This is a genomic window from Lacinutrix chionoecetis (assembly GCF_053604665.1).
In genome coordinates this window covers 57,672-115,342 of sequence record NZ_JBSHNQ010000085.1, presented here as the reverse complement: position 1 = coordinate 115,342, position 57,671 = coordinate 57,672, and the positions used below count along the sequence as shown (strand labels likewise).

Below are 57,671 nucleotides of genomic sequence, written 5' to 3'. Positions count from 1 at the left end.
GCAGAAACCGTCCTTAAGGTTTTCTTTTTGTAAATTCAATACGAAAGCAGAAATAGATTATGTTATAGAGGTATTAAAAGAATTTGTCTAAATTTAGTAAATGTTAAACTATACTACGTATTTACATAAGACAGCCACAGACTGGGTGACTTTCGTGCATGGAGCAGGAGGTAGCTCGTCTATTTGGTTTAAGCAAATTCGTAGTTTTGGTGCACAGTTTAATGTTTTGGTTTTAGATTTACGTGGACACGGAAACTCTAAACCAGCATTAAAAGATGCTTTTAATAATAAATATACTTTTGATTCTATTACTAACGATATTGTGGAGGTAATAGACCATTTGAAAATTGAAAAATCTCATTTTGTTGGTATTTCTTTAGGTACAATATTAATTAGAAACCTTGCTGAAAATCATCCACATCGTGTACAAAGTATGATTATGGGTGGTGCGATTATGAAATTAAATTTCCGTTCGCAAGTACTCATGAAACTTGGAGTGGTATTTAAATCGGTAGTGCCTTACATGTTATTATACAGGTTTTTTGCATTTATTATTATGCCACGTAAAAACCATAAAAAGTCACGTTCACTATTTGTTAACGAAGCTAAAAAACTGTACCAGAAAGAATTTGTACGTTGGTTTAAATTAACATCCGAAATAAATCCGTTATTGCGTTTCTTTAGAGCAAAGGATATTAAGATACCAACGCTTTATGTCATGGGAGAAGAAGACCATTTGTTTTTACCTTCTATAAAAAATATTGTTGCTTCGCACATACAGTCTTCTCTCTTTATTATTAAAAATTGCGGGCATGTTGTTAATGTAGAACAACCAGAGACTTTTAATACCGAAACCATTGGATTTATAAATGGTTTAGCTTAAGTTCCAGAAATAAAAACCAGGTGCTAAAATGCTTTCCTTTTCAATTAAATAAAGCAAATGCTAAGAAATGAGAATTGCGACTCATATTTCTAATCATTTAATTGATTGTTTTGAACTATAAATACGACTGCTTAGCAAATAAATATTAAAAAACACTTTTATTAATAATACTACATAGAGAAAACAGCCAGATTACTCACGATTATGAATCTCTTCGGTTTCACAACCAAACAGACTTTTTTCCATAATTAAGTTGCTTACACCTTCAGGTAGCATAGTTTGCCAACCTTCTTCGTTCTTAGCAATCATACTTAAAACCGTTCTTGAGAAAACGTTTAATGTATTAGGGTCGTAGTCTGTAATATCAACTACTTTGCCATTATATTTAAAGAACTTATACAGCTCTTTCATTCGTGGGTGTACCTTTAAGTTATCGCTTGTAGTTAATGTGCCATCTTCGTTTTGCATTGGGTAGAGATACACGCGTAAATCTTTAAAAAAGAGTTTACCAAAAGCCTCTAAAATACCACCACTTAAATGCCTGTAATATTTCTCATCGAAAATATCTACTAAATTGTTTACACCCATGGCTAAGCCCATTCTCGCCTTAGAATATTGAGAAAAGTATTCTACCAATTTATAATATTCCTGAAAGTTAGAAATTAACACGGTTTGACCTAAAGAGCAAAGTAATTTAGCACGATCCATAAAATCCTGCTCGTCAATTTCGCCTTCTGCACGTAAATTAGAAAGTGTAATTTCGAAAATAACTTGTGTTTTATCTTCTTCCACTTTGTTTTCCTTTAGAAACATTTCTAAAGATTTTTCGTACATATCCATATTAACCTTAGTAACCGGTCTAAAACTACCACGTAACGCTAAAATATTACGTTTGTAAAGTACTCTTGCAGGCAGGACATTATTTCCATCTGGCGCAAACATTACGGCATCTGTCATTCCGTTTTTAACAAGTTGCAAACTCATTAAACGATTATCTACATTAGAAAACACAGGACCAGAGAAATTAATGGTGTCAATTTCTAATTGGTCTTTGTCTAAATGATCGTATAAATAACGTAGTAATTTTCTTGGTTGGTTATATTTGTAAAAAGCACCATAAATTAGGTTAGTTCCTAATTTCCCTAATGTTTCTTGTTGTAAACGTGCATCGTTTTCTTTAAAACGAATGTGTAAAACAATTTCATTATATTCTTGTTCAGGCTCTATTTGGTATTTAATACCAACCCAACCATGTCCTTTATATTTTTTTGCAAAATCTATAGTCGCCACCGTATTGGCATAACTAAAAAACAGTTTATTTGGATGCTTATCTCTTGTAATACGCTGCTCGATTAAGTTAATTTCGTGATCCAGCATTTTACGCAAACGGGCTTCTGTTACATATCGCTTATCGTCTTCAATACCATAAATAGCATCACTAAAATCTTTATCATAAGCAGACATTGCTTTTGCAATGGTTCCAGAACCACCACCAGCTCTAAAGAATTGGCGTACAGTCTCTTGTCCAGCACCAATTTCGGAGAAAGTTCCATAAACATTTTCGTTTAAATTAATACGAAGCGCTTTGTCTTTTAGCGACGGAATACTTTCAATATTTTTATCTCCCTTTAGTGTAATTTCCATAGTAGGTGGCGTTGATTTACTTTAATTACAAAGGTACCAAATTAGTAAACCAAACAAAAAAAATAACTTACTTTTGTGAGAAATAAAAGACTATTGAAAATCACATTTTTAGGCACAGGAACTTCGCAAGGGATACCAGTAATTGGTAGCACTCATCCTGTTTGTTTAAGTACTAATAGTAAAGATAAACGGTTGCGTGTTTCTATTATGGTAGAATGGGAAGGTTATACATTTGTAGTAGATTGTGGGCCAGATTTTAGGCAACAAATGTTACGTGCGAATCCTGATAAAATTGATGCTTTTTTATTTACACATGAGCATGCAGACCACACTGCTGGACTGGACGATATGCGCCCGTTTTTTTTTCGTCAGGGAGACATTAACATCTATGCACACCAACGTGTGTTAGAGCAACTCCACCAACGTTTTGCTTATATCTTTACTACTGAAAAAAAATACCCTGGCGTTCCAAACCTCATTGAAAATGAGGTTAAAAACAAACCATTTAATATAAATAATTTAACCATTATTCCGGTTGAAGGGTTGCATTATAAACTCCCTGTTTTTGGATATCGATTTGGGAATTTCGCCTACCTAACCGATATGAAATCTATTGCCGAAGCTGAAAAACAAAAGCTTCAAAATCTGGAGGTTCTTGTTATTAATGCCTTGCAAATAAAAGAGCACATTTCTCATTTTACTTTAGATGAAGCACTTGCCGTTATTTTGGAGTTAAAGCCTAAAAAAGCATATTTAACACATATAAGTCATCATTTAGGTTTTCATGACGATGTACAACAAAAACTACCTGAGAACGTTTTTTTAGCTTACGACGAGCTTGTAATAGATATTCGAAATTAAATTCTTAAAAATTTTAAAAAAAAATCACCTCTTATGAAAAATCGTATTTTTATGTATCTGTTTATTTTTTCGGTACTGCTGTTACTGTTTCAATATATGAATTCTAAGAAAATATTTGACGATAGTAATAAAAAGGTTGCCAATACAGAGCTTAGAATTAAAACTTACCAAGATTCCATTCTTAATTTAAAGGACGATATATTTAGGCTTTCGCAATTTAGTTTTGACTATAACGAAGTCTCTTACGATTATTTTTATAATCAGGGCTACGATGTGCCACAGTTAATGACTACTGTACGGGATGCCTTGTATGCGCAAAACGAATATAAAGGAAATCAACATCCTTTAGTTCCCTATTCGGCATCTGGAGATAGTAAAATGCTAATAAGCTCCATACGCATTCTAAATCACAAATGGATTATTGCCGATTTTATTGGTGGACAGTTTACAGGAGAAATGCTAATTTCTTATGCTTTAAACGAGAATGGTGAATTAACGTTTAAGATTATAGAGTCTTTGTTAAATCCTATTTAGTTTACTTCAAAATACCAGTTGTTAATGGTGTACTCGCCATTTAAGTTATATCCTTCTACAGTAATTTTATAAGTACCAGTATTATCTGAAGTATAGGTTTTAAAGCTGTTGGTATTGTTTGTAAGGGTAACATTGGGAAGCCAGAGCAGTTGTCTTCTATAATCAGGGATACGTTTATTATCTGCTTTACTTAAGTATTCTGGTTGATAAAATATGGTCTCGTCTTTAGGCAAATTTAAAGTAGTTTCTAAAATGTAATCACCAGTTAAGGTAATTTTAAAATCCTGATTAAAAGTTGTAACGCTAATAATGCCTTGGTAGAGTTTAGAGCCATAAAGATATTGCCCTACTACAATTGCTATAGATTCAATTTTTTGAGGACTATAGTTAATAAGATCGTTATTGTTTTGAACTATCATACCATCTACCACTACTAACGGATCGATATTTCTAATAGCCTGACTTTTTTTCTCATCGTAGCGATCGTAAACTATAATTCTGTAATTGTCACCTTCTTTTCTCAATCCAGCTTCATTAATAACTTCTATAAAGGTTTCTCTAACGGTTTTAAACCTTGTGTATTCGTCTAAGATGTAGTTTTTTTCTTTAGTGTTGTAAAACGGTTGTGTTTTAGATTCAAGTAACAAACTGTCTTTTTTATTTTCGTAATAAGCATTTTCTATTTGGTTTTTAATATTACGCTGTTCTAAACTATGCTTTAGATTTTGGTCTATTTCTAAATTACGAAACGAAAGCTCTTTAAAATTAATTCTATCTGTATTGACAAGTTTGATTTTAAAATCTTCGTTATTTTTTTCGATAACCTGAAATGTTGCATTTGTGCTATTAATGGTTGCATCTAAATTGAAATAAAACTGACCAGTTTTATTGGTTTGAGCAATTTTAAAGTATGGGTCTTTACCAGGAATAGAAAGTGCAATGTTTTTTTCATTTATATCCAATGCATTTTTTGTATTCGTTATTTTGCCTGTTACTAATTGTCCTCTCATTTCGGGTATAAACAGCGTAGTTGATGGTTGTGCAGATGTATAATTATTTGAATTTTTATTAACTACAGCAATTGAATCTATCTTTAATACCGAGAGGCTATAATTTCCGTTTTTATAGTTAGTATTAGCAGCGATGTCTATTGTAACAGGTTCTCTTGTACCATATTTTAATTTTGTTGTGCTTATTGCTATTTTTCCATCTCCAAATTCATTTTTGTTTAGTGTTTCTGCCTTTTTTAAAGTCACTGCTTCATTGCTGTTAGTACTATTTTGGGTAGAAGCAGAGAAGGCATTAACTATATAAATGTCCTTATAGTAAAATGCATTTTTAATATTGTTTATAGACCAATTGGTATATGCTATTAATTTGTATTCACCAGTATTTAATTGCGATGGAATAAACAAGCGATTACTTGATGTATTATTTTTTATGCGAAGTATATGTTTAGCAATAGTGTTATTTTCTGCATCTATAAGTTCAACATATGCTATTTTACTAATGGCATTTAGTTTATTATTACTTAATACACTTAATTTATAGTATAGATATTCTCCTACCAGAGCAAAGTTTGTATTAGTTTGTAATTGCACTTCTTCTTTGGGTAATGTCGATACATCTAAAGTGCCCAAATTAGATTTTTCTAATTGAGCTTGAAGTGATAATGCTAAAAGCATTGTTATTAAAAGTATACTTTGTTTTTTCATAATTAATCTATCCAGAAATCTGGTTGTATGTTTGATCCTACAGAGGTGCAATTAACGCATTCTTCTTTTGCTAAGGAATATATATCTGTTGCTTCATCATAATTTGTTAGTTTATAATTTTCTCTTGTAACATATGAATATATTAGGTTTCTTTCATTGGCGTCTTCATCACAAAAAGCATTTAAATTATCGTTATAATTTAAAACCTGTTCATCGCATGCATAAATATAGTTTGGTAATGGAATGTTAATATCTGAATAATTGAAGAAAATTCTTTGCTCTGTCACAGAAGCAACTTCAAAAAAACCAATAACGCGATTACTATTTGCGCTCAAGCCGTTTAAATTACCTTCTAAAAATCCTGGTTGCGTTTCAGATAAAACACTTTCACTATCACCTAAAAGGGACAAAATTCTATAATAATTATAAGATTCTATATTTTGCACATATTGTCTCACCTTTATACTGTATCTATCTCGTAATATACTTGCATCTATAACGTCTTCATTTAAATCTTCTGGAATAAAACGAACAGGAAAACGTGTAATATTATTCTCTAAGAGATTATTACTATTCGCTTGTATAATTTCTGTGTTGTTATTAAAACTATAACAGGTTGTTTCTTCGGTGGTTTTAGTAATAAATTCTACATCATAAAAAACCGAAGTGCAAAAACCTCCAGCCGAAAAATAATTAGAAAAAATAACATCTATTGGGTAATTTAATGGTGTTACAACTTTATAGGTTTCTTCAAACTCATATCTAAAATACTTAGCATTTTCACTGTTGTTTTCGCTGTCTACGAATATTTTAACACCGTTACCTCTGGTATCGTCATTAACAAATTCTGGATATAGATTATCTATTTGAGATATTGGTGTTAAAGTTTGTTGGTTAGAACTGTAGGTTTTTCCATCTGCAGTATTGATTATTAAAGTGTAGTCCACGTTCGATACTGCTTCGAAAGCAATATCTGAGACATAAATACCTTCACTGTTTTGAGAAAAGTTAAAGCTATTACCTGTATTGTCTGTTACTCTAACTTCGGCATTATTTTCTAATGTTTGTTCGCTATCCTCAAGTAGGTACGTGCGCGATAGTTTTACTTCGTGTTGTTTTAACTCATTTGTAATGGTCGCTTCAACCACCAAAACACTTTCAAAGCTTTCGGTTTCTAATGCTATCTCTTCTGTGCAGCTTAAGTTAAGCAGAATCAAGCAAATAAAAATTTTTAATATGTATTTTTTATGTTTCATAAATTTTAATCTATCCAGAAATCTGGTTGAATGTTAGACGAAAATGTAGTACAGTCTCCACAGGTTGGATTTACAATGCCAAACAACTCTCCACCTGTTGTTCCATAGACATGTTTATAATTTTGAGATATTATTTTAAAGCGTAATAAAGCTCTTTCGTCTGGATCTCCATCAATAAATGCGCCGAAATAATCACCATAACTAAGTTCAAGAAAATCACATTCAAAAAAATATGGTGGCTCAGGAATGTTAAAATCCTGATAGTTAAAGTATATTCTTTCTGAGGTTACAGAGGCTACTTCGAAAAAACCAACAACTCTATCTGCGCCATTGTTATTAGTGATATTACCTTGTACGTAACCAGGTTGATTTTCTGATAGTAAATTGTCGTTATTACCTAAGGTTTTAATTGTTTTATAATATTCATGAGCCTCTAAAGTTTGAACAAACTGTCGCACTTTAATACTATACCTCGTTATTAAGATGCTGTTGTCTATTTCAATTTTTCGAACCGCAAAACGCGATATTACACTTTCCGTTAATTCTGAAGTGTTTTTTAATATGATTTCTGTATTTTGTTTAGTGGTAAAACACACACGCTCTTCTTGTTCCTTGGGTGTTACAAGAACCTGATAAGTACCGGTTTGTGGGTCGTAATCGATTATTTCTGCATCGGAATTAGACTCAGAATGAAATGGTGCAATAATTTTATAAGTTTCTTCAAATTCGTATCTAAAATAATTTGCGTTAGTAATGGAATTATCGCTATCTAAAAATACGGTTATATTTTCTCCGTTCGTATCATCCACTGTGTATTCCGGGTACAAATTATCTATTTGAGAGATGGGTGTTAACGTTTGTGGATTAGAACTATACGATTTACCGTCTGTAGTATTAATTAGTAGCGTGTATTGAAGATCTGGTAAAGCTTCGAATGGAGTATCTGCAACATAAACACCATTACTATTTTGAGAGAAATTAAAACTGTTTCCAGTGTTATCTGTTACTCGAACTTCGGCATTATTTTCTAATGTTTGCTCGCTACCCTCAAGTAGGTACGTGCGCGATAGTTTTACTTCGTGTTGTTTTAACTCATTTGTAATGGTCGCTTCAACCACCAAAACACTTTCGAATGTTTCAGTCTCAAGTGCTATTTCTTCTCTGCAACTAAAACTAATTATAGATATTATAATTATTACAAAATGATATGTGAGTTTAAAACGCTTCATAATTAAAATTTAAAATTATACGTTATCGTTGGTACAGGAATAGAGAAAATAGACGTTTGAAATGCTTGTATTTTACCATCGTTATTTACAAAAAACACAGAATATGGATTATTACGACCCAAAACATTATACACCGAAATATTCCAAAAACTATGTGCCAGTTTATTTAGCTTATGTGATGCCTCTATATTTACACCAACATCTAATCTGTAATAATCTGGGATTCTAAATTGGTTTCTATCACTGTAAAGCACTTGCTCACTTCCTGCAAAAATAAACTTACCAATAGGATAGGTGATTGGGCGTCCGGTTTGGTATATAAAATTAGTAGATATACTGTAACGTTTAGTAATTCTATAATTGGCAACCAAACTAAAATCATGAGGTTTATCGTAATTAGCAGGAAAATACTCACCATTATTTACCTGTTCCTGTTGTATATCGCTATTAAGTTTTAAAAGCGCTCTTGAGTAACTATAACCAATCCAACCATTTAATGGTCCTTTTTTCTTTTTTATAAGTAACTCTATTCCATAAGCTTTTCCTTCGCCTTGTAATAATTCTTGCTCTAAAGATTCGTTTAAAATTAATTCGGCCCCAATTTTATAGTCCAGTATGTCGTACATTTTCTTATAATAGCCTTCAAGACTGACTTCTATACTAGATGCATCTAAATTTTTATAGAATCCTAAAGCAATTTGGTTGGCACGTTGTGGTTTAGTATTTAAATCTGAAAGTTTCCAAGTGTCTGTTGGAGAAATAGTTGTATTGTTAGATAATAAATGTAAATATTGAAGTGTCTTGTTATAACTCGCTTTCACAGACAGTGAAGGTGATAACAAATAGCGTAATGAAGCTCTATACTCTAAACCACCATAACTTTTAATAGATTCGTTATTACTATAGGTATTAACAGCTGTTATGGTCGATTCTCCTTTTGGTTGGCCGCTTTCGTACACATTTTGAGTTCCAGGACCTAAAGCAGAAAATCTTGAGTACCTTAAGCCAACATTTAATAGTAATTTATCTGTTATCTCAAATAAATCTGAGACATAAATGGCAGACTCTAAACCTTTTTCTTTATCAATATTTTTAGGCACAATTATAGATTGGTCTCCCGAAGGTGAAAGGTTTCCAGGTTCTACTTGATATAATTTAGTACTAATACCATAATCGAATTTATGAGTATCGCTATGATTGTATTTTAAGTTTACTTTTAGTTGTGTTTCGTTAATTTTATAATCGAAATCGAAATTACTATTAGACTCTGCATCGTATCCAATTCCGTATTTATACTGGCTATTAACAGCAATAACTTCACTTTTATGCTTATCATTTTTAAATGTGTGATTCCATTTTAATGAGGCAATTGCATTACTGTAGTTAAATATAGAGTCAGACGTAATACTAAACTTGTCTTTGCTGTAATAACCAGTAGCCTGAAACTTATTGTTTTCGTTTATTTTATGATTGTACTTAATAAGACCATCGTAAAAAGAGGCTTGACTATTTTGTAAGGTTTCTTCGTCGAGAGATCTTAAAATCCAATTGGAGTAGGTAGCGCGTGCAGCAGCTGTTAATGCAATTTCATCTTTTTTAATTGGTGTTTGTATGCTTAAACTCCCTGTTATGGGACCTATAGCGCCTTCTCCAGAAAATTCTGTATAGTTTGGTTCTTTCGATTTCATATCGAATACAGATGATAATCTCCCACCAAACTCTGCAGGAATACTTGCTTTATAGATATCAAGCGAACCAGTTGCAAAAGGATTAACAGCAGTAAAAAAACCTAAAAAGTGAGAGGGATTATACATAACAGCATCGTCTAATAGAAATAAGTTTTGGTCTGATCGTCCACCACGAACATTAAATCCAGCAGAACCTTCACCAGCGGTTTTAATTCCAGGAAGCGTTGTTGCGACCTTTAAAATATCGCGCTCACCCAAGACAACAGGAATTGTTTTTAAACCTTCTATGTCAATTTTAGTAACCCCAACTACCGCATCTTTTACATTCTTATTTGCGGTAGATTCTAAAAATACTTCTCCAAGTGTCTCTGCCGCTACAGGAACAGACAGTTTTATAAAACCGTCTCCATATACCAAAATATCCTTTACAATACCTTGGTAGCCAAGCAGTCTAGCTTCTATAGTGTTTTTTCCAACAGGTAATACTATTGAGAACCTTCCGTTTTTATTAGTGGAAGTATTTTTTCCTATTTCATTAACAATAATGGCCAATCCTTGTATTGGAGCTCCAGTATTTTCATTAACAACAAGACCAGAGATTTTAAACGTTTCGGCATTAGAATTTAGGTTTTGTTTCCCTACGGTTGTTAAATTGTCATTATTATACTCATTAAAAAATAGTGCGTCATTTTCTGAATTTCCTGTTTCTTGTTCGTCATTAAAAAAGCCTTCTGGAAGAGTTTCATAAACTACACTATTGTTGGTTAGGATGACTTTATCCTCAAAAATTACAAAATTTAGTGAGCGCTCTTCAAACAAATCGTTAAGAATGTTTTCAAGAGAACCATTATTATAATCTTTAGTTATTTTTTCATTATCCAACCAACTATCCAGATAGTAAAAAGAGCGATCGGTTTTTTCTTCAAGAATGGTTAGAACTTCCTTTAAATTTAAAGCATTAAAAGACACGGTAACAGAGTCGTTTTGCGCAATAGTATTTAGCACATAAAAAAGCATGAAAGCTAATAGCATTAATTTTTTCATATTTATTTGTTTGTGCTGTTAGTGCTAATTTTAAAATCTAACCACTGCGTTAAAAACTTATAGAGACCTTCGTCGTTGTCTCTAAAACGTTTTTTGTTTTCTTTAGCTTCATTTTTTAATTCTTTGGCTAACTCCGGAAAAATTTTTCTAAACGATTTTGCGGAATTTATTTCGTTTAAATTTCCATTGTAAGACAAGTAATAAGTAGGGTTTTTTGTAAATAAATAATATAATTTATTTCGTCTTATTCTCTCACTTACAGTTTTTTTTCGTTTAGCGTATAATTTTAATGTTGATGTAGTGTAAATAATTTCTAAATAACCAGAAACCAACTCTTTATTCTCATTTATATTTTTGGTATTTATAAAATAATGATCTTGAAATTGAAAATTTGCTACTTTTTCTTGTATGAGTTCGACATTAATGAACCCCTTTTCTCCTTCTGGCTGAAAAATGAGTTGATCGTTAAACACATCGTACTTTAAATCTACATCAAGAAAAGCTTCGCCATCATAATATACATCTCCTTTAAGAAAATTAGGAGAACTAAAGAAATTATGATTGTCTTCTGTGGATTTATAAATATTATAATAACGTTTCCCGTTATATAATTTAGTGTTTTCTAAACCTATAATTTTATCGAATGTTTTAAGTGTTTCTCTATTGAGATTATTTTCCTGAGCCTTTATCATAAAAAATGAGACACAAAAAAAGCATGTAAAAATTAGTGATTTTACTTTCATTAATTAGGTTGTTTTTAATAATTGCGATGTTTTAAATAAAACAAAAGGGCAAGTTTGAAATTTTCAATATCTGTATAACATAAAATATTGAATGGAACAATTAGTTTAAAAACAATCAACTAATATTACATTATAAAAAAACACAACTTACATAGCTAAGTTAACGAAAAATAAAGTAGAAGTAACTTACCCTAATTAGAAAATAAAATATAATATCAGTATTGCTATTTAGAAGACTAAGAATGAGAATATTAAAATTTAAATGAGTTTAAGCAACCACTCTCTAAGCTCATAAAAATTCTGTGGTGCCACACCATGACCAACCGGAAATTCTGAATATTGATGCTTAATATTTAAAGCTTTTAAAAACGTTGGAGCTTGTCTTGCCCAATCTACTGGGATAACCTGGTCCACAGTGCCATGAGAGCAGTAAAAGTTTAAATGTTGGTAATTAACTTCTGGTTGTGTTTTAAACAAATCTTCATTAATGTAGCCACTTAAGGCAATTATGTTCTTTATTTTTTCTGGATAGGAGAGTGCTACAGCATAACTTAAAATGGTACCTTGACTAAAGCCTAAAAGTGTAACATTATCTTTATCTACAGGGTATTTGGCAATAGCTTCATCTATAAATTTAGCAATTAAATCTCGCGATTCTATGGCTTGCTCATTATCACTCCATTTGCCTTTTTCTGCATCAAAATTAATGGCATACCAAGCATTTCCGTATGGTTGCATAGCATAAGGAGCTCTTACCGATATGATAAAAAGGTCTTCGGGTAACTCGCTGGCAAACGAAAACAAATCGTTTTCATCACTACCGTAACCGTGAAATAATATTAAAAGTGGTGCATTGTCTTTTAAAGACGATTTGCGTATAATGTGATAGAGCGATAAATCTGTCATTTAATTACCTAAATTGTAAAACCATTGTTGAAATTTTTCACCAATAAAAGGAATAAGTTTTGTTTCTCCTTTTATAGCATAAATAAGGGCGTATAACCAACTTGCAAAGGTTATTAACCATAAAATACTACCCACCCAACTGTTTACATATTTTTCTACAACATTAGAAACAATTAGCATGACTATTAAACCTATCATTTGCCTGATATGGAAGTTAGTAAACGGATTCTTTTTTTCAAGATTTAAAAATATAGCTATTAACGTGCCAATGAAAGTTAAATATGCTACGATGCCTAAAGTTTTTCCCTCTTCTACAATTCTTTTTTCCATATTATAAAACAGTTTTATTATTTGCGATTATGCCATAAACTTCTCCTCTTAAGTCTTTGTTTAAAAACAGACTGTTTTTAGATTTTGAGTGTATGTGTTCTACAGTAAAAGTAAATTTGGTGTCTGGATTAAATAAGGTTAAATTAGCTTTGTTGCCTTCAGCAATGGTGTGTTCCTCAACATTAAAACGTTGTTTTCCCTTACTTAATAATTTAATTGTTTTTTTGGTAGAAAATATGGTCTGTAAAGCTGCAAAAGCGCTTTCTAAACCAACAGTACCATATCCAGCATAGTCGAACTCTACTTTTTTATCTTCTATGGTTAGCGGATTGTGATCACTCGTTACCATGTCTATTGTTCCATCATTTACACCTTCAATTAAAGCGTCGACATCGCTTTGTGTTCTAAGTGGAGGTAATACCTTATAATGTGTGTCGAAATCTGTTAATTCACTATCTGTTAAACATAAATTGTGTATGGCTACACTACATGTAACATCTAATTTTTTCTGTTTTGCATCACGAATTAAGCGTACAGACTCAGCAGTAGAAATTGTTGGTATGTGTAATTTGCCACCAGTGTATTCTAATAGATAAAGATCGCGAGCCACTTGTAAAGCTTCTGCAAGAGTAGGATTTCCTTTTAAACCTAACGTGGTACTCGTAATGTTTTCGTTCATTACACCTTGACCCGTAATCTTATCTTCCTGTGGAAAAGAGCAAACTAAACCGTTAAAATTACTTGCATATTGCAAGGCGATTTTTAGCAAATTAGGATTGGAAATAGGTTTTTTATAATCTGAAAATGCCACAGCACCTGCAGTTTGCATATCGTATAACTCGGCCAAAGCAACGCTCTCGCTATTTTTAGTAAGTGCACCCACTGGCAATAATGCAACAGCATTATTTTGAGCTTTAGATTTTAAAAAAGCCACATCTGCATTAGTGTCTATAATGGGTTGTGTGTTAGCCTGTAAGGCAACCGTTGTAAATCCAGATTTTGCTGCCGTTTTTAAACCGTTTTCTATAGTTTCTCTATCTTCAAAACCCGGTTCTCCAAAACACACGCTACTGTCAAACCACCCTTGAGAAATATGGAGATTGTTTAATTTAATCTCTTTGAAATCATTAGTGTTATTTATGGTTTTAGCTATTTTAGATATCTTACCTTTCTCTATTAAAATATCTTGAGTAGTGTTATGGTAATCACTCTTAGGGTCTATTATTGTTGCAGATTTTAGTAGTACGTTCATTTAAAAAATTTTAAGATGAGCATTTCAACAATTAAAAGTATTAATGCAAAAATAACAAACCATTTCCATAGCTCGTTTACTTTAGTATCACTTTTTATGGTTTCGAAAACAGTATCTATAGCGTTGCTAACCTTTACATTGTCTCGATTGGAAAAGTTAATATAAGCCAGGTTACTTTCTTTTCTATCATAATTATAGCTTACATTTTGTAGAATTTCAGCTTTGTTTTTAATGCTGTAAATACCAGATTTTTCGGGTGTTTCATTTGTGGTTATTGCTACTTTATTATTAAAATAGTGCTGTTGCGGTATTATGTTAGACGCTTCGCCAACCAAAGTTAAAACAGCGTCCTGCTGTAAATTAGTGGCAATGTCGTAAGTGTTTTCTTTGCCAATTGTATAGTATAAATTAGACAATTGTAAACTGCGTTTAGAAATGTTATACAGTGTTGGTACAATTAAATTAATATCTTGAAAATTAGAATTCTTTGTATTTAACGCCGAAGTAAATACAAACGCATTATTGTTTTCAGATAAAAATGGTTTGCCATCTTCAAATTGAAGAACAGCGGACGACGACCCTAAATTTTGAGAATAATAAGATTGCACTTTCGGGTACTGAAAATTGGATACTCGTTTTTCGAACACACCACTGCTATACAAAGGATGCGAATAATTAATATTGGTTAAACTTTTTTCGGTTTTAATTAAAGTAGAAAACGGCGCAAAGCTGAAGGTAGCCAAAGCACTGTTGTAGTTTGGTAACTCAATATTTTCTGCAGGAATAATAACGAGAATTCCACCGTTTTTTGTAAATGATTTTAATGCCGTTACCAATGCATTAGGGATGTCTTTTAATTCGTTTAACACAATTAAATTCTGCTTGCTTATATCGCTGTAATTTAATTGGTTATACGCTGTAGATTTGTAATTAAACTCATTTTCAGTATAAATACCTTTTAAAAAAGCATCGTTAGCTTCGTTAATAGCAAGCACATTTATTTTTGAACTATTATCAATATTAAAAAACAGAGTATTATCAAACTGAAGATTTGCGTCTTCTATAGAAACTTTTCCATTTACTCGCTCGTTTACAGGTAGGGTAAATACACTTTTAGCATCATCTGCAATATTAACAGAGGTTTTAGTGAGTAAGTTGCCATTATTATAAAGAGAAACAGGTAAATTGTCTATAGCGCTTCCGTTATTTTTTAAAACCACGGTTAGCTCGATATTAGCAGATGTCTTTTTAGAAATAAATAAACTATCTATTGAAACATTACTGTTGTTTACTGGTTTTAGCTGTACTAAATTAAGATTGACGTTATCGGTATTTTCAAGTTTAAAACCCGCTTCTTTTTGCTGAAAATCACTAATAAAAACCAAGTTTTTTAACGTATTTTCATTTTTAGAAAAATACTTTTTGCTTTTTAAAAGTGCCGCATCGTATGGCAGTTGGTTTGTGGAGTAGTTAAGCTGCAACAAGTCGTTAGTAATCGCTTTAATAGAGGTGTTTCTAAAGGCATCGTCATTAGTAACAAAAGAAATATTTTCGTCTTCTGGTACGTTACCAATTATATCGCTTACAGCCCGTTTTAACAGCTCTCCCTTATTGCCTTTGGTTTGCATGCTAAAGGAATTATCGAGATAAATTACGGTTTCAGACTTGGTATTAAACGTTTTGTTTTTAGATGTAAATGGCTGGGCAAAAGCAATAACAACAGCTGCCAGAATACCCATTCTTGTTAGCAAAGTCAGCCATTTTTTTATTTGTGCGCTTTTACGGGTTTGTAAGGTAACCTGCTTTAAAAAATCGACATTTGTAAACGCTTCTTTTTGAAATTTACGTAACTGAAATAAGTGAACAATAATTGGGATTAGCAGTAGAAATAAGGCGTAAAGAAGTTCTGGGTGTTTAAACTGCATTGCTATTTTTGATTAAGCAAATATAAAACTAATACTCAAATATGAGAAGTTTTAACAAAAGAAAAAATAATCAACCATAGATTGTTTTTTTAATGTTGAGAAATAAGCTTTTATCTTAAGTTGTTCTTCACTGTTTGCAACACTTACAATACTTTGAGGCTGATGTAGTGCTTCTAAATATTGAAAGGGTTTCATTTCTATATCGTAAATATGCTTACCTATTTTTTTGGGGTTATCGCAAATCCATTGAAATGGAATTTTGTGTTCAATTAATTTTTTGGCTATTGTTTTACCTTTTTTTCCTGCTCCCCAAATAACCAAGGGTCTAGAAGGCGTGTAATCTAATTTTAAAAAATAGTAAAGTTTTAAATCAATAAAGCTATTTTCTGCATAATGTGCATCTGTTCTTGAGGCTCTCGTACCATAATCTCGCCAATGGTGTAAAACTTTATTGCATGGTATAATTTTATAATTTGCTTCGTAAAACCTAAATGTTAAATCGTAATCTTCGGGATAGCGTTTAGGTTTAAAGGCATCAATAGCAACTAAATCTTCGCGATGTAGCATCCAACAGGGTGAAGGTATTACACATTCTTTATAAATCTCAGAATAATTGGTACCGTTTTTAGTTAATTCGTTGAGCCATAATTCGTATTTTCTGTAACCATCGCTTATGCCTTCGGCAGAAAAATAACGTACCAAACCTGTTGCCACGTGGTTTTTACCGTATTGCAACAAATTATCTAAAAGTGATTTAAGCTTATTATTTGGCATAATATCATCGCTATCCATTCTGGTAATATATTCGCCTTTAGATTTAGAGAATGCTAAATGTAAAGCGCTAATAATTCCGGAGCCATCATTTTTAAAAAGCTTAATTCTGTTGTCTTCTTCAGCATAGTTTGCCACTAATTGATAACTTTTATCTGTAGAATTATCGTCTATAATTAGGAGTTCCCAATGCGTGTAAGTTTGATTTAAAATAGAATTTAAACACGCATCCAGAAAAGCTTCTGTGTTTTTAAAAGGAATTAAAATGCTAATTAACGGGTGCTGCATTGGTGCAAGATAGCAATCTCTTTATTTCAGTTTAATAGATATTAACAAAAATTTTAAATTATTATATGTAACAGATTGTACTTTTGGGCGTCTTATTATTTTATACACTAATTTAAAACCATAATAATGAAAAAACATGTATTGAGTGTTATGTTTGCTGGAGCGCTTCTGGTTGGATGTAATTCTACAAAAACTTCTGGAAGTAAATCTACCAATGATTTAGCTTCTTTAAATCCTATCGAAACTACTTTAGATCTAACAAAAATAGTAGATGATAAAGCTCCAGTTGTAATTAACCCTGGACGTTTTACAACAGAAACGGTAACCTTTAGATTGCCAAGAGTAGTGCAGGGAACGTACTCTGTGAGCGATTTTGGAAAATATGTAGACGATTTTAAAGCTATAGATTATAAGGGCAACGAATTACCAGTTGTTAAAACAGATACCAATACATGGACCATTAGCAACGCTGCTAATCTAGATATGATAACTTACAATGTTAACGATACCTTCGACACAGAAATTAGGGGAGGCATAGGAGCAGATGCTCCATTTTCGCCATCAGGAACAAACATAGAACCTACTAATTATGTATTAAACTTGCACGGCTTTATTGGTTATTTCGATAGTTTAAAAAATGCACAGTATAAGTTAGATGTTACTGCTTCAAAAGCATTTTTACGCACGTCTGCATTACAGGAGACCGGCACTAAAATGAGTGATGATGGCATGTCTATGACCTCAAGCTATTTTGCACCAAGATATTTTGATATTACAGATAACCCAATGTTTTATGGTGAGTTAGATGTAGAAGAGTTTCAAGTTGGAGACATTAAAATTGTGTTAAGTGTTTATTCGCCAAACAAAGTACATTCTGCTGAAAAAATTAAAGCAGTTATGGAGAAAATGATGCAAGCTCAAAAAGCATATTTAGGCGATATTGACAGTACGCCGCGTTATGATATCTATTTGTATTTATCTGAAGGCAAAGAAGATTCCCCTAAGGGTTTTGGAGCGTTAGAACACCATACATCTACAGTTGTGGTTTTACCAGAATCTATGCCAGATGAAGCATTAGCCGAAAGCATGATTGATGTAGTTTCTCACGAGTTTTTTCATATTGTAACTCCATTAAGCGTACATTCTGAAGATGTACATTATTTTGATTATAACAATCCAACATTCTCTAAACACTTATGGATGTACGAAGGTGTAACAGAATATTTCGCAACACTTTTTCAGGTAGATCAAGGCTTAGTTACTGAAGATGAATTTTACACCAAGATAATGGGTAAAATTAAATCAGCAGCTAATTTTGATGATGCGATGAGTTTTACAGCCATGAGTGAGAATATTCTTGACGATCCTTATGCAAATCAATATATTAATGTTTATTCTAAAGGAGCATTAATTGGTATGTGTATAGATATTTTAATGCGAGAAGAAAGCAATGGCAATCGAGGTATTTTATCTTTAATGAAAGAATTATCGCTTAAATACGGTAAAAATAAGCCATTTGAAGACGATAATCTTATAGATGAAATTACAAAAATGACGTATCCATCGGTTGGAGAATTTTTAAACACTCACGTTGTAGGTGGAACACCAATTAATTATAATGACTTTTTTGCGAAAGCTGGACTTACATTAAAAGAAGGAAAAGTACCAACAAACTATATCCAGAATGATGGTGTTTTAATTTTCGCACCAGATATGGCAACAATGACCATACCTTTTTCAGAAGCTGTAAAAGACAATAGTTTTTGGGCAGAAAACGGTGTTCTTCCAGGAGATGTTATAAAAACCGTTGATGGTAAGGAATTAACTTTAACTAACGCTAATGAGATTTTAACCGAAGTTTTTATGTGGAAGCCAGGCAGAGATGTCGATGTACGTTTAGATAGAAAAGGTAAAGAAATTGTTGTTAAAAATAAATTAACACAATCGTATACTACTGGTTCAAGTTTACAGGTAGATGCCAATGCTACTGCGAAGCAAAATGCTTTACGTGAAGCCTGGTTAAAAGGATAAGCAAACTATTTATATAAAAAAAAAGACCTTTAAGCAAATGGCTTAAAGGTCTTTTTTTGTTTTCATAATTATATTATGCTTCAGGTTTTACAACCGTAAAATTAAAGGTTGTGCTTTCTCCAACTTTAGAACTTACCATAATGGTTCCTCCTAAGGACTTCACCAAATTTTGTACAGTAGATAAGCCAATACCGTGACCTTTGTTCCCGTTTCTGTCTAAGTTGCCAACCGTTGTAAAGAGCTCGAAAACAGTGTCTAATTTATCTTCTGGAATACCAACACCGTTATCTGTCACAGAAAAACTGTAAAAGTCTTCTTCATCTGTACAGGAAATATCAATTATAATATTGTCTTTATCATTATATTTTAAACTGTTACCAATAAGATTAAGCAGGATTTGCTCTAAAGCAATTCTATTACAAATCATTTCCACGTCATCTTCTGGAAAGTTAATGTCACAATTGGTATTTATTTGTAATATATCTACTAAATCTTCTAACAAATGATTAAAATGAAAAGACTCATAGGTATTTTCGGTTTTATCACTTTCATAATGATCCAGCAAGCCTGTTATGTATTCACTTAAAGTGAAAGAAGAACGTTTTAAGTTACTTAAATATTCGAGCGCTTTAGAGTCAAGTTTATTGCCATATTTCTTTTTTAAAATGTCTGTAGTTACAATCATATTTGCTAAAGGCATTTTCATATCATGCGACACATGTCCAGCAAAATTTCTAAGCTTATCGTTTTGCAGTTTTAATGCTTCACGCGTTTCGGTGAGTTTTAAATTATTCTTTCTTAATTCAAATAATTGAACAACCTGTTTTGCCAAGGTTACTAGCGCTTGTTTTTGCTTGCTAGTTAATGTTCTTGGTTTAGTATCGAAAACACAAAGGGTTCCCAAGGCAAATCCTTCAGAATTTATTAAAGGCGCACCTGCATAAAAAATAGCATTGTGCTCTGCTACTAATGGATTATCCTTAAACCTTTCGTCTAGTCGTGCATCTTCAATAATAAATATATCGTCTTCACTAACAATGGCATGTCCACAAAAAGAAATATCTCTTGGAGATTCGGTTAAAGACAATCCATAGTGCGATTTTAAAAAATTACGGTCTGAATCTAAAAGTGTTACTAATGAAATAGGAACATCTACCAAATTAGAAACTAAACTTGTAATGTTATCAAAATCTTCTTCAGGCAAGGTATCTAAAAGCTGATAAGATTTTACAGCTTTAAGTCTGTTACTTTCGTTGTTGGGAAGTTTAGGAGTTGTCAATTAAACAGTGGTTATAATACATTTTACAATTTAATAAAATGCGTGTTATAAATCAAAGTTAGCTAAAATTAACATTAGAAACCTCTAATAGTTTGATTTGAGTTAAAAAAAAGCGTAATGAAATGTATTTGAAATTAAAATCCTTCAAAAACACCTAATCCAAATAAGGCAAAATCGTATTTCACAGGATCCTCACTGTTTAATGTTCTAAGAGCATGGTCTAATTCTGCTAATGCTTTGCCATCGTTTTGTTTTCGTTTTAAAAGCCCTAATTTTCTGGCAACATTTCCCGAGTGTACATCTAACGGACAAGATAATTGTGAAGGAGAAAGTGATTTCCAGATGCCAAAATCGACTCCAGCATGGTCATTTCTAACCATCCAGCGCAAATACATGTTTATACGTTTTGCTGCAGAGTTTTTTAAAGGATCGCTTACATGTTTTTGAGTGCGTTTTAAATGGTCTGTTTCAAAAAAAACGGTTTTAAAGTAATGAATTGCCGGTTGCAACGATTGGCTTTCTGCATGCTTTGAAAATACAGCTTCTAATCCGTTATGGCGTTTGTAAATATACTCAAGACTTTTTATAAAGGTTATAAAATCTAAACCGTTAAATGTACGATGAACAAAGGGTTTCAACTTGTCCAAGTCTTTTTCTTGATGATTCATTACAAAATCGTAAGGCGAATGCTCTAATAACATCATCATTTTATTAGCATTATTGATAATGCTTTTTCTGTTTCCCCAAGCAATAGTAGCACTTAAAAATCCTGCGATTTCTATATCTTCTTTCTTACTAAACAGATGCGGAATTTGTATAGGATCGCTCTCTATAAACTCTGGTCTGTTATACTGTTCAACTTTACTATCTAAAAATTCTTTAAGTTCGCTTTTAGTCATTATTTACAGATTTAGAATAAAAACCATCTTTTAAGTGAGTTGAGTATTGCTGTGGAATACTATAAAAATATGTTTTAAAATAATTTAATTGTTGTTCGCTTAACGCAGGTAAAGGAGCGTTTCCCGTTTCCCAGATAAAATTACTACCATTAGAAAGAGAGTGAATTGTCATGTTTCCAACCGATAGCGTTCTGTAATTTGTATCGTATCTTGAGTTAGGATGCGGTTCTAAAAGGTATTCCGAAGAAAAAACACTTGTGTTTTGATGGGTTTTTGTATTTGTAAATACTGAAGCTTCAATATTAAAAACCAAAGGAATAATAGGTAAAACCACACTTGCAGAAAGTAAGCCAGTGACAACGGCTTTCTTTTTAAATAGAAATGAAAAAACCAACAGCACTAAAAACATTAAGAACGGAAAGAAAAAGCGGTATTGAGGAGAAAAAAACAGAAGAAGAATCAAACTAAAAACCGCCAAACTATAAATTATAAAAAGTGAGGTTTTGTGTTTGGTTTTGAAAATATAAAACGGACTTATTATCAACAAAATAAGCATAACACTATTAAAAGCACCATCTAATTTAGACTGTAGAACCCAAGCTTTTATAAGTTGGAACGCTGATGCATTTTCATAGGCATTAACTGTTAACCCATAGCTTGCTGCTTTTTCATAATGAGACAGATAATTTGCTATGTTGGGTGGTAGGCTCCAGTTGGTTTTTAACGCTTCAATATTCGTAATAGGAAACAATACATTGCCTGTAATAATTATGTTTTTAATAGCAAATAACCCAAACGTAACACCACTGATTATTAACAGTGTAAGTGTATATTTTCGACTAAAAATATAATAGCGCTTATAAAGTATTAATGGTAAAACGAGAAAGAAAACAGCTGTAAGTTTAATAAAAATCGCAAAAACACAAAGGACAAAAACACTGTAAAAAGCTTGTTTTGAAAACGTTTTATAGCAGGTAACAAATTCGCAAAAAATAATGAGAGCCAAAACATAAATGGCAATATCTGGTGAAGGAGAACTTACAAATTGAAACAGAAAAAGGTTTAAAACGGGAAACAAACCAATAACTAAATAGATTCTTATTTTATCGGCTGATTTAAAATAACTATTCAATTTAAAAAAGGCATAAGCGTTTCCTAATAACAACGCAAAACCACTTAGGTCGTTTAAACGATTGGTTGCATAATCAAAATTAAAAGCACTTTGCAAAATATGCCAACCAGAGGTTTGGCCTAAAAACGGGTGTAAATTAATTAAGCCTTTGGTAAACCCAAATTGGTTTAACCATTTTATCGTTTGTATGTAATAGGTTTCGTTATCCACCAAAAAAGGAGCTGTAGCACATTTTGCTAATAGCAAAATAGTTACTACTGCTAATAACACTTTAAAGATAGGTGTTAACGTTTTTAATTTTTTTATAAATTGTTTAAACGCTTTGAATATATAAGGTTTATTAAGAAAAAAGAAAACAATTGTAGTGCTTAAAATCACTATAGAAAACCATATGTTAACTGCAAAAAAAATAGACCAGAACCCAGTCAAGAGGGTAATTGAAAATAAGCCAAAAAATAATGTGATAATACTATTTTGAGTTTCAAGCTTTAATAACCGATTGGTTGCCACACCAAATATAAGTGCGCAAATAAAGATGGTAATCCAGGATAAAAGGATAAGAAACATTAATGGTTAATTATTGAAACGAATTTACAAAATGAAATGGATTATTCTAACTATGGTGGCAATTCACAAATTACAAGTCACTCCATTTTTCCATCTACCATAACTAATTTCCTATCTGCTAAATTAGCCAACTCTTCGTTATGCGTAACAATAACAAAGGTTTGTCCAAATTCGTCACGAAGTTTAAAGAACAGATTGTGTAGGTTTTCGGCACTTTCACTATCTAAATTTCCAGACGGTTCATCGGCAAAAATAAGGCTTGGGTTATTAATTAAAGCCCTTGCCACAGCAACACGCTGCTGTTCACCTCCTGATAGTTCGTTAGGTTTATGGTTGTATCTATGCGATAAGCCTAAGAAGTCTAACAACTCTTTTGCACGTTTGGTAGCTTGAGTTTTTGATGTCTTTTTTATAAATGCAGGAATACATACATTTTCTAAGGCTGTAAATTCTGGTAATAATTGATGAAACTGAAAGATAAAACCAATGTTTTCATTTCTAAATTTCGCCAATTGCTTATCAGATAACGTATTAATATCGATATTATTAATAACAAGGGAAGCATTATCTGTTTTAGATATTTTGTCTAAGGTGCCTAAAATTTGCAATAATGTTGTTTTTCCAGCACCAGAAGCTCCAACTATAGATACAACTTCACCTTTTTTAATATGCACATCTACGCCTTTTAAAACGTGTAAATCGCCATAGTTTTTGTGAATGTTTTCCGCTTTAATCATATAAAAAATAAAACGTTGAAATTACCACTTTACAATCTATTGCGCAACTTTTTAAATGGTTTTAGATGTCTTTTTAAATACTTTCTTAATATCGTTATAGTCTATAAAATAAACCATTCTAAGTGAGAATGTATTTCCGTTAGGTTGATTAAATAAATCGTTTAGAGAATCGTTAAACGCTTGCGAACCATCGTTATTAAAATTGAAAATACGGTTTCTATATTGGGCTGTTAAAAAGCTACCTGGTGCAAATTGCCAGGAGTAAGTTAGGTTCAAGTTCCAAGTGCTAAAATTAACATCTGGATCGTCAAGGTCTTCTTTTGTATAATTGTCGTCTCTGTTTAGTCTTCCGTTTTCGCCTAAAGCAAATAATTCATTTTCATATTGTACAGCGCTCCAATAGTTTCTAAAGCTTAGTGTTAAACTATTCATCGCATTAAAATTATAACTTCCCGAAATACTATTTTCAATGGTTATTTGATCGCGTTGCCCATAAATTATGTCGTCTCCAATAAAATCTATCCAACCGCGTTCTCTTAATTCCTGATCCCAATCAAAGGAGTAAATAACTATAAAATTCTCATTAAATTTAATTCTTGGCTCTATGGTAAAGAATATACTCTCGTAAGATCTTTCTTTTTCAAAAAGCGTTTCGTATCCAACATTGGCATCTATAGCAAACGTTTTGTTGTAGTTAGTAGAAATCCAAGTTCCTGTATTTAGCCAATCTTCAGTAATAAAATACCTGCCATCGACGCGAGGTCCAAAATAATCGAATTGCTTTCCAGGTTGCACGTTAAAACTACCACCATAGGCCATTAAACTCTTTTTGCCAACAGCAAAAACACTTGCTCCAAAGTTAAAGCCAGTAAATGTTCCTGGTTGGTATAAATTATTATAGTTAGCCCAACTATCAATACTAAAATTATTTAATTTTTCTGTAGGTTCGAAAATTTGATAAGAAAAACTGGCATTAAAATTATTATAGTTATTTCTAAATATTAACCCCATATCGTTAATATCATAATCTGTATCAGCTAAACTATGATTAAGACTCCATCTATATTTTCCACTATTTTTACCAAAACCAAGACTAGTACTTAAACCCGTTTGCGTGCCATCTTCTAAATTAATATTGCTCATTTTCACTTCGGCATTCGCGCCATAAGTATTCTTTTTATTTTTTAAATCGAATAGTAAACCAGTTACATTAGCATCTCTTGCTCCAGAACTATTTCTCACATTATTAGGTGAGTTATTTCCTGAGCCATTACGTGTTACATTTGTGTTTATTAGTGTTACAGAAGAGTTTTTGTTAAATTGTTGGTCTACAACCATTATATTATAGTTGGTGAGTGGCTCGACTGTTTCGCTACGTTTTTCACCCGTTACTGTATCAATAATATCGACGTCTGTTTTTTCGGTAATGGCATTAAAAAAACCAATACCAAGACCATTTTTTGTTCTTCCTGAGACCTTTACAGCATTTAATAAGGCTGTTTTTTGTGGAAAGTCACCATCAACGTTTTCGTTAGTACCAAGAAGCGGATTACCTATTGGAGCACTACCAATTCGTCTGGAAAAGAATAAGTTTCCTTTTCTAAACAAATCTACACCTTCAGTAAAAAACTGTCGCTGTTCAGAAAATGTTTGCTCAAAAGGTCCTAAATTAAGCTGAACATCATCGAAGCCTACCTGGCTAAAATCTGGAATAAGTGTGGCATCTAAAGTAAAGTTTTCTGTAATACCATATTTAATATCCAAACCTACATTAAAGTCGTCTAATTTATCACCATCAAATCGATCTGCAACATAGGAAGCAAAAGGATAAAAATTTAAACGAGTAGGAGGTTCAAGATTTGTTAATCCCTTTAATTCACCGTTAAAAAAACCAATACCTGCACCACTGGTTACATCCACCGCATTCCATGTATTTTGCTCGCGAGTCGTTCTATAATGTCTATGAAATTGAATACCCCAAGTTGGGTTTTCCTGTTGTGTAAAACGTAAGGCTCTGTAAGGGATTTTTATTTCTACTATCCAACCATCATCCATTGTTTTTACAGCACTTTCCCACACAGCATTCCACCCAAAATCTTCACCATTTCCTGGACTCTCTGTAGCGTCTGCTTGCGTTCCGGAACTAAACACAAAGAATTCGGTATTATTCTGCGCATCGTTATTAGGATTAAAGATGGCTGCAAAAAAATCGGATTGTCCAAAGTCATCACGTTGTGTAAATTGCTTCATCATGTCTTCTGGATTATCATAAAGATATGCCGAAATATAAATCCCAGAATCATCGTAAGCCATTTTAACTTCTGTACGCTTATTTTCTGGCATTGTTTTACCAACAGTTGGTCTAAATTGAATAAAATCTGTAGCTATTTGAGCAGTCTCCCATGCTTTGTCATTTAATACTCCATCGATCTTTGGTGCATGATCCGTTCGTAAAATATGATAGGTTTTTTTGTCTTGCGCTTTAACATGTAACGTAATAAGAAGTGCGAAAGTAAAAATTGAAAAAAATTTCATTTTAATAATTGGTTGGTTAATGATTGATAGTCTAAAGACTCCAATGGTTTTGGATTGTTACAGTTTGTTAGCAAAACTACTTTTACATTTAATTATATTTCATAATTAAAAGTTAAAATAAATAGCTAAAGTAAGGTTATACACATAAAACAGACTATTTTGAGTAAATTTAAACAATGGAAAATAAGAATTTAGAAATAGCAACATTTGCTAATGGCTGCTTTTGGTGTACAGAAGCTGTTTTTAATAGAGTAGTAGGGGTGGAAAAAGTGATTTCTGGCTACACTGGCGGAAACATTAAAAACCCTGCTTATCGCGAAATTTGTACAGGTAGAACTGGTCATGCTGAAGGGATTCAGGTATTTTATGATGACACACAAATAAGTTATATAGAATTGCTCGAAATATTTTTTGCCACACACGATCCAACGACTTTAAACAGACAAGGTCATGATGTTGGTACGCAATACCGATCTGTAATTTTTTATCATACTGAAGAACAGAAAAACCAGGCTGAAGCATTTATACAGCATTTGGATTCCGAACATGTTTTCGACAATAAAATAGTTACCGAAGTTACAGCTTTCGACGTATTTTATAACGCCACGGACGACCACCAAGAGTATTATGAAAAAAATATCGACGCATCTTATTGCCAGTTTGTAATACATCCAAAAATTAAAAAATTAAATACTTATTATAGCGATAAAGTAAAAGGAGACCAACATGAGAAAACCACATAATATGCTAAATAAAGAATTTGAAGAACATAACATCAAAGTAACCGACGAAGTAAAAAATCGTTTTAAAGATATTATAGAAGACTTAGGTGAAGATACTAAACGCGATGGTTTACTAAAAACACCAGAACGTGCTGCCAAAGCAATGCAATTTCTTACTCAAGGTTACCAGCAAGACCCTGCAGATATTTTAAAAAGCGCAATGTTTAAAGAAGAATATAACGATATGGTTATTGTAAAAGATATAGAGTTGTATTCGCTTTGCGAACACCATATGTTACCATTTTTTGGTAAGGCACATATCGCTTACATACCTAAAGGTCAAATAGTTGGTTTAAGTAAATTACCACGAATTGTAGATGTGTTTGCCAGGCGTTTACAGGTACAGGAGCGGTTAACACACCAGATTTTAGATTGTATTAACAATACGTTAAAGCCGGAAGGCGTTGCTGTGGTTATAGAAGCCTCACACATGTGTATGATGATGCGTGGCGTTCAAAAACAAAATTCTACAACAACCACCTCTGGTTTTAGAGGTGCTTTTGAAAAAAATGAAACACGTAGCGAGTTTTTAAAATTAATTAGTTCTAGTTTAAGTTAGTAGAAGTATAATTTTTAATACTTAGATTTTTTGTTGAGTACCTGTAACAAAACATATAAAATACTTACCTATAATCAAATAGCGTTTTAATTTTATTCTTTTAATAAAAACGGAACACTATTTGCTTTATAAAATGTATTAATACAATTACAACACAATGAATTTAGACAACACAAACAAGTACAAAATTTTAGCAGCCGGTATTCTTTTTGATGCTGTTGGTTATGCCAGTTTTATAATCCCAGGCATAGGTGAGCTTATCGACATTTTTTGGGCTCCAGCTTCGGCTTATTTAATGACCAAACTTTACAAAGGTAATGCTGGTAAAATTGGTGCTGCTGTTTCTTTTATAGAAGAAGCCATGCCAGGATTAGACGTTATACCAACATTTACATTAATGTGGTTATATACTTATGTTTATAAAACTAAAACAGAAGAGACAATTATTGAAGTAGATTAGTTTAACTTAGAAACAAAAAATAAAAAAGCACTCCAACGAGTGCTTTTTTTATGCTGTAACTTTATTATCTAAGTTTTTATTTCTTTACTGATGTTGTTTTTAAAACCTCATGGTCGTTCTAACATTAAATACCCTTGGTGTTAAATAATTAGGGATTGCATATTGTCTTTTACTATAGACATCGCGAACCCAAGTATTGGTTATTGAGTTCTGCACATCGAATACATTAAAAATTTCAAAACCTAAAGAAAGGTCTTTAAATGGTTTTTTCCAGCCACTATCAAATTGTTTTTTAGCATCAACAAGTACAAACTGAAAACCAATATCTGCACGTTTATAGTCTGGTAACCTGCTTTGGTATTGGTACTTGTCGGCGTAACTTGGCGACCCTCCTGGTAATCCCGTGTTATAAACCAAATTTAAATACATTTTAAAGTTTGGCAATCTCGGCACATAATCTTGAAAAAGAGCAGCAAATTTTAAACGCTGGTCTGTAGGTCTGGCAATATAGCCTCTGTTATTTATGTTTTCTTCGGTTTTTAAATAACCAAAACTAAACCAGCTTTCGGTTCCAGGAACAAACTCACCGTTTAATCGCATATCTAATCCGTAAGCATACGCCTTTGCACTATTATTAGCACTATAACGAATACGCACGTTTTCTACCGTATAGGGATTAACATCGCTCAAGTTTTTATAATAGGCTTCTGTGGTTAGTTTAAATGGACGGTTCCACATTTTAAAACTATAATCGTTGCCCAATACTAAATGAAACGATTTTTGTGCCTTTACATTGGGCTGTACAATACCGTTGGCGTCACGTAATTCTCTGTAAAACGGTGGCTGATAATACAACCCTCCACTAACACGAAATAACATGTCTTTTTCCCAATTAGGTTTAATAGCAAATTGCGCTCTTGGGCTAAAAACTATCTGGTTATCTCCTGTAACATTACCATCTTTAACTTGCCAATTGTGAGCCCTAACACCAGCATTATACCAAACATCTGCAGCTCCTAAAGTGGAGCGTTTACTCCATTGCAAGTATGCTTGTATTCTATTTATTTGTGTATTGTTTCGGGCTTGTACATTTTGAAATGCTGTAAGCGGAAAGGTGTCTGGTTCGTATGGTTCCTGATTAAAACCACCAGAATTTGGCGGATTGATAGAAAATCCAGCCGAGTCTATAACTTCCCATTCTATTAGGCGATCTCGAATATCTTCGTTTGTGTATTTAACAGACCATTTAATTTCATTTTCATTAAGGTCTGCAGTGCCTTTAACTTCAACATTAGTAATAAGCGCATCTAAATCGTTACGACCATGATTAAGTTGCCCTCCAATACCTTCTGAAAATTCTACCTCTCCCAAATCTTCATCGCCAATATTGCTGTTTACTTCACCTAAACGGTATTGGGCTAAAATATCGAAATGTTCTTCTTCAGTTGTATGGTAAGTAGAAGCAACCAAGCCTAAGGTAACATTATCATTTACTGTGTAAGTGCCTTGTAAGGCACCAAAAAGTGTTTTGTAGCTATCTCGTTCCTGACCTTCGTAAAAGACTAATAATGCTAACGGATTATCTAATGTACCAAAATTGGTCTGCCTGGTTTCGGGTTCGTAATTATAATTGTTAAGTGAGGCGTTTCCTAAGAAACTCAATTCAAATTTATCTGTAAACCTATAGGTTAAATAGGTTTGTACATCTGCAAAAGTAGGATCGTAATTGGTTTCGGTCTCTTTGGCATTTACTAAGAGTGTATTATCTCTATAACGTAAACCTGTAATGCTTGTAAATTTCGAATCTTTACTTGATGTTTCTACGGCAACGCTGCCACCTAATAAGCTAAGGTCTGCAGCTACTGCAAAATCTTTTGGTCTTTTGTAAGTGATATCTAAAACCGAAGATAGCTTATCACCATATTTGGCTTGAAAACCTCCAGCCGAGAAATCGACATTCTGTATCAAATCGCTGTTTATAAAACTTAAACCTTCTTGTTGTCCAGATCGTACAAGAAATGGTCTGTAAACTTCTATACCGTTAACATAGACAAGGTTTTCATCGAAATTTCCACCTCGAACGGAATATTGTGTACTTAATTCATTATTGCTACTTACACCAGGTAACGTTTTTAATATATTTTCAACACCTGCCTGAGCTCCGGGAATCTTTCTAATAGCTTCTGGTTCTATAGTTACGATTCCTTGCACATCTTTCCTTTTTTTTCCGTTTAAAATTACAGAAGTTATTTGCTCAACGTCAGTTTTTAAAACAGGGTTAAATTCAAATATTTCACCGTTTTTTAAATTAACGGTAATCGTTACATTTTGGTGAGACACGTGAGAATATACTAATGTAACATCTGTGTTGGCAGGTACGGTAAGTTGGTAGAAACCGTTCTCGTTAGTAGAGGTACCACTATTTTCAGTTTTAATATTTACGGCTTGGAGCGGAAAACTTCCTTCATCTAAAATCACACCATTTACTGTAGCAGTTTGTGCCAAGGCGTAGAGTGGAAGTAGGAAGGTTAATAGTTTTAGAAAGTTAGTTTTTGTAGTCAAGATCTTTATTTATATTTATTTCCTGAAAAATACAGCTTCAAATGTAGTGCTATTTCCCACATTATCTGTTACAATTATTTTTAAATTATTCTTGGTTTCGTTAACAACAGCATCATTAAAATCGTGCGTTAATGTTTTCTTTTTATAATCATACTCCATTAAAATCCATTTTCCATTAACTGTCGCTCTGTAATTAGAAATACCAGTAATTTTATCGTCAATTTTCACTTTTAAGTAGCGATATTTACTCAGCCAGCTACCATCTTTAAAATTTACAGGTGCTATTGTTGGCGCAATAGTGTCTCTTGCTAAAACGTAAGTTCCTAAGTCTTTAGTACGCGTGGTTAGCATATTTCCTTTTCTTTTGGTTGGAGAGTAGCTTGGCCAGTTGTTCCAGCCTATTAATTCTGCAATATAAAGTTGATTTAAATCTGCCTCGTTGTACTTACTAATGTCGAAAGCGATAGTAAAATTCTTTTTAACGGGAAGTGTTGGTTTATGTAGTGTTAATGTGTCATTTTCTACGTTAAAATCTATAAAAAAACTATCGTAAAAGGTGTCCTTGTAAAAATTTACTTTTACATTTTTATCACTTAATTCGGCTTCTAAATCATGCTGGATATAATGTTGTGTCGTAACTTTTTCTTCTACATCATTAGGTTTTTGGTTATCGCCTTGAATAGCGATGTCTAAAATCGTTTCATTGCCTTTAAAATCTGTAATTTTTGCTTTAAATACCGAAGAAACTGTATCGAAAATAGTAATATAACCATTGTCGATATAGTTGTTATACATGCTTAACGGATTGTTAGGTTCAATAAATAACTTTTGTAGTTTATCCTTATTTTCTTTATAGTGTTCATAATCGATTAAACGGTTAAGATGTTTGGTTTCAGCAAATGAGAAGCGTCTGAAATCGATTTCAAAATTCTGATTGCCATTGAAATACGTTGAAATATTATAAACTCCATTTTTGTTGGATGCCAAATCTTGCCTGTCTATGGTTTGTACAGCAAAGCCAATGGTTCCAAAAGCTTTTAAATCTTCAACTTTATAATTGCCATCCTTTTGAGGGATTAGACGCAGCTTCTGTTTTTTGTTAGAGCCATTTACGTGAGAATTAGGACCAACAGGATAGGCATAAACATTACTAATTACAGGTTTTGTTGTGTCTTTTACATCAATACCAAACAGCATAGGATTTATAGGCCGTTCGGCATTATCACGAATTTCGAAATGTAAATGTGGTCCAGAGGAGCTTCCTGTATTTCCTGAATAAGCAACTATGTCTCCTTTTTTAATTTTTAAATCTTCGGAAGTAGGGAATAGTTCTATTTCAAAAGTTTCTTTTTCGTATTGTTTAGCTTTAATATATTTTTCAATATCTGGACTAAATTTTTGTAAATGCGCGTAAACACTGGTATACCCATTTGGATGAGTAATGTACAGCGCTTTGCCATAACCAAAATGTGCAATTTTAATGCGGCTTACATAACCTTCTGCAATACCATAAACCTTTAAACCTTCGGTTTGTTTAGTTTTAATGTCGAGACCAGAGTGGAAGTGGTTTGAGCGTAATTCGGCAAAGGTACCTGCTAAAACGATGTTAATATCTAAAGGTGATCTAAAATAATCTTGAGGATATTCGCTTTGCGAAAAAACCGAAAAACTAATTAAAAAAAATAAAAGGAATAAGCGCATAGAATTTAAAATATCAATTTTACATAAGGCACATTGATAGTGTGCTAAAATATACATTTGCTGTGTAATAGCAAAGCAAAATCAAAGACCAAGCCAATATGCTGATTTTTAAAGGCTAATAATTTAATTTATAGCATGCTTTTTTTATTTTTAAATTTTATGATAAAACAATTGTAAAATAGGTTGTGTTCTGTTAACTTTGTAAGATAAGTATTGATATTTGTAAATGAGTAATATTGAGGATATTGTAGATGCTCTGGAGAAAAAAATTAGCAAAGTCCTAAAAAAACAAGCTGTTTTAAAGGAAACTAATTTAGAATTAGCTAAAGAAATCGATCAATATCAAAGTACTATTAAAAACCAAGAATTAGCAATTGCTGCTTGGAAAGATAAGTACGAAACGCTTAAAATGGCCAATACAATACTTGGCAGTGACGACGATAAACGAGAAACAAAACTCAAAATAAACGCATTAATTCGAGATATAGACCATTGTATTGGTCAACTTTCAGAATAATGCAACATAGTAATTTATGGCTGAAATGCTTAAAATAAAGCTTTCTGTGGCTAACAGAGTGTATCCTTTAACAATTCCGCCAAGTCAGGAAGAAGGGTTACGTATAGCAGCCAAAAAAATAGATGCTATGATAAAACAGTTTGAGCAAAGTTATTCTGTTAGAGATAAACAAGATGTTTTAGCGATGTGCGCTTTACAATTTGCTTCTCAAGTAGAACAGAAAACATTAGATAAGGAACATGTAAATGAACACGTAGAAGAAAAGCTAAAAGCTTTAAACCAAGTGTTACAGGAGCATTTAAGTTCATAACGTTCTTATAAATAAAATTAGGTTACTGCCTACATTAATTATTTTTTTGATAAACTCAACGTTAATTCTTTAAAAAGGGTGAGTTGAAGTTGTAAAAGCGTGCTGCTAATAGAGCATTACTAAAGTTATTTAGTATCTATTTGGGCAGATACTTGATCAGCTTGTTAGCCCTAAACTTGTTTTTAAGGAGTTTATACAAAACCAAAATTAGTGTAGGCTTTTTTTATATAATTAAACTAACAATAATGGAGAATACAATAATATTTAGTATTGCAGGAGTCGCTATTGGAGCAATAATAGGGTTCGTAATTGCTAAAGTGATGGAACGAAACAACGCTTCAAAACTAATAAAAAATGCTAAAAAATCTGCTTCAAGCATATTAAGAGAGGCAAAAAGTGAAGGAGAAAGCATAAAAAAAGATAAAATTTTACAGGCTAAAGAAAAATTTATAGAACTTAAATCTGAGCATGAAAAAGTGATTTTGTCTCGAGATAAAAAAATGTCTGATGCCGAAAAACGTACTCGAGATAAAGAGTCTCAAATATCGAGTGAACTTGCAAAAACCAAAAAATTAAACTCTGAAATTGAAGCAAAGCAAAAAGACTACGACCATCGTTTAGAAATTGTAGAAAAGAAGCAAGAAGAAGTCGATAAATTACATAAGAGCCAGATTGAGCAACTTGAAGTTATTTCTAGTCTATCTGCCGAAGATGCCAAAGCACAACTTGTGGAGTCGCTTAAAGGTGAGGCTAAAAATGAAGCTATGGCTTATGTACAGGGCAAAATGGAAGAAGCTAAGCTAACGGCTCAACAAGATGCAAAGAAGATTATAATTAATACTATTCAACGTATTGGAACAGAAGAAGCAGTAGATAATTGTGTATCTGTATTTAATATTGAAAGCGACGATGTAAAAGGGCGTATTATTGGTAGAGAGGGTAGAAATATTCGCGCTATTGAAGCTGCAACAGGCGTAGAAATAATAGTAGATGATACACCAGAGGCTATAATTTTATCATGTTTCGATTCTGTAAGACGTGAAATAGCACGTTTATCTTTACACAAACTGGTAACAGATGGTAGAATACATCCTGCAAGAATTGAGGAAGTAGTAAAGAAAACACAAAAACAAATAGAGCAGGAGATTATAGAAGTTGGTAAGCGAACTGTTATTGATTTAGGAATTCATGGTTTAAATCCTGAATTAATAAAAATGGTAGGACGTATGAAATACCGATCTTCATATGGTCAAAACTTATTACAACACTCTCGTGAAGTTGCAAAACTGTGTGGTGTTATGGCAGCCGAGTTAGGTTTAAATCCTAAATTAGCAAAACGAGCGGGATTATTACACGATATTGGTAAAGTACCAGATGCTGAAGCCGATATGGAAACACCTCATGCGATTTTAGGAATGCAATGGGCTGAAAAGTACGGAGAAAAACCTGAAGTTTGTAATGCCATTGGAGCGCACCACGACGAGATAGAAATGAAATCTTTACTGTCGCCAATTATTCAGGTTTGTGATGCTATTTCTGGAGCAAGACCAGGTGCAAGACGTCAGGTTTTAGATAGTTACATACAGCGATTAAAGGATTTAGAAGATATTGCTTTTGGATTTAATGGAGTTAAGAAAGCATATGCTATACAAGCAGGTAGAGAATTGCGTGTTATTGTTGAGAGTGAAAAAGTGAGTGATCAAAGTGCAGCAGATTTATCCTTTAGTATTTCTCAAAAAATACAAACAGATATGACCTATCCAGGACAAGTAAAGGTTACCGTTATTAGAGAAACAAGAGCGGTAAATATTGCCAAGTAAGCTATAACCTTTACATTTATATTTAACAAAAAAGCTTAGTTTAAACTAAGCTTTTTTTGTTTGGAAATTTTATTATAAATGTTGAGCCAATACCTACTTGGCTTTCAACTTTTATTGAGCCTCCAAAGGCTTCTATTTGGTTTTTGGTGAGATAAAGGCCTACACCTTCGGCGTTTTCATTTTTATGAAATGTTTTATACAATTCGAACATGTGATCGCCATACTTCTCAAGGTCGATTCCTAACCCGTTATCAGAGAATTTTAATATAATATAATCTTTAGTGCGTTTAGAGGTAAGATTTATAATTGGAGTTCTATCAGGGTGTCTATATTTTATAGCATTCGAAATTAAGTTTTGCAGAATACTTTCCAAATAAGTAGGGTTGTACTCTAAGCATAAGTTGTCTTCAAAGTCAATTTTAATAACAGCTTGTGCTTCCTTTATTTTTACATCTAAAAATTTAATTGTATCCAAAGCAAAACTTTTTATGTTAAGCATTTGTATATTATCATTTTTTACAGAGCCTGTACTTACAATTTTGTTTAAGTTTTTTATAGTTTTTGTTAGAGCATCGCTAACAGATCTTAAATGTATTAAAATCTCAATTTTTTCACTTTCTATCTCGGCTTCATCATGAAAATTCAATAAACTTTCAAAATTGGCAGCATGAGATTTTAAATTATGTGTAGCAATAAACGCAAAGTTTTTAAGTTTTTTATTTTGTTTAGATATTACCGTTTGTTTATCTATCAATTTTGCTTCTTGTTCTTTCCTTTCATTAATGTCTATTGTAGTACCTATAACTCGTGTAAGGTTTCCTTTGGCGTCTCTAGAAACTACTTTGCCTATATCCTTAACCCATTTATAATTACCCTCTTTGGTAAGAATTCTGTGCTCGCTTGTATAGTTTTGTGTTTCGTTGCTATAATGACGGGATAATTTCTCTAATACTATTGGTAAATCCTCTGGATGTATTGCTTCTTGCCAGTTATATGATATAGAATTTTTGCTTAAATGTTCTAATTCTAATATTTTTTTAGCTTCATTAGAATAATTTACGGTATTATTTAATGGATTATAATCCCAAACTCCAATATTAGAATTTTCTAAGGCGAACTTAGAAATAATCATATCAATGGTAAGCTTAGAATTATAATCAACATAATCAGTAATATCCTCGTATGCGATATTTAGGTTATTCATAATAGTAATTAGATTTAGGGGGTAACCAAAAATAACCATATGTAAAATATAGGAATTTTTTGCAGTGCAAAAATATAAAATAATCGACAAAAAGCAAATAAATACGATAAAATGTATTAGTTAATGCTATCTTAGTAATAGGTGCTTGTCTTAAGTAAGATGTTTAAATAGGGATATAATTAAGTAATATCTGGAATTTTATTTTTTAGAGTTATAATAAATGTTGTCCCAACGTTAACCTCACTTTTTACTTGTATTTTCCCACCAAAAGCTTCTATTTGGCTTTTAACCAAATATAATCCTACGCCTTCTGCATCCTCATTATAGTGAAAAGTTTTATACAGGTTAAAAATATCTTTGCCAAATTTGTCTAAATCAATTCCTAATCCATTGTCTGTAATTGAAATAAGAATATTATCTTTCTTAAATTCAGATTTTATAGTAATAATAGGATCCCTGTCTGGATGTTTATATTTAATGGCATTAGACAATAGATTTTGTATAATACTCTCTAAATAAGCAGAGTGATAGTAGATGTGTAATTTAGGGTTGACCTCGTTAAATACTACAGCGTTATTTTCGGTTATAACAACATCTAAGAGTTTTAGTGTTTCCTCAATAAAACTATTCACATTAAGCTTTTGTATATCGGTTTCTTTTTTAGATTGAACCGTAACTATTTGATTTAAATTTTGAATTGTTCTGTCTAGAGACATAGAAACATCTTTTAAATGTCCAATAAGTTCTTGTCTTTCCTCACTATTTTCAGCTTGATCATAGAGCTCTAAAAGACTTTCAAAATTACCTGAATATTGTTTAAGATTGTGCGTTACTATATGTGCAAAATTCTTTAGTTTATTATTTTGCTTAGTGGCAATGGTTAAGGCATTATTCTTTTTTATTTCATCTCTTACCTGTTGGGTAATATCTGTATGCGTACCAATAAAATGTATATAACCATCTGCAATGTGGTCGTTTACAATTTGTCCTTGATCCAATATCCATTTGTAAGCACCATTTTTACATAATACTCTATGTTTATTAATGTAAAATCGTTTTTTACCATTAATATGATCTTGATAATCCTTAAAATATTTTTTTCTGTCCTCTGGATGCACACGATTGTTCCAATCATCTAAATCATTACCAAAGGTGTCATCATCTTCAAAACCAATAATAGCTTTTGAAGACTCGGAGAAAAAAACTTTATTTACTTTTTCATTAAAGTCCCATACGCCAATTTTAGAGATTTCTAAAGCTGTTTGTAACTTCCGTAGGTTGGATTCGGGCGTATTTAAATTCATAAAAAAATTACTGTTAGCTCTAAGCATAACAAAACGGATACAATTATTTTAAGGGAACTTATTGTGTATCTATAGTAGTCAATCAAATATATATAAAAAATTCTTTCAAATACATTTAACTACGATAAAATGTTAATTTATTGTCTTGGATGAAAGGTTTGTATGACATTTTTTAAATGACTTTTATCCACATGCATGTAAATTTCTGTGGTAGTAATGCTTTCATGTCCCAGCATAAGCTGTATGGCTCTTAAATCTGCTCCGTTTTCCAGGAGATGTGTTGCAAAGGAGTGACGGAAGGTATGCGGAGAAATAGTTTTCCCTAAATTTATTTTTATTGCTAATTGTTTGATTATTGTAAAAATCATGGCTCTTGTAAGCTGTTTTCCTCTTCTGTTTAAAAACAAAGTATCTTTAAATTCGTTACCGATAGATTGGTGATTTCTTATTTCTTTTCTATAAATATTAATAAATTTTTGAGTCTCCTCAACTATGGGTACAAAGCGTTGTTTATCTCCTTTACCAGTAACTTTTATAAAGCCTTCTTCGAAAAACAAATCTGATATTTTAAGCGTAGTCAGTTCACTTACACGCAAACCGCAACCGTACAAAAGTTCTAAAATAGCTCGATTACGTTCGCCTTGTGGTTTACTTAAATCTATGGCGTTTATTAATTTGTTTATTTCTGTTTCGCTTAACGTGTCTGGTAATTTTCTTCCTATTTTAGGTGAGTCTATGGTGTCTAATGGGTTTGTTTCTCGATAATCCTCGAAAACCAAATAATTAAAAAAACCTTTTAAACCAGAGATTAATCGGGATTGCGAACGTTCATTTACATGTTTTGCAACAGTATAAATAAATTGCTGAATTATTTCTTTTGTAATGGTAATAGGAGAGGTGGCAATGCTGTTATCTTCTAAATATGTAATTAATTTTTTAACATCGAAACTATAGTTTTTTATTGAGTTGGTGGATAACCCACGCTCAATTTTTAAGTATAGTTGGTAATCTTTTAATGCGTCTTGCCATTTCATGGTACTAAAATAAAAAAGCCACTTCAATAAGAAGTGGCTTTTTGTAGTTTATTTTAAGCTTAGTATTATAGTCCAGGATATTTATCGGTTATAATATCTATACCATCTATTATCCAACCAACTATAAAGAATCCACCTGTTAAGATAAATAATATATTCCATCCAATTGGACTTCCTAAATACCATCTGTGAGCTGCAAAACCACCTAAAAACACCCATAGCAGGATAGCAGTTGTTTTGTCTTTACGTTTCATAACGGCAGGAGACGTCATTTCAGCATCAACAGTATCTGTTGTTACATTTGTGGTGTTTTCAACCGTAGTTGTTGTTCTTTTTACTGGAAAAGATGCACTTGCTGTAGTAATTCCGATAAAGAATACTAAAAACGAAAGTAATAGTTTAATTTTCATATTTATTTGGTTTAAGTTTGTTTACCAATATTAACATTTTTTTTATTTGTATGAAGTATTTTATATCATTAATTATCGTTTTATTTTCGTTTACAGAAAGCATAGCTCAACAAACCTTTGATTATGTGGGTTTTATAAAATTAAACGATTCCTCTTTAATTAGCTTAACTTTAAAATTAATAGAAGATAATGGAAAAATTACTGGCTATACACTTACAGATATAGGAGGCGATCATGAAACAAAATCGAGTATAATAGGAGAATATAACGAGAAATATAAAACGTTAAATTTTAGAGAAGTAGCCACTATATATACAAAATCTTACATAACCGAAGATGATTTTTGTTACGTAAACTTTATCTCAGATAGTTATAAATTAGGAAAGTCATCCAAACTTAAAGGGAAATTTAAAGGGTTGTTTCCGGATAATACCGAATGTATAAACGGAGAAATCATGCTCACACCAAAGGAAAAATATATAAAGAGAATTGAAAAAGCCGATAAGTTTATAGAAAAAACAAAACGTGTACCAGACAGTATTAAAAAGGATATTTACATAACAAAAATTATGGATTCCATTCAAATGAACGTTCTTAAAAACAAACAGACAATGAGTGTGTTTTCCAACAGCAAAAACATAAGTTTAGAAATCTTTGATGGCGGTCAATTGGATGGAGATAAAATTACATTAGCGTATAATGGTAATACCCTTTTAAGCAATTTTGAAACTGGTAAAGAAAGAAAACGCATACCTTTAAAACTTACCAATAAAAAGAACACCTTCACATTAACCGCTAACAACGTGGGCAGCATATCTACTAACACAGCAATTATAGAAATCTTTGTTGATAACTCTAAAATTAGGGCTTTAACTAATTTAAAAGCTGGAGAAAAAACCACAATTAACTTTTATCTTAAGTAACCTTCAAGGTTTTGATAATTAATAGGTTATGTTAAAAAATTAGAAACAATTTATGTTTATTTAGAAACACTTTAAATTTAATGTGCAACATATTGATTAACAGTTTGTTATGATTGAATTGTTAATAAAATTGTTAATAACTGTGTTAAAGAAGCTCATTTCAACATAAATTTTATTTAGTTTCGTACTAATCAATAAATTAAAAACTAAAACAATGAAAAAATTATTTTTAACGGCAGCTATTGCTGTATGTGCATTATTAAGTGTAAATGCCCAAGACGGAATGTTTAAAGTAGGAGTCAATGCAGGTTTACCAGTTGGTGACTTTAGCGATTTTTACTCATTAAGTGCTGGATTGGATGTGGCTTATTTATTTCCTGTATCAGACGATATTTATCTTGGTGCTGCTACTGGATTTATGAATGTTTTTGGTGAAGATTTAGAGTCTACATTTGGAACAACTACAGTTACAGTTGAGGCTGAAGACGCTCAATTTATTCCTGTTGCTGCTGCAGTAAGGTTTAATGTTTCTGAAGAATTTTACTTAGGAGCAGATGCAGGTTATGCGATCTCGGCTGGTGAAGGAGAAGGAGGTATTTATTATAGACCACGAGTTGGTTACAGTTTTAGTGAAAAGGTGGGTGCAAACTTATCTTACACAGGAATTAGTAATGATGGAGCATCATTAAACACTGTAGGTTTAGGAATAGAGTTTACATTCTAATTAATACAATAGTTATAATTAAAAACCGAAGCAAAAGCTTCGGTTTTTTTATTGTTAACCTTAAAACCTTGTTAAATAGTAGTATTAATCGATTGATTGTCAGTGAATACTATTATCGTTTCTTTTTTTTTATTCTTTTTTCTTTGTAGATATTTTGCATTAACATAGTTTTGCGCCCTCAAATCAATAAATGAATTTAAACAATGAAAAAATTATTATTTACAGCTGCTATTGCAGTATTAGGTTTTACAAGTATTAATGCACAAGAAGAAACAACAACAGGTGGTTTTGAAAATGGAGATGTTTTTATCTCAGGTGCAGTAGGTTTTGGTTCTTCTTCTCAAGGAGATTTTAAAGACAGTCAATTCGAAATTTCTCCAAAAGTTGGATTCTTTGTATCAGAGAATATTGCAGTTGGTGCTAGCTTAGGTTACGCTTCTTTTACAAGCGAAGGTCCTGCTTTCGATCCTGATACATTTGAAGAAATTACTGCTGAAGATAAAACAACTGCTTTAAGTGCAGGTGTATTTGGACGTTACTACACAACTCCAGCAAGTCAGTTTTCTTTCTTCGGTGAATTATCTGCTAACTTTGTAGCAACTAAATTCGATGAAGCTTTTGTTGAAGAAGATGTTAAGTTTGATGGTTTAAACTTTCAAATCGCTCCAGGTATTAGCTATTTCGTTTCAGATTGTATTACTTTAGAAGCATCTATTGGTGTTTTAGGATACAACACTTTTAAAGCTGATGCCGAAGGTGCAGAAGCAAGAAATGATTTTAATATTGGATTAGATTTATCTGATATTAACTTTGGAATTTCTTACAAGTTCTAATTAGAACTCATAATATATAAATTAAAGCCGAAGCCTAACGCTTCGGCTTTTTTATTTTATTTTATTTTATTCATTTTTTTTTCTTTAAAACCTTACAGTTCAGTCTCTTAAAATTAATACATTATAATTACGATTTTTTACAATAAAAATTTATGAATATTTATATACTTTCGCAGCCTAACAAAAACTTTAAACAATGAAAAAATTATTATTTGCAGCTGCTATTGCAGTATTAGGTTTTACAAGTGCTAATGCACAAGAAGTTAAATTTGGTGTTAAGGCTGGTGTTAACTTCGCAACAATTGGCGGTGATATCGAAGATGTGGATGGTCGTACATCTTTTCACGCAGGTGGTGTAGCAGAGATTATGGTCTCAGAAAAATTTTCTGTTCAACCAGAAGTTTTATATTCTTCTCAAGGCGTTAGTGAAGAATATACTGAAGAATTTTTTGGTGAGGAAGTTAAGTATGAAGACAAATTAAAATTAGATTACATTTATGTACCTGTAATGGCAAAATTTTATGTTGCTGAAGGTTTAAGTTTACAAGCTGGACCACAAGTTGGGTTTTTAATTTCTGCTGAAGCTGAATCAGAAGTTACCGTAGATGGAGAAACAGAATCAGATTCTTTTGACGCTAAGGACTCTTTTAAAGGAATTGATTTTGGTGTTGGTCTTGGAGCTGGTTATAAATTAGATAACGGATTAAATTTTTCTGCCAGATATAACTTAGGTTTATCAAATATTTCAGATAATGATGATGCTGATGATTTCAGTATTCAAAATAATGTAATTCAGGTTTCTATAGGGTTTATGTTCTAAATAATTAGAATGTCCTTAATAGAGAGATATCAATATACATACATTAAAGCCGAAGCCTAACGCTTCGGCTTTTTTATTTTATTTTATTCATTTTTTTTCTTTAAAACCTTACAGTTCAGTCTCTTAAAACTAACACATTGTGATTACGATTTTTTACAATAACAATTTATGAATATTTATATACTTTCGCAGCCTAACAAAAACTTTAAACAATGAAAAAATTATTATTTACAGCCTTGGCGGTATTAGCATTAACTGTTACTCATGCCCAATTAGATAAGGGTGATTTTGAATTAGGCTTAGGAGCAGGTGTAAACCTTTCTAACGTTGTGGTTGGTGGAGATACAGAAAACTCTACGGATTCCAGAACATCATTTAACATTGGAGCTTCTGGAGAATACTATTTTTCAGACCGTTGGGGAATTAAAGCTAAATTTATATACGACCAAAAAGGTTGGGGCAATGGCTTTGTTTTTAATGAAGAAACTTCTGAAACGACTGTAACAGATTTCGAATTAGGATATTTAACCATTCCTGTAATGGCTAATTGGCATTTTGGATCAACAAGAAAATGGTACTTAAACTTTGGGCCATACGTTGGTATACTTTTAAATGCAGAAGATTCTGTGTTGGGTTTAGATTTAAAAGAAGGGTTTAATACTACAGATTTTGGTTTAGCTTTCGGAATTGGTTATAAATTTGAAATAGCAGATAACACTAAGCTTTTTATAGAGTATGATGGACAATCTGGTTTATCAGATATTTTTGAAAATAATGAGGGTGATTCTGTAAGAAATGGAAGAAGTAGTATAAATGTAGGTGTATTATTTGCATTAAACTAAAAACATAAATAGAAGAAAAAAACCGAAGCCTAACGCTTCGGTTTTTTTATACCATAACTTTTGTATTTTTACATTATGAAACGAGCGTGTTCAAAATTTTATTAAATATTCAAAAATATATAGTAGCGAACAGCATGTGACCATAAAAAACAATAAATATAATCACATGAAAAAAATAATAATTATTAACGGACCAAATCTTAACCTGTTAGGTAAACGCGAACCTAATGTCTATGGTAATTTGTCCTTTACAGAGTTTTTTGATACTGTTAAAGAAAAATATCCTAAAGTTGCATTAGAACATTTTCAATCTAATATAGAAGGGGAGTTAATAGATAAAATTCAGGAATGTGGGTTTAGTTATGATGGCATGATCTTAAACGCTGCGGCTTATACACACACCTCTGTTGGTATTGGTGATGCTGTTAAAGCGATAGAAACGCCTGTTGTAGAAGTGCATATTTCTAACACGTTTAATCGCGAAGAATTTAGGCATCAATCGTTTATTGCTCCTAATGCTAAAGGCGTTATTGTTGGTTTTGGCTTGCAAAGCTACGAGTTGGCGGTACAAAGTTTTCTGTAAATCTCATCTTAACCTCCTAAAGGCAAGGAACACTTACTCTAACTCAATTAAAAACATAAAAAATGCGATTCTGTAAGAATCGCATTTTTTTATGTTTTAGCTAACAGCTAACAGCTAACAGCTAACAGCTATAAATGTATCACCTCGTCATAAGCGTCTGCAACAGCTTCCATAACCGCTTCACTCATAGTTGGGTGAGGATGTACTGCTTTTAATACTTCATGCCCTGTAGTTTCTAATTTTCTACCTAAAACAGCCTCAGCAATCATATCGGTTACTCCGGCACCAATCATATGGCAACCTAACCATTCGCCATATTTGGCATCAAAAATCACTTTTACAAAGCCTTCTTTAGCGCCAGATGCACTTGCCTTTCCCGAAGCCGAAAACGGAAATTTCCCCACTTTAATATCTAAGCCTTTGTCCTTTGCCTGTTGCTCTGTTAAACCAACACTTGCAATTTCTGGAGATGCATAGGTACAACCAGGAATGTTACCGTAATCTAATGCCTCCACATGTTGTCCTGCAATTTTCTCTACGCATAAAATACCTTCTGCAGAAGCCACGTGAGCTAATGCTTGTCCTGGTGTTACATCGCCAATTGCATAATAACCAGGTATGTTAGTCTGGTAATAATCGTTAACCATAATTTTGTCTCTATCAACAGCAATACCACAATCTTCAAGGCCTATACCTTCTATATTAGTTTTTATACCAACCGCAGATAATACAATATCTGCTTCTAAAACTTCTTCACCTTTTTTAGTTTTAACTGTAGCTTTAACTCCAGAACCAGAGGTATCCACTTTTGTAACTTCTGCCGAAGTCATAATTTTTATACCACTTTTCTTAAACGATTTTTCTAATTGTTTAGAAACATCAATATCTTCAACAGGTACCACATTTGGTAAAAATTCTACAACCGTTACCTCTGTTCCCATAGCATTATAGAAATAAGCAAACTCAACACCAATGGCTCCGGAACCTACAACTATCATCTTTTTGGGCTGCTTTTTTAAAGTCATGGCTTCTCTGTAGCCAATAACTTTCTTTCCATCTTGCGGTAAACTTGGTAACTCGCGAGATCGTGCTCCTGTAGCAATAATAATATGGTCTGCCGAGTATTCCTTACCATCAACGTCAACCTTTTTTCCAGGTTTAAGCTTCCCAAAACCATTAATAACATCGATTTTGTTCTTTTTCATTAAAAACTGAACACCTTTACTCATTCCCTCAGCAACGTTTCGGCTTCGGTTTACAACAGCATCAAAATCCTTATCGTATTCTTTAACAGATAGCCCGTAATCGCTGGCATGCTTTAAATACTCGAAAACCTGAGCAGATTTTAAAAGTGCTTTAGTTGGTATACAACCCCAGTTAAGGCATACACCACCAAGACTTTCCTTTTCTACAATGGCAGTTTTAAAGCCTAATTGCGAAGCTCTAATTGCAGTTACGTAGCCACCAGGACCACTTCCAAGAACAATAATATCGTATTTACTCATTATGTAATTTTTAGTCGTTTTTAAGAAACACAAATTTAAGGATTTTCAAATGGAAAATCCTAAATAACAAATATCAAAAACTTAAATTGTAGAACTACCTTTAAGAAATAAGGTAAACATTAGTTGTTTCTAAATTGCTAATTGCGTTTAATTTTTTATTTGGGCGTGACCTAAAGGTCGTGCTATCCACTGTATCTTTTGCAGAAAAAGCAAAAGGATGCCGTTACTATCACTCACGCTAATGATGGCGTTTCAAAATTAAATTGTTGAATGTTTTTAAGAAAAATATTAAACTATAAATCGTCGGTAAAATGAGTTCTGCTTTTAGGCTTGCTAAATTTTGCTTTATTATAAGTGGAAGATGCTCCTTTAGGTATGGATAACGATTGCCAATCTTCGGCTTTCAACAATGTACCAATAAAGACTATTTGCCCAACATGATAGGCATAATGTGCTAATTGTCTGTTAATAGCTTCTGTTACCGTATGGCCTTGATTTCTAATATATATAATACGTTCTAAATCGCTTTCGGTTAAAGGCTTTATTGCTTTAAATAAGCAAATCCAACCATTGTTCCATGCAGTTATCAATTCTTCTTTAGAAGAAAAAGTGTCCTTAAACTCCAAGTCACGTTCTCGCCATTCTTTTTCACCATCTTCGGTTAAAAAGTTAGTCCAGCGCGATAGCATATTCCCAACAATATGCTTAGTTATAATAGCAATAGAATTAGAATAGGTGTTAGGTGTTGTTTTTAAGTCTTTAAAAGATAATTGCTCAAAAGTTTTATCACCAAGACTCTTGTAATATTGAAATTGTTTTATACAGCTGTTTAAATAGCTACTCATTGGTTTTATCGAATTTCACACTTACCGAGTTTACACAATAGCGCGTGCCAGTTTCTGTAGGACCATCGTTAAAAACATGACCTAAATGTCCGCCACAGTTAGAGCACAAAATTTCTGTTCTTGTCATGCCATGTGTTTTGTCTAACACATATTTTACGGTTCCTTTTATAGATTCGTCGAAACTTGGCCAACCACAATGCGCATCGAATTTACTATCGCTTTCAAACAATTTTTGATTACAACCTGCACATTTGTAAGTGCCTTCTTCAAAATGAAGATTATATTTTCCAGAGTGAGGTCGCTCTGTTCCCTTTTCTCGTAAAATTCTATATTCTTCGTCTGTAAGCGCTTTACGCCATTCTTCTTCAGACTTTTTTAAATTAAAGTCACTCATTATTTTTCAGGTATAAAATTTAAAGCAACACCATTAATACAGTGTCTTTTTCCGGTAGTATCACTTGGTCCATCGTTAAAAACGTGACCTAAATGTCCGCCGCAAGTAGCACAATGTTCCTCAGTACGTGCGTGACCTAAATTATAATCGACAGAGAATGCAACATTACCCTCAATCTCTCTATCGAAACTTGGCCATCCTGTACCAGAATCGAATTTATGTTCACTTTTAAATAATGGCGTTTCACAGGCTGCACAAACGTAGATGCCAGCACTATATTCTTTGTTAAGTTTGCTTGAGAAAGGTCTTTCGGTCCCTGCTTTTCGCAAGACATTAAATTCTTCTTTAGAGAGTTCTTCTTTCCACTGTTCTTCGGTTTTAGTAACCTCAAATACTTTATCTTCTTTTTCTGTGTCTTGCGCTGTGCCTTTACAATTAAATAGTAAACACACAATAGCTAATAATGCAATTTTTCTCATTTCTTAAGTTTTATTTTAGTTATACATTTGGTCGTGATGTAAAGCAATTCTTTACAAAAATAGTGCTGAAGCTTTTCAATTTTATGTATTTAAGCATTAAATATGCGTTTTATAACGTAAAAAAGGACAAATTATTTATTTGAAAATACGTTTTAAGTTCAACTTTTTGTAAATTTAGAATTGAATTAATTATAAACATCTAAAAGAAATGAAATTAAAATCGAGTATAACAGTAGTTGTAACGTTATTATTGTTTTTATCGTGTTCTACAAACCCATTTACAGGAAAGAATACGTTAGCATTAGTACCAAATTCTCAATTATTCCCAACTGCTTTTGCACAATACAATCAGTTTTTAAATGAAAACAATGTCGTTACAGGTACTACCGAAGCACAAATGATTACCAGAGTAGGACAGCGAATTGCTGTTGCTGCAGAGCGTTGGTTAAATGCTAACGGTCATCAAGGTTATCTAAACGATTACAAATGGGAGTATAATCTTGTTAAAGACGAAACCGTTAATGCATGGTGTATGCCAGGCGGAAAAATAGTGTTCTACACTGGTATTTTACCAGTAGCACAAAACGAAGCAGCCATTGCAGCAATTATGGGACACGAGGTGGCACATGCATTAGCCAACCATGGACAACAACGTATGAGTGCAGGTTTATTACAGCAAGGTGTTGCCGTTGCAGGTAATATTGCCATTCAAAACGATAAAGATAGAGCGGCTTTTAACCAGTATTACGGTATTGGCTCTCAGGTAGGTGTTATGCTACCTTTTAGCAGAAGTCATGAAACTGAAGCAGATAGAATTGGTTTAATATTAACAGCCATTGCTGGTTATAATCCAGATGAAGCTGCAAATTTATGGAGACGTATGGGACAGGCGAGTAACGGTCAGGCACCACCAGAGTTTTTAAGTACGCACCCAGCAACTACAACACGTATTGCTAATTTAGAAGCTTTGGCACCATCTGCTAAAGCAGAAGCCAAAAAATTTGGTGTAAGTTCATTTAGAACAGTAACTCCATATTAATTAAAATATAAATCCTTATTTTCGAAGCCACTCTTCCTAACGAGTGGCTTTTTTTATGGAAAATTTACAAAAAGGTAGTAAAAAGCTACTAAACGCTTGGGCTTTTTACGATTGGGCAAATTCGGTATATACACTTACTATCGCGTCTTCAATATTTCCTATCTTTTATTCTGCCTTATTTATTTCCGAAGTTAAAACTGTAGAAGCCTTCGGGATGGTGTTTAAAAGTACAGCGCTAATAACTTATGTAACAGCTTTTACCTTTTTAGTGGTTGCTTTTACGTCGCCAATATTATCTGGAATAGCAGATTATATTGGTAATAAAAAGAATTTTATGAAATTCTTTTGTTACGTTGGTAGTGCTGGTTGTATTGGTTTATATTTTTTTGATGTTTCTCCAGAAAGAATTCATTTAAGCTTGTTATTTTACTTTATGGGATTAATTGGGTATTGGGGAAGCTTGGTGTTTTATAATTCTTATTTACCAGATATTGCTTTCGAGGAGCAGCAAGATAATATTAGCGCGAAAGGTTTCTCTTTAGGATATATTGGGAGTGTTTTATTACTGCTTTTTAACTTGGCTATGGTAATGTTTCCACAATACTTTGGATTCGATATTAGTATCCCTGAAGAGTTAAGAGATTCTCTAACAAAATTAGAAATCTCAGAAGCATTAGGTAAAGCAAAAGATGCGGCATCTTTTAGAGCCATGAAGATAGCTTTTATAACTGTTGGTGTGTGGTGGGCACTTTTTAGCCAATATACGTTTTACGTATTACCCAAGGGCGTTTCAAAAGGTCACAAAGTCACAAAAGCAGTGTTATTTAATGGTCTTAAAGAATTGAAATTAGTATGGATGGAGTTACAAGCGACATTAAGATTAAAACGCTATTTGGTTGCTTTCTTTGTATTTAGTATGGCTGTACAAACCATCATGCTAGTTGCTGTTTATTTTGGTGAGGAAGAAATTGCTTGGGGAGGCGATAGCGAAAAAACATTCGGCTTAATTGTTAGTATTTTAGTAATACAAATTGTTGCGATATTAGGGGCTTTTTTAACCGCAAAAGCATCCGCAAAATTTGGTAATATAAAAACTCTAATTGCAGTAAATTTTGTGTGGATGGCGTTGTGTTTTTATGCCTATTTTATGCAAACACCACTACAGTTTTACATTGCAGCAGGTTTTGTAGGTATGGTAATGGGAGGTATACAAAGTTTAGCACGTTCAACGTATTCCAAATTTTTGCCCGAAACCAAAGACACAACCTCTTATTTTAGTTTTTACGATGTTGCAGAAAAAATAGGTATTGTAATAGGTATGGTTATATTTGCAACAATTGATCAAATTACCGGAAGTATGCGAAACGCAATACTATTTTTATTTGTTTTCTTTTTAATAGGAATTGTATTATTATTTCGTGTTCCTAAAGAAGAAGTGACGATATAACCTAATATTTTTTATATTAGCACTTTAATTATTAAATTTTTATAAATGAAGTCCATAAAGTTAGCCTCAGTTTTTATTCTTACCATTTTATTTTCAACTTTTTATTCCTGCCAAAATGAACCTTTAGATGGCTTTGATCTTAACAGCCAAAATGCTTCAAATAATTTAATTGGGACATGGACATTAACAACCTTTAGTGCAACTGTTAATACGTCATCTGATGTTGGAGGTATGACCATTGAATCTGATGTTGTGATACAAAGTATTAATCCTAATTACGATTTAACATTTACACCAAGTACGTATACAACAAGTGGTGGTTATGGGTATGATGTTGATATTACGGTTAATGGTCAAACTAGTTCTCAAACCCTATCAGTCGATAATGTTTCGGGATCTGGTAATTACACTACAAATGGTAGTGAGTTAACATCAGACGGTTCTTTTGTGTCTTATGAATTTCAAGGTATGGATTTTTCAGATTTTGATGGTCCTCAAACTTCTCCATATACTATTTCACCAGATGGCCAAACATTGTCGTTTTCTCAAAACACAACAGAAACTACTAATGAAGGAGGGTTTACCGTAACGTCTACAGTGTCTTCCAGTTCTGTATGGACCAAAATTAGCAACACAGTAGATCCTTGTGTTGAAGCAACAACTTTTGCCACAACTGCTGAAAATCAATATAATAACGATCCAACCAACGAAAATGTATGTAACGCTTATAAATCTGCATTGCAAAACTTAATTTCGGCATGTGGTGATGCTACTGGCGAAATACAATCTGTAATTGACGGGTTAGGGGATTGTACTGGTAATAATCAACCATCAGAAGTCGAAATAAGTCTTACGGTAGGTACTTTACCAATTGAATTTGATTTAGTAGATGTTGTAGTACAAGGAACAACGTTACAAGTAACTGGCGAAACATCTGCGCAAAATAATTATAGCATTTATTTTGAAGTTGAAGAAGGAGCAACAGGTATGGAAATTATTAATAGTACGTTCGTATTAACACTTTCTACTACTGATCCTGATTATTTTCCTTCAACACAAGGGTTCGATGATTTTACGTCTACTATAACCGAAAACAATGCAGGCACTATAGCGGGAACATTTGGAGGTATAGTTAGCAATTCCAGTGGTGCTGATTTAAGTGTTACGCAAGGTGTAATAGATATAGCATACTAATAAAATTAAATTACTAAATAAAAAAAACCGCAAAGCTCTAAGTTTTGCGGTTTTTTTTATTTCAGCTAACAGCTAACAGCTAACAGCTAATTCCCAATACTCCCAGAGCCAGTAACCTTAGTGTCCTCAGTTTTTGGATCGCCTTTATACTCAATATCGCCAGAACCAGTTACTCGTGCTTTTAAATTGCCATTACAAACAACAGCAACGTCTCCAGAGCCCGTAACCTTAGCATCAACATCCATAGCATCTAAATTATAACCGTGAAAATCACCAGATCCAGTTACACTTGCATTTAAGTTTTTAGTTTTTCCTCTTAAGGTTAAATCACCAGATCCTGTTACATTTGCATCAACAGTATTGGCTTCGATATCTAAAACGATATCTCCAGAACCAGAGACACTGGTTTTAAAAGTATCTGTAACTATTTTATCTTTACTCATAACATCTCCAGAACCGGAAAGGCTTACATAATCTATATCTTGAAAAGGTATTGTTATGGTAATCGATTTATTAAAACTTGGTTTTAAATTAACGTTATTTTCGGTTTTAATTTTTAATGTGTTACCATCTACCTCGGTAATTATATATTCTAAAAGGTTGCTTTCGCCTTCAATTTTAATGTCGCCTTCAGTTCCTTTTATTAATATAAAGTCCATCCAACCTGCACATTTAATGGCATCGTAGTCCTGGGTAGTTCGTGTAATTGTTGTCATGTTTCCATTACCTTTAATTTTCTTGCCTCCCCACAATTGGGCCTGAGCAAATGTGAAACTAAATAAAGTAATGGCTAATACTAAGCTGTGTTTTAAGTTTTTCATGATTTTTGTTTTTATTTAATTGATTGATTTTCTTTAATTTTTATAAAAGCTAACACTTCCGTATTCTGAATTAATTCTGACCAAATTTCCAGAGTTTTGAGAATTGTGGTAGCCTGTGTAATATCTTTCGGAAGATTCTACTCGTTTCTTTATAAAATTGAAGCTATCATCACCATCTTTTAATGAGCCATATTCTAACTGTATATTAAAATCGAAAGAGAGCGCAGGATCGTAGCCAATTTTTATACCTACGTAGTCTGATTCTATGGCAACGTTGTTAATGCTCTTATGAAGTTTTTCAATTTTAATAGAGCCATAATCTGCGGTAATATTAATGTTTTTATAAATATCGCCTAAGAGCGTAGTTAAATAGTCGCCATTACCTTTAATGTTATTTGCTTTCTCAATAGTGATACCTCCATAATCGCAGTTATAAATAATATCTTCTGCAATGTCTATTTTAGATTGTGTGTAATCTGCGATAACCTCTAAAGTGTTGGTTTTAGATACAGTAAAGCTACTGTAATCTGCAGTGATTTTACCACCTTTAATAAACTCGAAATAGCAATTATTGGAGTAATCGAAATTAATGATATTGTTATCTGCCAATAATTCTTTGGTAGTTATCTTACCGTAGTCGCAATTTAATTCTGCACGTCCTTCAAGTTTTCCCAGATTAATGTTGCCATAATCGTTACTTAAATCTACATTATTCGACAAAGGCATTTTTACAATATAATTAATTTTCATTTGTACATTGTCACCATTGTTTCCCCATTTCCACCACGATTTGCTTTTGCTTTTACTAAATCGGGTAGTTGCAGTTACTAAATCTGGAGCACCAGAAAAATCGACCGTTATATCTTCTAATTTTTCCTTTACTTTTCCTTCATCATTACCAGTTGTGGTAATGGTTATTACAAAGTCTATGGTGCTACCTTCCCAAGTAACTATGTCTAAATTGCCATAGCTGTTGTTAATTTTTAATGTGGCATCATCATTTACATTAAAGGTTTTTTTAATCACTTTTTCTTTTTTGTGTTTCCCTTCTTTATCGTTGTTTGTATTAGCGAAAATCGCTAACGGAAAAAGCAATAAATAGACAATTATTTTATAGTGTAATACTTGTTTCATTGGTTTGTTGTTTAAAGGTTTTAATACTCTCTATATTTTCTAATACTGTTTTAAGCACATTAATTCTGTTCCAGAAATTATCAATCATAGCGTGGATAACACGTTTATCGTTTCCGCTTTCGGTTAGGTCTAATTTTAATTGTGCGTATTCTTTTTCAAGTGTTTCCATTTGTACCATTGCGTCTTTAATTAACACTTCGGTTTCTGGAGTGCGCTCACTGTCTATTTTCTCAAGTTCTTCAGCAATTACTTTGGTGAAAAAGTTTTGAGTATCTTTCATTTCAGTAGAAACACTTGCCAAGTCTTGCACTTTAGGTTTGCCTTCAAAATTAAAAGCAAGCGTAACAATTAATAGTATTGAAGCCGCAATACCCAAAAAAGGTTTCCATAAATTGCTGTTACTTTTTGCAGTAACGACCTTTGGTGTGTTGCTTTGCGCATTTAATTTCTCTATAAACCTTTGTTTATGATCTTGATTAGGAGTTTCAACATCGAAATCGTCCTGTAACCTCTCGAAAAGTTTATTTATATTATCGTTTTTCATTTTCATTTTTTAATCCATTAAGACTTGCATTTTTTTTCTTAAACTGTCTTTTGCTCGTGAAATTGTTGTGCGACAATTAGCGTTGGAAATTTTCATAATATCACTTATTTCTTCATAATCGAAACCTTCAATTAAATGAAGCGTTAAAGCAACCCGATAATTATCTTTTAATTGCTGCATGGTGTCTAATATCTGCTTTGCTTGTAGGTTAGTAAACTCATAATCTTCTGCAATACCACTCGTGTCTTCTACCTTATAAATAACGTTGTCTAAAGGGACTTCGTCAAACTTTGTACTTTTATTATAATGGTATATACTTTTATTAATAACTATGCGCTTTAACCAAGCACCAAACGTTTTAATTTCTTTTAAGGTATCTAACTTTGAAAAAGCCAGCAAAAAGGCATTTTGCATGACGTCTTCAGCTTCAAATTTATCCTTTACAATACGGTAAGCAGTATTATACATTGCTTTGTAATACCTATTGTACAATTCCAATTGCGCTAATTGGTTGTTGGTTTTACACAGCGCTACAAGCTGTTCGGTATTGTAATTGGTTACTGTCAATGGTTGTGGTTTGTTATACTAAAGATGCAAGTTAAATGAGTTTGTTACAGTTTTATAAAAGTTTTTTAAAAAACTTTTAATTTAAAAGTAAAAAGTTGTAAAGTTTAAACTTTCAACATAATAAAGATTGGCATATTAATTGAACTTTTAATAAAAGATACTCACACTTGATTGTTGATAATTAATTGATTGTCAGGGTATTTTAAAGTTTTATATATTAATTTTATAAATTGAAGATTGTGTGCTAAATTGTATTTGGTGACATAATGACGTAAATATACTTATGAAGAAATCTAATTTTATTAGTCTGGACAGTTTGTCATTGCAGGATTTTGACGGAAATTCTGAATTAATTCCTTTAATGACACCAGAAGACGAAGAGAAAATAAATAGCGAAGAATTACCAGAAACCTTACCAATTTTATCATTGCGTAATACGGTTTTATTCCCTGGTGTGGTAATACCAATTACAGCAGGACGCGATAAATCTATAACACTATTAAACGATGCTAATAAAGGTTCTAAGGTAATTGGAGTAGTAGCACAGAAAGATGAAGCGATAGAAGATCCTAAGGCTAAAGACATCCATACTATTGGTACAGTAGCCCGAATTTTAAAGGTGTTAAAAATGCCAGATGGTAATACAACGGTTATTATACAAGGTAAAAAACGTTTTAGTGTAGCCGAAGTTATAACAGAAGAGCCATACATTAATGCTACTATTCGAGAAGTTGCCGAAGCTAAACCAGCGAAAAAGAACAAAGAGTTTCAAGCAATTATAGACTCGATTAAAGACTTAGCACTTCAAATTATAAAGGATAGCCCAAACATTCCAAGTGAAGCCTCCTTTGCTATTAAAAACATTGAAAGCGATTCGTTTTTAATCAATTTTGTGTCTTCTAATATGAATTTGCCTGTAAAAGACAAGCAGAAGCTTTTAGAAACCAACGATTTAAAAACACGAGCGCTTGAAACCTTGAAGTTTATGAATACCGAACTTCAAAAACTGGAATTAAAAAACGATATCCAATCCAAGGTTCAAAGCGATATGAACCAGCAACAGCGCGAATATTTCCTAAATCAGCAAATGAAAACCATACAAGAAGAGCTTGGAGGTGGCAATGCTGAAGAAATGGAAGACATGAAAAAGCGTGCGAAGCAAAAGAAGTGGAACGAGAAAGTTAAAACACATTTCGATAAAGAATTATCGAAAATGCAACGCATGAATCCGCAAGTTGCAGAATATTCCATACAACGTAATTATCTCGATTTGTTTCTCGATTTACCTTGGAATGAGTTCAGTAAAGATAAATTCGATCTTAAACGTGCAAAAAAGATTTTAGACAGAGACCATTATGGTCTGGACGACGTTAAAAAACGTATTATAGAATATTTAGCAGTATTAAAATTACGTAACGATATGAAATCTCCAATTTTATGTCTTTATGGTCCTCCAGGTGTTGGTAAAACCTCTTTAGGAAAATCTATAGCAGAAGCTTTAGGACGAGAATATGTGCGTATGTCTTTAGGTGGTTTACGCGATGAAGCCGAAATTCGCGGACACCGTAAAACCTATATTGGTGCAATGCCAGGACGCATTATTCAGTCTTTAAAAAAAGCAGGTACGTCTAATCCAGTATTTGTATTAGACGAGATCGATAAATTATCTAATTCGCATCAAGGCGACCCATCGTCTGCCTTATTAGAAGTGTTAGATCCAGAGCAAAATAGTGAGTTTCACGATAATTTTTTAGAAATGGGTTACGACCTTTCTAAAGTTATGTTTATTGCGACCTCTAATAGCTTAAGCAACCTTCAGCCAGCATTACGCGACAGAATGGAAATTATAAATGTAACTGGTTACACGATAGAAGAAAAAGTGGAAATTGGTAAGCGTCACTTATTACCAAAACAGCTTAAAGAGCATGGCTTAGAAGATAAGCACTTAAAACTTGGTAAGCCACAATTAGAAAAAATTGTAGAAGGCTATACAAGAGAATCTGGTGTTAGAACTTTAGAAAAGCAGATTGCAAAAATGGTGCGTTACGCAGCAATGAATATTGCAATGGATGAGGATTACGATGTAAAAGTAACTAATGATACTGTTATTGAAGTTTTAGGTGGCCCAAAATTAGAACGTGATAAATACGAAAATAATGATGTTGCTGGTGTGGTTACAGGTTTGGCCTGGACAAGAGTTGGAGGCGATATTTTATTTATAGAATCTATTTTATCTAAAGGAAAAGGCACGCTTTCTATAACAGGAAACTTAGGGAAAGTCATGAAAGAATCTGCAACCATTGCTATGGAATATATAAAAGCAAATGCAGACGAATTTGGGATTAACACGGATGTTTTCGATAAATACAATGTACACATTCACGTGCCAGAAGGTGCAACACCTAAAGATGGCCCAAGTGCTGGTGTGACCATGTTAACTTCTTTAGTATCTTTGTTTACACAACGTAAAGTGAAAAAAAGTATTGCCATGACTGGCGAAATCACGCTGCGTGGTAAAGTGCTACCTGTTGGAGGCATAAAAGAAAAGATTTTAGCAGCTAAACGTGCAAGAATAAAAGAAATATTACTTTGCGAAGATAACAGAAGAGATATCGAGGAAATTAAGCAAGAGTATTTAAAAGGCTTAACATTCCACTACGTTACAGATATGAAAGATGTGTTAAAATTAGCCCTGACAAACAAAAAAGTTAAGAACGCTAAAAATTTATAAAAATGAAAATAATTGTATTTGGTCTATTCGGTTTATTATCTACAGGTATTTTTGCCCAAGAAATAGAAGAAGAGTTTCTTCCTATAGAAGTGGAGGGAAAGGAAGCCTTTATGTCCACCAAAACAGGAGAATATACGTTTTTAGAGCACGCAACAACAGATCCTGAGCAATTGGAAACTACTGCAAGCGGAGTCGTTTATACCGATATTTCGAGTTATACCATTAAAAAAGGTGAGACGTTATCTGCCATTGCAAAAAAAAATGATGTAACTGTTGGAGATATTAAAAAACACAATAAAGTTACCAGCTCAAACTTAAAAATTGGTTCCGAACTAAAAATTGTAAAAAAGCACCTTATAAAATCAAGTAGTCCTGTAATTAGTTATGCAGGCGAAAAGCAAATTATTGCCAGACTGCGTCCAGGTGAAACTCCAGGGCAATTTGCTGCGCCACCTTCGGTAGAGCAAATAGAAAATGAAGTTATTGAGACTAAAAAAACAGAAGAAAAGCCAAGAGCCAAGGTTCTTAAAGCCGAAGAAAATGTAAAGAATCCTATTTTTGGATTAGATAATACTAATGATACCGAAGAAGAGGAGAACATTAAAGATCTTTCTGAAGCTATTTCTGAAGAAGTCAATGAAGTGAAAACTGAGATTAAAGAAGAGGCTATAGTTGCTAATACACCAAAACAAGAAACTAAAAAAGAAAAATTAGCAAGGCTTAAAGTCGAAATGGAAGCTTTGGAAGCCGAATTAGAAGAACAACCTATTGAAGTTGAAGAGGAAACTGTTGTTGTAGAAGAAATGGAAGTAGCTACTCAAGAAGAACCAGCAGTAGTGATAGTTGAAAACATGCCAAGAAAGTTAGATGCTAAAACTATAAAAGAGATTAAAGAAACCAATGCGGAAGCTAAAATAGAGGAATCAGAAAGCGGTAAAAAAGTAATGGTCTTCGAGAACAAACCTAAAAATGAAGTTTCAACAGCAGAGAAAGCACAACGTGCTATAGCTGCTGTAAGAGAAACGGAAAAGAAAATAGAGGCTTCAAAAAACACAGAAATTTTAGAAGAGGAAAACATTGAAGTGGATAAAGACTCCGAAGAAAATGATGCAGATACTGGTTATTATACGGTGGAAAAAGGCAATTCGTTATGGAGTATTGCCAAAGAGCATAACATGACTGTAGATGCCTTAAAAAAGTTAAATAACTTAAAGAATAATAATCTTAGTGTTGGACAGAAACTTAAAGTTTCACCAAAAAATAACCCAAATTAATTAATATTTTTGCTAACGCAGAAATACAAGAATATCCTAATTTATATATGAAAAAACCGC

General features: G+C 32.6%; 52 protein-coding genes and 1 other RNA gene (1 of these 53 only partly in view). 23 read left to right on the top strand and 30 right to left on the bottom strand.

The window, feature by feature from the left end:
- Both ACVC43_RS11880 and ACVC43_RS11875 read left to right on the top strand, forming a co-directional pair.
- On the top strand, nt 1–91 hold the 3' end of the coding sequence (locus tag ACVC43_RS11880) for a cysteine desulfurase family protein (protein ID WP_452224744.1). 1,049 nt of this gene lie to the left of the window's left edge; the window shows 91 of its 1,140 coding nt (coding positions 1,050–1,140); its start codon lies beyond the left edge, outside the window; the stop codon is at nt 89–91.
- Nucleotides 92–100: 9 nt separating this feature from the next.
- The gene (locus ACVC43_RS11875) at nt 101–883 is read left to right on the top strand and encodes an alpha/beta fold hydrolase (RefSeq protein WP_452224743.1); all 783 of its coding nucleotides are present in this window, start codon (nt 101–103) and stop codon (nt 881–883) included.
- 192 nt (nt 884–1,075) lie between these two features.
- Here the strand turns inward: ACVC43_RS11875 and ACVC43_RS11870 are convergent, their stop codons facing one another.
- A complete protein-coding gene (locus tag ACVC43_RS11870; RefSeq protein ID WP_452224742.1) occupies nt 1,076–2,527 on the bottom strand; it encodes a TonB-dependent receptor in 1,452 nt (483 codons plus the stop codon).
- A gap of 93 nt (nt 2,528–2,620) precedes the next feature.
- Between ACVC43_RS11870 and ACVC43_RS11865 the strand changes: the two genes are divergently transcribed.
- Nucleotides 2,621–3,388, top strand: coding sequence for an MBL fold metallo-hydrolase (locus ACVC43_RS11865; protein WP_452224812.1), 768 nt, complete (start codon nt 2,621–2,623; stop codon nt 3,386–3,388).
- A gap of 33 nt (nt 3,389–3,421) precedes the next feature.
- Nucleotides 3,422–3,922: a hydrolase gene (locus ACVC43_RS11860; protein ID WP_452224741.1), complete on the top strand. Its 501-nt coding sequence runs from the start codon at nt 3,422–3,424 to the stop codon at nt 3,920–3,922.
- Here ACVC43_RS11860 and ACVC43_RS11855 read toward each other — a convergent pair.
- The 10 genes from ACVC43_RS11855 to ACVC43_RS11810 form a co-directional block, all read right to left on the bottom strand.
- Nucleotides 3,919–5,637, bottom strand: coding sequence for a hypothetical protein (locus ACVC43_RS11855; protein WP_452224740.1), 1,719 nt, complete (start codon nt 5,635–5,637; stop codon nt 3,919–3,921). The genes ACVC43_RS11860 and ACVC43_RS11855 overlap by 4 nt on opposite strands.
- Nucleotides 5,638–5,639: 2 nt before the next feature.
- Nucleotides 5,640–6,893 (bottom strand): DUF4249 domain-containing protein, encoded by a 1,254-nt coding sequence (locus ACVC43_RS11850; RefSeq protein ID WP_452224739.1) that lies wholly within the window; start codon nt 6,891–6,893, stop codon nt 5,640–5,642.
- Between the two features lie 5 nt (nt 6,894–6,898).
- A complete protein-coding gene (locus ACVC43_RS11845; protein WP_452224738.1) occupies nt 6,899–8,122 on the bottom strand; it encodes a DUF4249 domain-containing protein in 1,224 nt (407 codons plus the stop codon).
- Between the two features lie 2 nt (nt 8,123–8,124).
- Entirely contained in the window at nt 8,125–10,854 is a 2,730-nt protein-coding gene (locus tag ACVC43_RS11840) for a TonB-dependent receptor (RefSeq protein ID WP_452224737.1), read from the bottom strand.
- Nucleotides 10,855–10,856: 2 nt separating this feature from the next.
- Complete coding sequence (locus ACVC43_RS11835; RefSeq protein ID WP_452224736.1) at nt 10,857–11,546, bottom strand: hypothetical protein; 690 nt, start codon at nt 11,544–11,546, stop codon at nt 10,857–10,859.
- 309 nt (nt 11,547–11,855) lie between these two features.
- On the bottom strand, nt 11,856–12,503 hold the full coding sequence (locus tag ACVC43_RS11830; protein WP_452224735.1) for an alpha/beta hydrolase: 648 nt from the start codon (nt 12,501–12,503) through the stop codon (nt 11,856–11,858).
- Nucleotides 12,504–12,833, bottom strand: a complete 330-nt coding sequence (locus ACVC43_RS11825; RefSeq protein ID WP_452224734.1) for a DUF4870 domain-containing protein — start codon at nt 12,831–12,833, stop codon at nt 12,504–12,506. It lies immediately after the preceding gene.
- A gap of 1 nt (nt 12,834) precedes the next feature.
- Nucleotides 12,835–14,085, bottom strand: coding sequence for a dihydroorotase (locus tag ACVC43_RS11820; RefSeq protein WP_452224733.1), 1,251 nt, complete (start codon nt 14,083–14,085; stop codon nt 12,835–12,837).
- The gene (locus tag ACVC43_RS11815) at nt 14,082–16,010 is read right to left on the bottom strand and encodes a BatA domain-containing protein (protein ID WP_452224732.1); all 1,929 of its coding nucleotides are present in this window, start codon (nt 16,008–16,010) and stop codon (nt 14,082–14,084) included. The genes ACVC43_RS11820 and ACVC43_RS11815 overlap by 4 nt, the downstream gene beginning before the upstream one ends.
- Before the next feature lie 51 nt (nt 16,011–16,061).
- The gene (locus ACVC43_RS11810) at nt 16,062–17,069 is read right to left on the bottom strand and encodes a glycosyltransferase family 2 protein (RefSeq protein ID WP_452224731.1); all 1,008 of its coding nucleotides are present in this window, start codon (nt 17,067–17,069) and stop codon (nt 16,062–16,064) included.
- Between the two features lie 126 nt (nt 17,070–17,195).
- Between ACVC43_RS11810 and ACVC43_RS11805 the strand changes: the two genes are divergently transcribed.
- Nucleotides 17,196–19,100: a M61 family metallopeptidase gene (locus ACVC43_RS11805; protein WP_452224730.1), complete on the top strand. Its 1,905-nt coding sequence runs from the start codon at nt 17,196–17,198 to the stop codon at nt 19,098–19,100.
- Between the two features lie 73 nt (nt 19,101–19,173).
- On the opposite strand, the gene ACVC43_RS11800 is transcribed toward ACVC43_RS11805, so the two are convergent.
- From ACVC43_RS11800 to ACVC43_RS11780, 5 genes are all read right to left on the bottom strand, one after another.
- Nucleotides 19,174–20,379: a sensor histidine kinase gene (locus ACVC43_RS11800; protein WP_452224729.1), complete on the bottom strand. Its 1,206-nt coding sequence runs from the start codon at nt 20,377–20,379 to the stop codon at nt 19,174–19,176.
- Nucleotides 20,380–20,513: 134 nt separating this feature from the next.
- Nucleotides 20,514–21,278, bottom strand: a complete 765-nt coding sequence (locus ACVC43_RS11795; protein WP_452224728.1) for a TIGR02757 family protein — start codon at nt 21,276–21,278, stop codon at nt 20,514–20,516.
- The gene (locus ACVC43_RS11790; protein ID WP_452224727.1) at nt 21,271–22,977 is read right to left on the bottom strand and encodes an LIC_10190 family membrane protein; all 1,707 of its coding nucleotides are present in this window, start codon (nt 22,975–22,977) and stop codon (nt 21,271–21,273) included. Before ACVC43_RS11790 ends, ACVC43_RS11795 begins: the two co-directional genes overlap by 8 nt.
- A gap of 77 nt (nt 22,978–23,054) precedes the next feature.
- Nucleotides 23,055–23,714 carry an ABC transporter ATP-binding protein gene (locus ACVC43_RS11785; RefSeq protein WP_452224726.1) on the bottom strand — a complete coding sequence of 220 codons (660 nt, stop codon included), beginning with the start codon at nt 23,712–23,714 and terminating at the stop codon, nt 23,055–23,057.
- Nucleotides 23,715–23,765: 51 nt separating this feature from the next.
- Nucleotides 23,766–26,249 carry a DUF5916 domain-containing protein gene (locus ACVC43_RS11780; protein WP_452224725.1) on the bottom strand — a complete coding sequence of 828 codons (2,484 nt, stop codon included), beginning with the start codon at nt 26,247–26,249 and terminating at the stop codon, nt 23,766–23,768.
- 176 nt (nt 26,250–26,425) lie between these two features.
- Between ACVC43_RS11780 and msrA the strand changes: the two genes are divergently transcribed.
- From msrA to ACVC43_RS11765, 3 genes are all read left to right on the top strand, one after another.
- On the top strand, nt 26,426–26,992 hold the full coding sequence (gene msrA / locus ACVC43_RS11775; protein WP_452224724.1) for a peptide-methionine (S)-S-oxide reductase MsrA: 567 nt from the start codon (nt 26,426–26,428) through the stop codon (nt 26,990–26,992).
- 1 nt (nt 26,993) lies between these two features.
- A complete protein-coding gene (folE, locus tag ACVC43_RS11770; RefSeq protein ID WP_452224723.1) occupies nt 26,994–27,590 on the top strand; it encodes a GTP cyclohydrolase I FolE in 597 nt (198 codons plus the stop codon).
- A gap of 157 nt (nt 27,591–27,747) precedes the next feature.
- Nucleotides 27,748–28,050, top strand: coding sequence for a hypothetical protein (locus ACVC43_RS11765; RefSeq protein WP_452224722.1), 303 nt, complete (start codon nt 27,748–27,750; stop codon nt 28,048–28,050).
- A 99-nt stretch (nt 28,051–28,149) separates the two neighbouring features.
- Here ACVC43_RS11765 and ACVC43_RS11760 read toward each other — a convergent pair whose 3' ends face one another.
- Both ACVC43_RS11760 and ACVC43_RS11755 read right to left on the bottom strand, forming a co-directional pair.
- The gene (locus ACVC43_RS11760; protein ID WP_452224721.1) at nt 28,150–30,612 is read right to left on the bottom strand and encodes a TonB-dependent receptor; all 2,463 of its coding nucleotides are present in this window, start codon (nt 30,610–30,612) and stop codon (nt 28,150–28,152) included.
- 15 nt (nt 30,613–30,627) lie between these two features.
- Nucleotides 30,628–32,313: a M23 family metallopeptidase gene (locus tag ACVC43_RS11755; protein WP_452224720.1), complete on the bottom strand. Its 1,686-nt coding sequence runs from the start codon at nt 32,311–32,313 to the stop codon at nt 30,628–30,630.
- Between the two features lie 226 nt (nt 32,314–32,539).
- Between ACVC43_RS11755 and ACVC43_RS11750 the strand changes: the two genes are divergently transcribed.
- The 4 genes from ACVC43_RS11750 to rny all read left to right on the top strand — a co-directional run bounded on the left by ACVC43_RS11750 (nt 32,540) and on the right by rny (nt 34,960).
- Nucleotides 32,540–32,830: a hypothetical protein gene (locus ACVC43_RS11750; RefSeq protein ID WP_452224719.1), complete on the top strand. Its 291-nt coding sequence runs from the start codon at nt 32,540–32,542 to the stop codon at nt 32,828–32,830.
- A 16-nt stretch (nt 32,831–32,846) separates the two neighbouring features.
- Nucleotides 32,847–33,140 (top strand): cell division protein ZapA, encoded by a 294-nt coding sequence (locus ACVC43_RS11745; protein ID WP_452224718.1) that lies wholly within the window; start codon nt 32,847–32,849, stop codon nt 33,138–33,140.
- 53 nt (nt 33,141–33,193) lie between these two features.
- Nucleotides 33,194–33,333, top strand: a non-coding RNA gene (ssrS, locus tag ACVC43_RS11740) — 6S RNA.
- Between the two features lie 52 nt (nt 33,334–33,385).
- The gene (rny, locus tag ACVC43_RS11735) at nt 33,386–34,960 is read left to right on the top strand and encodes a ribonuclease Y (RefSeq protein WP_452224717.1); all 1,575 of its coding nucleotides are present in this window, start codon (nt 33,386–33,388) and stop codon (nt 34,958–34,960) included.
- A 40-nt stretch (nt 34,961–35,000) separates the two neighbouring features.
- On the opposite strand, the gene ACVC43_RS11730 is transcribed toward rny, so the two are convergent.
- The 4 genes from ACVC43_RS11730 to ACVC43_RS11715 all read right to left on the bottom strand — a co-directional run bounded on the left by ACVC43_RS11730 (nt 35,001) and on the right by ACVC43_RS11715 (nt 38,912).
- Nucleotides 35,001–36,164 (bottom strand): sensor histidine kinase, encoded by a 1,164-nt coding sequence (locus ACVC43_RS11730; protein WP_452224716.1) that lies wholly within the window; start codon nt 36,162–36,164, stop codon nt 35,001–35,003.
- 179 nt (nt 36,165–36,343) lie between these two features.
- Complete coding sequence (locus ACVC43_RS11725; RefSeq protein WP_452224715.1) at nt 36,344–37,468, bottom strand: sensor histidine kinase; 1,125 nt, start codon at nt 37,466–37,468, stop codon at nt 36,344–36,346.
- 137 nt (nt 37,469–37,605) lie between these two features.
- Nucleotides 37,606–38,502 carry a site-specific tyrosine recombinase XerD gene (gene xerD / locus ACVC43_RS11720; protein ID WP_452224811.1) on the bottom strand — a complete coding sequence of 299 codons (897 nt, stop codon included), beginning with the start codon at nt 38,500–38,502 and terminating at the stop codon, nt 37,606–37,608.
- A gap of 65 nt (nt 38,503–38,567) precedes the next feature.
- Nucleotides 38,568–38,912 carry an NINE protein gene (locus ACVC43_RS11715; protein ID WP_452224714.1) on the bottom strand — a complete coding sequence of 115 codons (345 nt, stop codon included), beginning with the start codon at nt 38,910–38,912 and terminating at the stop codon, nt 38,568–38,570.
- Between the two features lie 50 nt (nt 38,913–38,962).
- On the opposite strand from ACVC43_RS11715, the gene ACVC43_RS11710 reads away from it, so the two are divergent.
- From ACVC43_RS11710 to aroQ, 6 genes are all read left to right on the top strand, one after another.
- A complete protein-coding gene (locus ACVC43_RS11710; RefSeq protein ID WP_452224713.1) occupies nt 38,963–39,835 on the top strand; it encodes a hypothetical protein in 873 nt (290 codons plus the stop codon).
- Between the two features lie 214 nt (nt 39,836–40,049).
- Nucleotides 40,050–40,559: an outer membrane beta-barrel protein gene (locus ACVC43_RS11705; protein WP_452224712.1), complete on the top strand. Its 510-nt coding sequence runs from the start codon at nt 40,050–40,052 to the stop codon at nt 40,557–40,559.
- 203 nt (nt 40,560–40,762) lie between these two features.
- Nucleotides 40,763–41,392, top strand: a complete 630-nt coding sequence (locus ACVC43_RS11700) for an outer membrane beta-barrel protein (protein WP_452224711.1) — start codon at nt 40,763–40,765, stop codon at nt 41,390–41,392.
- Between the two features lie 196 nt (nt 41,393–41,588).
- On the top strand, nt 41,589–42,212 hold the full coding sequence (locus tag ACVC43_RS11695; RefSeq protein ID WP_452224710.1) for a porin family protein: 624 nt from the start codon (nt 41,589–41,591) through the stop codon (nt 42,210–42,212).
- Nucleotides 42,213–42,424: 212 nt separating this feature from the next.
- Entirely contained in the window at nt 42,425–43,054 is a 630-nt protein-coding gene (locus ACVC43_RS11690; protein WP_452224709.1) for a porin family protein, read from the top strand.
- Between the two features lie 166 nt (nt 43,055–43,220).
- Nucleotides 43,221–43,637 (top strand): type II 3-dehydroquinate dehydratase, encoded by a 417-nt coding sequence (aroQ, locus tag ACVC43_RS11685; protein WP_452224708.1) that lies wholly within the window; start codon nt 43,221–43,223, stop codon nt 43,635–43,637.
- 128 nt (nt 43,638–43,765) lie between these two features.
- Here aroQ and lpdA read toward each other — a convergent pair whose 3' ends face one another.
- From lpdA to msrB (ACVC43_RS11665), 4 genes are all read right to left on the bottom strand, one after another.
- Nucleotides 43,766–45,142: a dihydrolipoyl dehydrogenase gene (gene lpdA, locus ACVC43_RS11680; RefSeq protein ID WP_452224707.1), complete on the bottom strand. Its 1,377-nt coding sequence runs from the start codon at nt 45,140–45,142 to the stop codon at nt 43,766–43,768.
- Nucleotides 45,143–45,435: 293 nt separating this feature from the next.
- Nucleotides 45,436–45,987, bottom strand: a complete 552-nt coding sequence (locus ACVC43_RS11675; protein ID WP_452224706.1) for a DUF1572 family protein — start codon at nt 45,985–45,987, stop codon at nt 45,436–45,438.
- Nucleotides 45,980–46,381: a peptide-methionine (R)-S-oxide reductase MsrB gene (msrB, locus tag ACVC43_RS11670; protein ID WP_452224705.1), complete on the bottom strand. Its 402-nt coding sequence runs from the start codon at nt 46,379–46,381 to the stop codon at nt 45,980–45,982. Before msrB (ACVC43_RS11670) ends, ACVC43_RS11675 begins: the two co-directional genes overlap by 8 nt.
- On the bottom strand, nt 46,381–46,860 hold the full coding sequence (msrB, locus tag ACVC43_RS11665) for a peptide-methionine (R)-S-oxide reductase MsrB (RefSeq protein ID WP_452224704.1): 480 nt from the start codon (nt 46,858–46,860) through the stop codon (nt 46,381–46,383). The genes msrB (ACVC43_RS11670) and msrB (ACVC43_RS11665) overlap by 1 nt, the downstream gene beginning before the upstream one ends.
- 208 nt (nt 46,861–47,068) lie before the next feature.
- Between msrB (ACVC43_RS11665) and ACVC43_RS11660 the strand changes: the two genes are divergently transcribed.
- Genes ACVC43_RS11660 through ACVC43_RS11650 form a run of 3 tightly spaced genes read left to right on the top strand, consistent with a single transcriptional unit; the run spans nt 47,069 to nt 50,540 of the window.
- A complete protein-coding gene (locus tag ACVC43_RS11660; protein WP_452224703.1) occupies nt 47,069–47,899 on the top strand; it encodes a M48 family metallopeptidase in 831 nt (276 codons plus the stop codon).
- Between the two features lie 55 nt (nt 47,900–47,954).
- Nucleotides 47,955–49,346, top strand: coding sequence for an MFS transporter (locus tag ACVC43_RS11655; protein ID WP_452224702.1), 1,392 nt, complete (start codon nt 47,955–47,957; stop codon nt 49,344–49,346).
- Between the two features lie 45 nt (nt 49,347–49,391).
- Complete coding sequence (locus tag ACVC43_RS11650) at nt 49,392–50,540, top strand: hypothetical protein (protein WP_452224701.1); 1,149 nt, start codon at nt 49,392–49,394, stop codon at nt 50,538–50,540.
- Nucleotides 50,541–50,626: 86 nt separating this feature from the next.
- Here the strand turns inward: ACVC43_RS11650 and ACVC43_RS11645 are convergent, their stop codons facing one another.
- The 4 genes from ACVC43_RS11645 to ACVC43_RS11630 are packed head-to-tail and all read right to left on the bottom strand — an operon-like array spanning nt 50,627 to nt 53,606.
- Nucleotides 50,627–51,361: a head GIN domain-containing protein gene (locus tag ACVC43_RS11645; RefSeq protein ID WP_452224700.1), complete on the bottom strand. Its 735-nt coding sequence runs from the start codon at nt 51,359–51,361 to the stop codon at nt 50,627–50,629.
- 33 nt (nt 51,362–51,394) lie between these two features.
- Nucleotides 51,395–52,495 (bottom strand): hypothetical protein, encoded by a 1,101-nt coding sequence (locus ACVC43_RS11640; protein WP_452224699.1) that lies wholly within the window; start codon nt 52,493–52,495, stop codon nt 51,395–51,397.
- Entirely contained in the window at nt 52,473–53,045 is a 573-nt protein-coding gene (locus ACVC43_RS11635) for a hypothetical protein (protein ID WP_452224698.1), read from the bottom strand. Before ACVC43_RS11635 ends, ACVC43_RS11640 begins: the two co-directional genes overlap by 23 nt.
- Before the next feature lie 3 nt (nt 53,046–53,048).
- On the bottom strand, nt 53,049–53,606 hold the full coding sequence (locus ACVC43_RS11630) for an RNA polymerase sigma factor (protein ID WP_452224697.1): 558 nt from the start codon (nt 53,604–53,606) through the stop codon (nt 53,049–53,051).
- Between the two features lie 283 nt (nt 53,607–53,889).
- On the opposite strand from ACVC43_RS11630, the gene lon reads away from it, so the two are divergent.
- Together lon and ACVC43_RS11620 are read left to right on the top strand one after the other, a co-directional pair.
- Complete coding sequence (lon, locus tag ACVC43_RS11625) at nt 53,890–56,337, top strand: endopeptidase La (RefSeq protein ID WP_452224696.1); 2,448 nt, start codon at nt 53,890–53,892, stop codon at nt 56,335–56,337.
- Between the two features lie 2 nt (nt 56,338–56,339).
- Nucleotides 56,340–57,611, top strand: coding sequence for a LysM peptidoglycan-binding domain-containing protein (locus ACVC43_RS11620; protein ID WP_452224695.1), 1,272 nt, complete (start codon nt 56,340–56,342; stop codon nt 57,609–57,611).
- Nucleotides 57,612–57,671: the final 60 nt, after the last annotated feature.

Coding starts and splice junctions, on each gene's coding strand:
- ACVC43_RS11875 (WP_452224743.1), top strand. CDS start 101: ATGTTAAACTATACTACGTATTTACATAAGACAGCCACAGACTGGGTG.
- ACVC43_RS11870 (WP_452224742.1), bottom strand. CDS start 2,527: ATGGAAATTACACTAAAGGGAGATAAAAATATTGAAAGTATTCCGTCG.
- ACVC43_RS11860 (WP_452224741.1), top strand. CDS start 3,422: ATGAAAAATCGTATTTTTATGTATCTGTTTATTTTTTCGGTACTGCTG.
- ACVC43_RS11855 (WP_452224740.1), bottom strand. CDS start 5,637: ATGAAAAAACAAAGTATACTTTTAATAACAATGCTTTTAGCATTATCA.
- ACVC43_RS11850 (WP_452224739.1), bottom strand. CDS start 6,893: ATGAAACATAAAAAATACATATTAAAAATTTTTATTTGCTTGATTCTG.
- ACVC43_RS11845 (WP_452224738.1), bottom strand. CDS start 8,122: ATGAAGCGTTTTAAACTCACATATCATTTTGTAATAATTATAATATCT.
- ACVC43_RS11840 (WP_452224737.1), bottom strand. CDS start 10,854: ATGAAAAAATTAATGCTATTAGCTTTCATGCTTTTTTATGTGCTAAAT.
- ACVC43_RS11835 (WP_452224736.1), bottom strand. CDS start 11,546: ATGATAAAGGCTCAGGAAAATAATCTCAATAGAGAAACACTTAAAACA.
- ACVC43_RS11830 (WP_452224735.1), bottom strand. CDS start 12,503: ATGACAGATTTATCGCTCTATCACATTATACGCAAATCGTCTTTAAAA.
- ACVC43_RS11825 (WP_452224734.1), bottom strand. CDS start 12,833: ATGGAAAAAAGAATTGTAGAAGAGGGAAAAACTTTAGGCATCGTAGCA.
- ACVC43_RS11820 (WP_452224733.1), bottom strand. CDS start 14,085: ATGAACGTACTACTAAAATCTGCAACAATAATAGACCCTAAGAGTGAT.
- ACVC43_RS11815 (WP_452224732.1), bottom strand. CDS start 16,010: ATGCAGTTTAAACACCCAGAACTTCTTTACGCCTTATTTCTACTGCTA.
- ACVC43_RS11810 (WP_452224731.1), bottom strand. CDS start 17,069: ATGCAGCACCCGTTAATTAGCATTTTAATTCCTTTTAAAAACACAGAA.
- ACVC43_RS11805 (WP_452224730.1), top strand. CDS start 17,196: ATGAAAAAACATGTATTGAGTGTTATGTTTGCTGGAGCGCTTCTGGTT.
- ACVC43_RS11795 (WP_452224728.1), bottom strand. CDS start 21,278: ATGACTAAAAGCGAACTTAAAGAATTTTTAGATAGTAAAGTTGAACAG.
- ACVC43_RS11790 (WP_452224727.1), bottom strand. CDS start 22,977: ATGTTTCTTATCCTTTTATCCTGGATTACCATCTTTATTTGCGCACTT.
- ACVC43_RS11785 (WP_452224726.1), bottom strand. CDS start 23,714: ATGATTAAAGCGGAAAACATTCACAAAAACTATGGCGATTTACACGTT.
- ACVC43_RS11780 (WP_452224725.1), bottom strand. CDS start 26,249: ATGAAATTTTTTTCAATTTTTACTTTCGCACTTCTTATTACGTTACAT.
- msrA (WP_452224724.1), top strand. CDS start 26,426: ATGGAAAATAAGAATTTAGAAATAGCAACATTTGCTAATGGCTGCTTT.
- folE (WP_452224723.1), top strand. CDS start 26,994: ATGCTAAATAAAGAATTTGAAGAACATAACATCAAAGTAACCGACGAA.
- ACVC43_RS11765 (WP_452224722.1), top strand. CDS start 27,748: ATGAATTTAGACAACACAAACAAGTACAAAATTTTAGCAGCCGGTATT.
- ACVC43_RS11755 (WP_452224720.1), bottom strand. CDS start 32,313: ATGCGCTTATTCCTTTTATTTTTTTTAATTAGTTTTTCGGTTTTTTCG.
- ACVC43_RS11750 (WP_452224719.1), top strand. CDS start 32,540: ATGAGTAATATTGAGGATATTGTAGATGCTCTGGAGAAAAAAATTAGC.
- ACVC43_RS11745 (WP_452224718.1), top strand. CDS start 32,847: ATGGCTGAAATGCTTAAAATAAAGCTTTCTGTGGCTAACAGAGTGTAT.
- rny (WP_452224717.1), top strand. CDS start 33,386: ATGGAGAATACAATAATATTTAGTATTGCAGGAGTCGCTATTGGAGCA.
- ACVC43_RS11730 (WP_452224716.1), bottom strand. CDS start 36,164: ATGAATAACCTAAATATCGCATACGAGGATATTACTGATTATGTTGAT.
- ACVC43_RS11725 (WP_452224715.1), bottom strand. CDS start 37,468: ATGAATTTAAATACGCCCGAATCCAACCTACGGAAGTTACAAACAGCT.
- xerD (WP_452224811.1), bottom strand. CDS start 38,502: ATGAAATGGCAAGACGCATTAAAAGATTACCAACTATACTTAAAAATT.
- ACVC43_RS11715 (WP_452224714.1), bottom strand. CDS start 38,912: ATGAAAATTAAACTATTACTTTCGTTTTTAGTATTCTTTATCGGAATT.
- ACVC43_RS11710 (WP_452224713.1), top strand. CDS start 38,963: ATGAAGTATTTTATATCATTAATTATCGTTTTATTTTCGTTTACAGAA.
- ACVC43_RS11705 (WP_452224712.1), top strand. CDS start 40,050: ATGAAAAAATTATTTTTAACGGCAGCTATTGCTGTATGTGCATTATTA.
- ACVC43_RS11700 (WP_452224711.1), top strand. CDS start 40,763: ATGAAAAAATTATTATTTACAGCTGCTATTGCAGTATTAGGTTTTACA.
- ACVC43_RS11695 (WP_452224710.1), top strand. CDS start 41,589: ATGAAAAAATTATTATTTGCAGCTGCTATTGCAGTATTAGGTTTTACA.
- ACVC43_RS11690 (WP_452224709.1), top strand. CDS start 42,425: ATGAAAAAATTATTATTTACAGCCTTGGCGGTATTAGCATTAACTGTT.
- aroQ (WP_452224708.1), top strand. CDS start 43,221: ATGAAAAAAATAATAATTATTAACGGACCAAATCTTAACCTGTTAGGT.
- lpdA (WP_452224707.1), bottom strand. CDS start 45,142: ATGAGTAAATACGATATTATTGTTCTTGGAAGTGGTCCTGGTGGCTAC.
- ACVC43_RS11675 (WP_452224706.1), bottom strand. CDS start 45,987: ATGAGTAGCTATTTAAACAGCTGTATAAAACAATTTCAATATTACAAG.
- msrB (WP_452224705.1), bottom strand. CDS start 46,381: ATGAGTGACTTTAATTTAAAAAAGTCTGAAGAAGAATGGCGTAAAGCG.
- msrB (WP_452224704.1), bottom strand. CDS start 46,860: ATGAGAAAAATTGCATTATTAGCTATTGTGTGTTTACTATTTAATTGT.
- ACVC43_RS11660 (WP_452224703.1), top strand. CDS start 47,069: ATGAAATTAAAATCGAGTATAACAGTAGTTGTAACGTTATTATTGTTT.
- ACVC43_RS11655 (WP_452224702.1), top strand. CDS start 47,955: ATGGAAAATTTACAAAAAGGTAGTAAAAAGCTACTAAACGCTTGGGCT.
- ACVC43_RS11650 (WP_452224701.1), top strand. CDS start 49,392: ATGAAGTCCATAAAGTTAGCCTCAGTTTTTATTCTTACCATTTTATTT.
- ACVC43_RS11645 (WP_452224700.1), bottom strand. CDS start 51,361: ATGAAAAACTTAAAACACAGCTTAGTATTAGCCATTACTTTATTTAGT.
- ACVC43_RS11640 (WP_452224699.1), bottom strand. CDS start 52,495: ATGAAACAAGTATTACACTATAAAATAATTGTCTATTTATTGCTTTTT.
- ACVC43_RS11635 (WP_452224698.1), bottom strand. CDS start 53,045: ATGAAAATGAAAAACGATAATATAAATAAACTTTTCGAGAGGTTACAG.
- lon (WP_452224696.1), top strand. CDS start 53,890: ATGAAGAAATCTAATTTTATTAGTCTGGACAGTTTGTCATTGCAGGAT.
- ACVC43_RS11620 (WP_452224695.1), top strand. CDS start 56,340: ATGAAAATAATTGTATTTGGTCTATTCGGTTTATTATCTACAGGTATT.